General features: G+C 51.2%; 41 protein-coding genes (2 of these 41 running past the window's edge). 24 read left to right on the top strand and 17 right to left on the bottom strand.

What is annotated here, in order from left to right:
- Positions 1-1,172: the 5' portion of an ATP-binding cassette domain-containing protein gene (locus tag HA050_RS05930; protein WP_166823314.1), read on the bottom strand. 727 nt of this gene lie to the left of the window's left edge; only the first 1,172 of its 1,899 coding nucleotides appear in the window; the start codon lies at positions 1,170-1,172; its stop codon lies off the left edge, out of view.
- Between the two features lie 359 nt (positions 1,173-1,531).
- Between HA050_RS05930 and HA050_RS05925 the strand changes: the two genes are divergently transcribed.
- The 5 genes from HA050_RS05925 (at position 1,532) to HA050_RS05905 (ending at position 6,736) form a co-directional block, all read left to right on the top strand.
- Positions 1,532-2,899, top strand: coding sequence for an MltF family protein (locus HA050_RS05925; protein WP_166823311.1), 1,368 nt, complete (start codon positions 1,532-1,534; stop codon positions 2,897-2,899).
- Between the two features lie 352 nt (positions 2,900-3,251).
- Positions 3,252-3,716 carry a hypothetical protein gene (locus HA050_RS05920; protein ID WP_166823308.1) on the top strand — a complete coding sequence of 155 codons (465 nt, stop codon included), beginning with the start codon at positions 3,252-3,254 and terminating at the stop codon, positions 3,714-3,716.
- 178 nt (positions 3,717-3,894) lie between these two features.
- Entirely contained in the window at positions 3,895-4,335 is a 441-nt protein-coding gene (locus tag HA050_RS05915; RefSeq protein WP_205836306.1) for a cupin domain-containing protein, read from the top strand.
- 407 nt (positions 4,336-4,742) lie between these two features.
- Positions 4,743-5,963 (top strand): sensor histidine kinase, encoded by a 1,221-nt coding sequence (locus HA050_RS05910; RefSeq protein WP_166823302.1) that lies wholly within the window; start codon positions 4,743-4,745, stop codon positions 5,961-5,963.
- Positions 5,964-5,989: 26 nt separating this feature from the next.
- Positions 5,990-6,736 carry a LytR/AlgR family response regulator transcription factor gene (locus HA050_RS05905; RefSeq protein ID WP_166823299.1) on the top strand — a complete coding sequence of 249 codons (747 nt, stop codon included), beginning with the start codon at positions 5,990-5,992 and terminating at the stop codon, positions 6,734-6,736.
- Positions 6,737-6,738: 2 nt separating this feature from the next.
- Here the strand turns inward: HA050_RS05905 and HA050_RS05900 are convergent, their stop codons facing one another.
- The gene (locus HA050_RS05900) at positions 6,739-7,287 is read right to left on the bottom strand and encodes a hypothetical protein (protein ID WP_166822130.1); all 549 of its coding nucleotides are present in this window, start codon (positions 7,285-7,287) and stop codon (positions 6,739-6,741) included.
- Between the two features lie 387 nt (positions 7,288-7,674).
- Here HA050_RS05900 and HA050_RS05895 point away from each other — a divergent pair, with 387 nt between their 5' ends.
- Positions 7,675-8,463 (top strand): phosphate/phosphite/phosphonate ABC transporter substrate-binding protein, encoded by a 789-nt coding sequence (locus tag HA050_RS05895; protein WP_166823296.1) that lies wholly within the window; start codon positions 7,675-7,677, stop codon positions 8,461-8,463.
- Positions 8,464-11,883: a PAS domain-containing hybrid sensor histidine kinase/response regulator gene (locus HA050_RS05890; RefSeq protein ID WP_166823292.1), complete on the top strand. Its 3,420-nt coding sequence runs from the start codon at positions 8,464-8,466 to the stop codon at positions 11,881-11,883.
- Positions 11,884-12,051: 168 nt separating this feature from the next.
- Here HA050_RS05890 and HA050_RS05885 read toward each other — a convergent pair whose 3' ends face one another.
- A complete protein-coding gene (locus tag HA050_RS05885; RefSeq protein ID WP_166823289.1) occupies positions 12,052-14,622 on the bottom strand; it encodes a [protein-PII] uridylyltransferase in 2,571 nt (856 codons plus the stop codon).
- A 380-nt stretch (positions 14,623-15,002) separates the two neighbouring features.
- Here HA050_RS05885 and HA050_RS05880 point away from each other — a divergent pair, with 380 nt between their 5' ends.
- The 5 genes from HA050_RS05880 to HA050_RS05860 all read left to right on the top strand — a co-directional run bounded on the left by HA050_RS05880 (position 15,003) and on the right by HA050_RS05860 (position 20,883).
- On the top strand, positions 15,003-15,968 hold the full coding sequence (locus HA050_RS05880; RefSeq protein ID WP_166823286.1) for an ABC transporter substrate-binding protein: 966 nt from the start codon (positions 15,003-15,005) through the stop codon (positions 15,966-15,968).
- Positions 15,969-15,978: 10 nt separating this feature from the next.
- Entirely contained in the window at positions 15,979-16,800 is an 822-nt protein-coding gene (locus tag HA050_RS05875; protein ID WP_166823283.1) for an ABC transporter permease, read from the top strand.
- 2 nt (positions 16,801-16,802) lie between these two features.
- On the top strand, positions 16,803-17,597 hold the full coding sequence (locus HA050_RS05870; protein WP_166823281.1) for an ABC transporter ATP-binding protein: 795 nt from the start codon (positions 16,803-16,805) through the stop codon (positions 17,595-17,597).
- Positions 17,598-17,599: 2 nt separating this feature from the next.
- Complete coding sequence (locus HA050_RS05865; RefSeq protein WP_166823278.1) at positions 17,600-19,423, top strand: ATP-binding protein; 1,824 nt, start codon at positions 17,600-17,602, stop codon at positions 19,421-19,423.
- Positions 19,424-19,566: 143 nt separating this feature from the next.
- Positions 19,567-20,883 (top strand): sigma-54-dependent transcriptional regulator, encoded by a 1,317-nt coding sequence (locus HA050_RS05860; protein ID WP_166823276.1) that lies wholly within the window; start codon positions 19,567-19,569, stop codon positions 20,881-20,883.
- Positions 20,884-20,933: 50 nt separating this feature from the next.
- On the opposite strand, the gene HA050_RS05855 is transcribed toward HA050_RS05860, so the two are convergent.
- The 10 genes from HA050_RS05855 to ccmA all read right to left on the bottom strand — a co-directional run bounded on the left by HA050_RS05855 (position 20,934) and on the right by ccmA (position 29,361).
- Entirely contained in the window at positions 20,934-21,512 is a 579-nt protein-coding gene (locus HA050_RS05855; protein ID WP_166823273.1) for a DUF6988 family protein, read from the bottom strand.
- Positions 21,513-21,652: 140 nt separating this feature from the next.
- Positions 21,653-22,495 carry a c-type cytochrome biogenesis protein CcmI gene (gene ccmI / locus HA050_RS05850; RefSeq protein WP_166823270.1) on the bottom strand — a complete coding sequence of 281 codons (843 nt, stop codon included), beginning with the start codon at positions 22,493-22,495 and terminating at the stop codon, positions 21,653-21,655.
- Positions 22,492-23,109, bottom strand: a complete 618-nt coding sequence (locus tag HA050_RS05845) for a cytochrome c-type biogenesis protein (RefSeq protein WP_166823266.1) — start codon at positions 23,107-23,109, stop codon at positions 22,492-22,494. The genes ccmI and HA050_RS05845 overlap by 4 nt, the downstream gene beginning before the upstream one ends.
- On the bottom strand, positions 23,106-23,624 hold the full coding sequence (locus HA050_RS05840; RefSeq protein WP_166823263.1) for a DsbE family thiol:disulfide interchange protein: 519 nt from the start codon (positions 23,622-23,624) through the stop codon (positions 23,106-23,108). Before HA050_RS05840 ends, HA050_RS05845 begins: the two co-directional genes overlap by 4 nt.
- Positions 23,625-23,830: 206 nt before the next feature.
- Positions 23,831-25,807 (bottom strand): heme lyase CcmF/NrfE family subunit, encoded by a 1,977-nt coding sequence (locus HA050_RS05835; RefSeq protein WP_166823260.1) that lies wholly within the window; start codon positions 25,805-25,807, stop codon positions 23,831-23,833.
- A gap of 128 nt (positions 25,808-25,935) precedes the next feature.
- Positions 25,936-26,385, bottom strand: coding sequence for a cytochrome c maturation protein CcmE (gene ccmE, locus HA050_RS05830; protein ID WP_166823257.1), 450 nt, complete (start codon positions 26,383-26,385; stop codon positions 25,936-25,938).
- Positions 26,386-26,817: 432 nt separating this feature from the next.
- Positions 26,818-27,036, bottom strand: a complete 219-nt coding sequence (ccmD, locus tag HA050_RS05825) for a heme exporter protein CcmD (protein WP_166823254.1) — start codon at positions 27,034-27,036, stop codon at positions 26,818-26,820.
- Complete coding sequence (ccmC, locus tag HA050_RS05820) at positions 27,036-27,803, bottom strand: heme ABC transporter permease CcmC (protein ID WP_166823251.1); 768 nt, start codon at positions 27,801-27,803, stop codon at positions 27,036-27,038. Before ccmC ends, ccmD begins: the two co-directional genes overlap by 1 nt.
- A 257-nt stretch (positions 27,804-28,060) precedes the next feature.
- Positions 28,061-28,735, bottom strand: a complete 675-nt coding sequence (gene ccmB / locus HA050_RS05815; protein ID WP_166823248.1) for a heme exporter protein CcmB — start codon at positions 28,733-28,735, stop codon at positions 28,061-28,063.
- Positions 28,732-29,361 carry a cytochrome c biogenesis heme-transporting ATPase CcmA gene (ccmA, locus tag HA050_RS05810; protein ID WP_166823246.1) on the bottom strand — a complete coding sequence of 210 codons (630 nt, stop codon included), beginning with the start codon at positions 29,359-29,361 and terminating at the stop codon, positions 28,732-28,734. The genes ccmB and ccmA overlap by 4 nt, the downstream gene beginning before the upstream one ends.
- Positions 29,362-29,773: 412 nt before the next feature.
- On the opposite strand from ccmA, the gene moaA reads away from it, so the two are divergent.
- Entirely contained in the window at positions 29,774-30,769 is a 996-nt protein-coding gene (gene moaA / locus HA050_RS05805) for a GTP 3',8-cyclase MoaA (protein WP_166823243.1), read from the top strand.
- 16 nt (positions 30,770-30,785) lie between these two features.
- Here moaA and narL read toward each other — a convergent pair whose 3' ends face one another.
- Together narL and HA050_RS05795 are read right to left on the bottom strand one after the other, a co-directional pair.
- Positions 30,786-31,439, bottom strand: coding sequence for a two-component system response regulator NarL (narL, locus tag HA050_RS05800; protein WP_166823240.1), 654 nt, complete (start codon positions 31,437-31,439; stop codon positions 30,786-30,788).
- Between the two features lie 37 nt (positions 31,440-31,476).
- A complete protein-coding gene (locus HA050_RS05795; RefSeq protein WP_166823237.1) occupies positions 31,477-33,321 on the bottom strand; it encodes a HAMP domain-containing protein in 1,845 nt (614 codons plus the stop codon).
- A 337-nt stretch (positions 33,322-33,658) separates the two neighbouring features.
- Here HA050_RS05795 and napF point away from each other — a divergent pair, with 337 nt between their 5' ends.
- The 11 genes from napF to HA050_RS05740 all read left to right on the top strand — a co-directional run bounded on the left by napF (position 33,659) and on the right by HA050_RS05740 (position 48,695).
- Positions 33,659-34,138, top strand: a complete 480-nt coding sequence (gene napF, locus HA050_RS05790; protein WP_205836305.1) for a ferredoxin-type protein NapF — start codon at positions 33,659-33,661, stop codon at positions 34,136-34,138.
- The gene (locus HA050_RS05785) at positions 34,135-34,416 is read left to right on the top strand and encodes a chaperone NapD (protein ID WP_166823234.1); all 282 of its coding nucleotides are present in this window, start codon (positions 34,135-34,137) and stop codon (positions 34,414-34,416) included. Before napF ends, HA050_RS05785 begins: the two co-directional genes overlap by 4 nt.
- Positions 34,413-36,953, top strand: coding sequence for a nitrate reductase catalytic subunit NapA (napA, locus tag HA050_RS05780; protein ID WP_166823231.1), 2,541 nt, complete (start codon positions 34,413-34,415; stop codon positions 36,951-36,953). Before HA050_RS05785 ends, napA begins: the two co-directional genes overlap by 4 nt.
- 88 nt (positions 36,954-37,041) lie before the next feature.
- Positions 37,042-37,485 (top strand): nitrate reductase cytochrome c-type subunit, encoded by a 444-nt coding sequence (locus tag HA050_RS05775; protein WP_205836304.1) that lies wholly within the window; start codon positions 37,042-37,044, stop codon positions 37,483-37,485.
- A gap of 12 nt (positions 37,486-37,497) precedes the next feature.
- Positions 37,498-38,196, top strand: coding sequence for a NapC/NirT family cytochrome c (locus tag HA050_RS05770; RefSeq protein ID WP_166823228.1), 699 nt, complete (start codon positions 37,498-37,500; stop codon positions 38,194-38,196).
- Positions 38,197-38,522: 326 nt separating this feature from the next.
- Positions 38,523-39,920, top strand: a complete 1,398-nt coding sequence (locus tag HA050_RS05765) for an MFS transporter (protein WP_166823225.1) — start codon at positions 38,523-38,525, stop codon at positions 39,918-39,920.
- Between the two features lie 359 nt (positions 39,921-40,279).
- A complete protein-coding gene (locus tag HA050_RS05760) occupies positions 40,280-42,802 on the top strand; it encodes a type VI secretion system Vgr family protein (protein WP_308418890.1) in 2,523 nt (840 codons plus the stop codon).
- A 53-nt stretch (positions 42,803-42,855) separates the two neighbouring features.
- The gene (locus tag HA050_RS05755) at positions 42,856-43,815 is read left to right on the top strand and encodes a DUF4123 domain-containing protein (protein WP_166823222.1); all 960 of its coding nucleotides are present in this window, start codon (positions 42,856-42,858) and stop codon (positions 43,813-43,815) included.
- Positions 43,812-46,679, top strand: coding sequence for a T6SS effector BTH_I2691 family protein (locus tag HA050_RS05750; RefSeq protein WP_166823219.1), 2,868 nt, complete (start codon positions 43,812-43,814; stop codon positions 46,677-46,679). Before HA050_RS05755 ends, HA050_RS05750 begins: the two co-directional genes overlap by 4 nt.
- A 5-nt stretch (positions 46,680-46,684) precedes the next feature.
- The gene (locus HA050_RS05745; protein WP_166823216.1) at positions 46,685-47,791 is read left to right on the top strand and encodes a DUF6708 domain-containing protein; all 1,107 of its coding nucleotides are present in this window, start codon (positions 46,685-46,687) and stop codon (positions 47,789-47,791) included.
- Between the two features lie 97 nt (positions 47,792-47,888).
- A complete protein-coding gene (locus tag HA050_RS05740; RefSeq protein ID WP_166823214.1) occupies positions 47,889-48,695 on the top strand; it encodes a DUF6708 domain-containing protein in 807 nt (268 codons plus the stop codon).
- A gap of 73 nt (positions 48,696-48,768) precedes the next feature.
- Here HA050_RS05740 and HA050_RS05735 read toward each other — a convergent pair whose 3' ends face one another.
- Positions 48,769-49,809 (bottom strand): IS481 family transposase, encoded by a 1,041-nt coding sequence (locus tag HA050_RS05735; protein WP_166823211.1) that lies wholly within the window; start codon positions 49,807-49,809, stop codon positions 48,769-48,771.
- Between the two features lie 274 nt (positions 49,810-50,083).
- Positions 50,084-57,671, bottom strand: partial view of an autotransporter-associated beta strand repeat-containing protein gene (locus HA050_RS05730; protein WP_166823208.1) — the 3' portion only. Its footprint extends 764 nt past the window's final position; only the last 7,588 of its 8,352 coding nucleotides appear in the window; the start codon falls outside the window, past its right edge; the stop codon is at positions 50,084-50,086.

Below are 57,671 nucleotides of genomic sequence, written 5' to 3'. Positions count from 1 at the left end.
TGTTCGCGGAACTGATCAAAGTAGGCTACTTGTAAGTTGGTGCCCAGTTTAACTTCACCGCTGTCAGGCTGTAATTCACCCAAAATCATTTTAAGCAGCGTGGTTTTACCCGCGCCATTTGGCCCGACCAAGCCGATACGATCGCCACGAATCAGACGGGTGCTGTAGTTGCCTACAAGTGTTCTGCCGTTATAACCCTTGGTGACGTTTTCCAGCTCGGCCACCAGCTTGCCTGATTTATCGCCTGAATCCACATTAAAGCTGACATTGCCTACGCGTTCGCGGCGCTGGCTGCGCTCGATGCGTAAGGCTTCCAGCCGGCGCACTCGGCCTTCATTACGGGTGCGGCGCGCCTTAATCCCCTGGCGGATCCATACTTCTTCCTGGGCGAGCACTTTATCGAATTTCTTATTGGTAAATTCTTCCTGCTCGATCAGTTCTTGTTTTTTTGTTTCATAAGTTTTGAAATTACCCGGGAAGCTGGTCAGATTGCCGCGATCAAGTTCGATGATGCGGGTGGCAATATTGTCGAGGAAGCGGCGATCGTGGGTAATAAACAACACGCTGCCCGCAAAGTTTTTGAGCAGCTCTTCCAGCCATTCAATCGCGCTGACATCCAGGTGATTGGTTGGCTCGTCCAGTAATAAAAGCTGTGGTTCAGAGACCAAAGCACGGGCCAGCGCCACGCGTTTTTTCCAGCCGCCTGATAAAGCGCCAATTTTTGTTTCTGCAGGCAGATCAAGGTGCGACATAATCGAGGCAATCAGCGAATCAAGCCGCCAGCCATCCTGCGCTTCTAAATCGTGCTGTAAATCCATCAGATGGGTTAAGCTTTCTTCGCTGTCATCTAATGTTTGCAGTGCTGCGTGATAGTCAATCAGCGTCTGGCGCACCGCACCCAGGCCTTCGGCCACGGCTTCATAAACGGTGTGTTCCATATCAAATACAGGCTCTTGCGAAACAAAAGCCATCTTCGCGCCCGTTTCCAGGCGGATAACGCCGTCGTCCAGCTTGTTGACGCCTGCGACGGTTTTAAGAAGGGATGATTTACCTGCACCATTGCGGCCGATCAGACCAACGCGTTCACCAGCATCAAGAATAAAGCTGGCTCCGTCTAAAAGCGGAACGTGGCCATAGGCGAGGTGAGCGTTTTCTACAATTAAAATGGGCATTTGGTACCTTGAAGCAGGGGTTTTGCTTATTTGAATGTTTGAATATAGAGGGCAGATTGTGCGCCTTTGCCTTTAGCCAGAACGCGCTGAGGCAGAGTGTGCATTGATTTGCCAACAAAAAATCTTAGTGGCGATTATACGGCCAGATGGCCTTAGCCGATACCTGCAGTGTTGGAACTATTGATTTCCACCATTAGAATGGGGTGGGCCAGGTGGCTTATTTACCCTGCCTGCAGCGTGATCACTCAGGCTCAGCGCCGTAAATGACGGGATGCTGCCATCCTGTTTCAGCCGCAATAAGCGTCATAAAGCAAACTCGGAAACCGCGAATGATACGATTCTTGATGCTCTGTTTGTGTTTGACTGGCCCAGTTTGGGCAAAGCCCGTAGCGAGTGTAAAAAGCACGCACCCAGCATTAAGTAAACCCTCCCAGCTCGCTGCAACCGGCGCTGATTTTGACCCGGAACACCCGCCAGAAAGGCTGAGAGTTTTGGTGGCACTGGGGCCTTCTACTTTTTTTATTAAAAATGGCCGTCAGTATGGTGTGGAATACAGCATGCTGAACGAGTTTGAAAAATTTCTGAACCAGGGGCGGAGCAAGGGGCAGCCGCCGCTGCGTTTGCAATTTATTCCTGTTGATGCCGGTGAGCTTATTCCCGCGCTCAGGGCCGGGCGAGGGGATATTGCTGCAGGGCTGATGCCGGTGACGGAAGGGGCAAAGCAATTAGTCGCATTTTCTGCCCCTTATTTGCAAGATCGCTGGTGTACGGTGTCGGCAGCAGAAGAGGGCCACAGTCTTACGATTCCATCCAGCAGCTATGCCCAGCGGCTTTTAGGTGATTTTAATGAGGCAAGACGCAAGGCCGGAAGTGCGGAGTTTGAGGCAGAAAACGCCGCGCCAGGTGTAAACAGTGAAATGCTGCTCGCTGAAATTAATAAAAACGCAGATAAAACCACCATGGCCAGCAGTTTTGTTCTGGGTTTATGGAGTAAAACGCTGAGCAAACTAAAAAGTCATAGCTGTACAGAAGAAAAAGTCCCTGTGGCGTGGGCGGTGCGTAAAGACGACAGTGCTTTGCTGGCCACTTTAAATCGCTTTGCAGAGAAATCAGGCGTTGCCGAGCGGGCTGTGACGGCTACGCGGCGCTATCTGGAAATCAGTGGCAAAGTGCAAAGCGCCAGTCAGCTGGGGTCTTTGGATAAGCTGGCTTTTTTTGCACCTGTTTTTCAAATTGTGGCCGCGGCCAATAATTTAGACTGGCTGCTGCTTGCTGCTATCGGGCAGAAAGAAACAGGTTTGAATTCGGTCATACGTAAAAAAGGCCCGACCGGCATTATGCAAATTAACCCCAGCACCGCCCGTAATATGGGGGTGACGAATCCCCATGATGCTGAAGGCAATGTCACGGCGGCCGCGCGTTATCTGGGGCATTTGCGTGATTTCTTTAATAACCCTGGCATTAATGACGAGGATCAGCTTTATTTTATGATTGCCGCCTACAACGCAGGTGAAGGGCGTGTACAGCAATTGCGTAATCAGGCGGCGGCTCAGGGCCTGGATCGCAACCGCTGGCTGGGGAATGTAGAAAAAGTAGCTTTAAAGTCGGTCAGTAAAGGCATGGTGGATTATGTGTCTGCAGTGAGCCGTTATTATATTGCCTACCAGGCGGCGGAAAAAACACGCAAACGGCACGAAGGCGCGTCAGCGGCGGCCGAGCTTAAATAAAGATATGTTGCCGCAGTACCCAGACATTGAATCACGCCGCTCTGAAGATCACAGAGCAAAATGAGGCGTTATCCGCTTTTATCCGTACAGGCCGTGTGTGCGTTTAGCGCATAAATGATTGTTTTTATATTGGTTCTCTTCCCTTGGGTGAGCAGGGCTGAGCGGTACGGGGTTTAAGGCGGGTTAATGCACGCAAAGAGACTGGCCAATCTGTTAATCTTTGGGCCGCTTTGCATCCTGGTCTTGTTTTTTTGCATTCTGATCCTCGCTTTTTGCAATTGATCGCAGCGCTGTTTCGCCTTGGAATGGCTTTGTTTAAAGTGACATTACTCCAACTTTGCAAGAGAATGTCATGAAAGCCTTAATGTTAATTGCTACCGCATTGATGATTTCTACTCCTGTTTTTGCTGCGCCTGTTTCAAAAGATGCAGTGATTATTAAATTGCCAAGAATAGAGGTTGTTGGGAAGCGCCACGATGTAATCAATAAAGCGCCAGTCAAACTGGCCGCACTTGATGCGTCAATTGCAAACGATGCAGTCATTATTAAATTGCCGAGAATAGAGGTTATTGGAAAGCGCCGCGATGTAATCCATAAAGCGTCAGTAAAACTGGCGGTATCAGATGTAAAATGTGCAAAAGACGCCGTGATTATTAAATTGCCGCGAATCGAAGTGCTTGCAAAGCGGGAACGCGCTCCGGTATTGCCATCTATGATTGTGGCTGCAGAGCAGGGCGAAGGGGTTTTTTTCAATACTGTAATGCCGTCTATGGCAATCGTAAAAAAGATTAATCTCTTCATGCCTTATGGCGTTTAATGCGCTTTAACAGACAGACTGATTTATACGCCATGATGGATTTTTAGAGTGATTGCCCTGGTTGAGTCCTTAGTGATGATTTATTAATGTGTTTAAAATAAATAAAGTAAATAAAGATCAGCGCGCTTTAAATGCTAATATAATGAAAATATTTATTTAAACGAAGGAATACATGTTTATGAAGATAATATTTTCTATTGCACTGGCCGCTGTGTTGTTATTGAACGTGGCTCATGCTGAAAACAAACCCGCCATTCAAATGGACACTTTGCTTAAAAGCAGCCAGTCATGGGATGGAAAAAAATATGATTCTTATCCATCCGGCCCGCCTGAGCTGACTGTTTTGAAAATAACAATCCCTCCCAATACCACGATGGCATGGCACAAACATTCCATGCCCAATGTAGCCTATGTTGTTTCTGGCTCATTAACGGTTGAAAAGAAAGTGGGCGGTGAAAAGAAAATTATTACATCCGGGCAGGTATTGCCAGAAATGGTCGGTGAATACCATCGCGGAATAACGGGCAAAGAGCCTGTTGAGCTGATTGTTTCCTATGCAGGCTCGGTTGGCATGCCTTTGTCTGAGCCAGAGAATAATGAGAATAAAGACCTTCATTAGTATTTGCTATTGATTGGGAGCCGCGTGCAATATTGTGAATTAGCAGATAATGCTAACGCGGCCTGTTTATCAGAATTGCTTGCTGATGATATTTATCCATTCAGAGTAATATGTTGTTGGTTTTTTTGCCTAAGACGACAGAGATAGCAGCGATGGGATGATTATTCCGCGTTCAGGGTAAAAGCCAGATCCCTTTGTGGAAAGTATTTTGCATGGTAAAAAATATTTTCTGCTACGCAAGTTACTGCTCATATGAAGTAAATCCATCTGAGGTTTTTTGTGACCCCTGTTTTCTTAAGCTAATCAGAAAATGAGTCAGGCAGAGCATGGTTATATAATTAATTGATATGGGTATTTAGCTGAAATTAAGTCTTGGGCATGATCGGCTTATATAAAAAAGGCAGCATATGAATGAAGAAAATATTCAAATAATCAAAGCACGTTTTTATGAAGTGCTTGATTTTTTTAAAAAAATCTTTGACCGGCTCGCTGTGTGGGTGATTCAGCTGAGCTGGGGTAAGTTTATCTTTTTAATGATTTTGTCTTTGATTATGGGCGGCGCGATTGAAGATGGGGTTAATAGCTTAAGAAATGCAGAATATGCTGCTACTTTGCCGCCTCCCCCTGTACCACCCGCCAATAAAAATGCGGACCAGCAGCAGGCAGAGCAAGAAAAAGCCGATGCAGAAAAAGAGCTGGCAGATGAAAAAAAAGCAGGTCACGATAAAGAGAAAATAAAGAAAAAATTGCACGATAAAATTGCCGGATTGAATGTGATTCAGGATAGTGACTTATCTTCAGAGGATAAGAATGAATTGATTAATGCGGTGAGCGAGTATTTGCTGACTCTTGAAGAAAATTCACCGTCCTCTACCAGGATATCGACTAATATTTCTTTGAATAACTGGGTGTTTCTTTTTATCATGATGCTGCTGGGCATCAAGGTATTAATGGGCGGTAAAAAACGTGCCGAAGCGCTGGCCAGAGAAGCACAAAAAGAATCAGAAAGAGAGGCATTATTAAGGCAGGTGGCCGAGGCCAAAATACAAATGATGCAAGCGCAAATTGAGCCGCACTTTTTATTTAATACCCTGGCGTCTGTTGAATATTTAATTGAAACGGATCCGCCGCGTGCTTCCGCCATGCAGCGCAGCCTGATTCAGTATTTACGTCAGGTATTACCGCAAATCAGGGATCATGCCTCTGGTAATCATTTGGGCCGCGAGGCCGATATGGTGGCTGCGTATTTAGAGCTGTTAAAAATGCGCATGGAAGAGCGCCTGGAATTTAATATTCATATTCCTGAAGGCTTACGCTCAGCGGCTTTTCCGCCGATGATTTTGCAAACGCTGGTTGAAAATGCAATTAAACATGGATTAGAGCCTAAAACAGAAGGCGGCAGCCTGAGTGTTTATGCAGAAGTTGCTCATCAGAAATTAAGAATCAGCGTGATTGATAATGGCCTTGGTTTCGGTATGGCAAAAAGCAGTGGCACAGGTTTGGGTTTGCAGAATATTCGTGAGCGGCTGGCTTTGTTATATAAAGGGAACAGCTTGTTTTCAATTACAGAAAATAAACCAACCGGCGTGTGTATTACGATTGAAGTGCCTTATACTCTGGCAATATAAATGTGCCCATTTTTTAAAGGATTGCCATGCCTACAGCACTGATTGCTGACGACGAGCGTTTAATGCGTGATCAGTTAAAGTTACGTCTTTCTCAGGTCTGGCCAGAATTAGAAATCATTGCCGAAGCTAAAAATGGCGAAGAAGCGATTAGCCAGACATTAGCGCACCGGCCGGATTTTGCTTTTTTAGATATCCGCATGCCTGGCCTTACTGGTTTAGAAGCGGCGCAGGCTATTTCTCAATTTACCCATATTGTTTTTGTAACCGCCTACGATCAATACGCGGTAGAAGCATTTGAGCACGGTGCGATTGATTATGTATTAAAGCCAGCGGACCCGGAGCGTTTGGCTTTAACCGCAGAGCGTTTAAAAAAACGCCTCGCCAGCCCGCCCAATGATATGCAAGCCTTAATTGCCCGGATTGCTCAGCAAGTCACCCAAAAGCCCGCGTATTTGCAATGGATACAGGCATCAATGGGGCAGGAATTGCGTTTGATTCCGGTTGAAGAAGTTTTGTTTTTTCAATCCGATGAAAAATACACACGGGTGCAGACAAAAAATTATGAGGCTTTAATCAGAAAGCCCGTGCGTGATTTATTAGAAGAGCTCAATCCTGATCTCTTTTGGCAAATTCACCGCGCAACGCTGGTAAACAGTAAGGCGATTGAAGGCGTGGTTAAAGATATTCGCGGGCGCTTACTGGTGAAAGTGAGCGGCCTGAGCGAAAAGCTGGAAGTCAGCCGCAGCTTTACGCATTTATTTAAGCAAATGTAAATCTACCACTGGCAGCCGCTGTCGCTTACTGCATCGGCCACTAAGGGCACGATTGCGAGCAGACCCAATCCTGAGTACGCTTTTTTACAATCAGGCCGGTTGGCTTTATCCAGTGATTTGGCCAGCTCGCTGCGCGGTGTTTCTGCCTGTGGTTTTAGCCCGGGGACAATGGATTGCGCTTTAGCGGCAGAGCTGTTTTCTTTGGGAATGGATAAATCGAGTCTGGCAGCGGGGGTAATCGCTTGGTGAATGGCGTTACCACTCTCAGTAATGGGAGGAATCTCCAAAATATTGGACTTTGTTTCATGTGTTGAAACTGGCCCTGTTTTGGGCCTTGTTTTTTGCTTGGATGTTTGTTGTTGATGCTCTGCCGCAGGTGGCGGGGGCGGGCTTACCGGCTGCGTCCGGGGCATTTCATGAGCAGGTAAGAAAATTTGTAAGCCCGGGCGTCTTGTCTGACTGGCCGGTTTTTTGGCCTGATAAAAAAGATAAACACTAAGGTGCATCAGTAGTGCCAATGCAAGGCCGATGGGCAGGGTGTGGTTTTTCATGAGATGCAGATAAAAACGGGGGGCATTTTATGCTGTCCTGTCGCCACATGATAGGGTGCTGCCGGGGCGCTTAGTCTAAATGGAATACGTTTCGTTTTTCTATGGGCTTATTTACTTGTTTTTGAATCAACTGGCCCTGAGGGGCCAGAGGTATACGCCAATCCGTTTTCGGTTGGGTATCAGCGATCTGGTTGTTTGCATTCAAAGAAGGCCAGAGCTCGCAAGGCGTGCAGGCTTGCCTTCTTTCGGAAAATAATCAGATACTTTCTAAGCAATGGCTAAATTGCACACTATTCTTATTCAAGATGTAATACCACTCGGTGGTACTTATCGGGCTTAGGAGTGGGTATGTGTAAGTATTTGCTTAAGGCCCTGTGCGGGCTGCTTATGCTTATCAATTGCAGCTTTGCTGCGGGCAGATATACTTTTTCTGTGGTCCCTCAGTTTGGCCCTGATCGTTTACATCAGGAATGGCAGCCTGTCTTGCAGCGTATTTCGCACGATACAGGCATAGTGCTTGAGCTGAAGCTTGCCGCTGGCTATACGCAGTTTGATGCGGCTATAAACAATGGCAGTGCTGACTTTGCCTATGTTAATCCCTACCAGGCGCTGCGTGCCCGGCCCCGGCAGGGTTATATCCCCCTGTTAAAAGACAGCAAGCCTTTAGTCGGGATATTACTTGCACGTAAAGACAGCAGGTTTAAGTCTGCCAAAGATTTAAACGGTCAGACCATTGCTTTTCCGGCGCCTAATGCCTTTGGCGCTTCTATTTTGCTTCGCGCTCACTTAAGCGGGCGTATGGGATTGCAATTTACTCCGCGATATCTGGGCACTCATTCCAATGTTTTTTTGCACCTGGCGCGAAACGAGGTGGCGGCTGGCGGAAGCGTGCTCGCCGCGTTTGATGACGAGCGGCCTGAGATACGCGGGCAGCTGCATATTATTTATCAGATGCCGGAAGTCGCTTCGCACCCGATTGTGGCCCACCCCCGTGTGCCTTTAAAAGATCGCAATGCCATTGCACAGGCCTTTATGGCTTTGGCCCAGGATGAGGCAGGGCGTGCTTTGCTGAAGGAAATTCGTTTTTCTAACCCAGTGCAGGCTCTTTATGAAAAAGACTACTTGCCTTTAGACGCTTTAAAGCTTCAGAAATATGATGCAGAAGAGAAAAACTAGATGGATGCGCCCCTGATTCCTTCTTCGTCGCACACATGGTGGCACGCCATATACAGGGCTTTGCCGCGCAGCCTTTCACGGCAGATTATGCTGCTTACCTCGATTTGCCTTGTGGTATCGCTGCTGGGTTACGGGGCTTATACGGCAAGCAGGCAAACCCATTTGCTTCGCACCACCGTAATGAACAATATGGCCGCTTTGGCTCAGAATCTTGCCACCGTGGATGCTCAGTTTTTGCTGGTAGAAGACTGGGTGAGCATTGAAGCGATCTCGATGCAAACCGCCACAACCCCCGGTATTTTTTTGGTGCAGGTGAGTAATCCGGAAGGAAAACTGCTGAGTGAAGTGGTGTTTGAACATGGGCGCAGCGTGCCTTATTTTGGCCATGAGCGTTTGCATCCTCCCCGGCAGGTGCGGCCCTTTACTCAGTCTGAAGAGGTGAATACAGCGCTCAGCCTTCATCGTTTGGCCAGCAAGCAAACCATGTCGGCCTGGCACCCGGTTATGGCGGGCAGCCATGTGGGCTGGGTCAGGGTGAGCTATAGCACCGATGGTTTAAATCAGCAGGTGATCGCCATATGGACACAGGCGCTGCTGATTATTGCGCTGGCGATCACCGTGACGCTGGTTTTACTTAAATGCCTGCTTGGGCCGCCCATCCGGGCCTTACAACAGGCCACCCGGTTTGCCACCGGTCTGGATCATGCTCTTGGGGCCAAATTTCAGGTATCAGGCGAGTCTTCAGAAATCCAGGCTTTAGGTGAGGCGCTTAATCATGTTTCAGCGCGCTTATTAACGCAAAACAGCGAATTAAATCACCAAAAATTTGCACTTGATCAGCATGCTATTGTCAGCATTACGGATTTAAATGGCCTGATTGTGTATGCCAACGATTTGTTTTGTGAGATTTCTGTGTATTCCAGGGAAGAATTACTGGGGCAGAGTCATCGTATTCTTAATTCAGAATTTCACCCGCCTGCTTTTTTTGCTTCGCTTTGGTCTGCAATTAGCCGCGGGCAGGTTTGGCATGGTGAAATTAAAAATAAAAACAAATTGGGGCAGTTTTATTGGGTAAATGCCACCATTGTGCCCCTGATGGGAATTAATGCAGTAGCTGAGCAATATATTTCTATATGTACTGATATCACTGAAATTAAAAATTATGAATTATCTTTGCAGGCTGCAAAAGCGAGGGCAGAGGCGGCAACGGTGGCAAAAAGCCAGTTTTTAGCCAATATGAGCCATGAAATTCGCACACCAATGAATGCGATTCTGGGCATGCTTAAATTATTGCAAAATACCGAATTAAGCGACAGGCAGCTCGATTACACCACTAAAACCGAAGGTGCGGCGCAGTCTTTATTAGGGCTGCTGAATGATATTCTGGATTTTTCTAAAATGGAAGCCGGGAAAATGGAGCTGGATCCGCAGCCGTTTCGTTTAGACAGGCTGCTGCGGGATTTATCCGTTATTTTATCGGCCAATACAGGTGCAAAACCCATTGAGGTATTATTCGATATTGATTCATCCATGCCCAAAGCCCTGGTTGGTGATGTGCTGAGGCTGCGGCAAATTCTGATTAATCTTGCGGGCAATGCCATTAAATTTACTGAAACGGGCGAAGTCATTATTCAAATAAAACTGCTTGGCCAGATTGAAGATCAAATCTCCTTGCGTATTTCAGTTAAAGATAGCGGTATTGGCATTACAGCCGAAAATCAAAGACATATCTTTGAAGGATTTACTCAGGCCGAATCATCTACTACGCGGCGCTTTGGCGGGACGGGGCTGGGTTTATCTATTTCCAGGCGATTGGTTGAAATGATGGGTGGCAGCCTGATGCTGGAAAGCGAGGCAGGGAAGGGCAGCACCTTTTACTTTGAAATCATACTGCCTGCCGTGGATGCTTTAGCAGAAGAGGCAGACCGCTCAAGTTTTGTGGGGGGGCTTAATCATTTGCATGTTTTGGTGGTGGATGATAATGAAACCGCCTGCGGGCTGATGGTGGATATGGCCCGCTCCTGGGGCTGGCAGGTGGATGTGGCCCGGAGCGGGCAAGAGGCGATTGCTAAAGTGGAGGCGTGCCAGACTTTGGCTCAGGGGGGCTATCAGGCTATTTTTGTGGATTGGCATATGCCGGATATGGATGGCTGGGAAACCATTTTACGGATCAGAAAAATCCTGCTGACCACGGATACTCCTGTCATTGTGATGGTGACAACGCATGGCCGGGAGTTGCTGGCTCAGCGCAGCAGCGAAGAGCAGGCCGCCCTGAATAGCTTTTTGGTGAAGCCTGTGACGGCTTCGATGCTGTTTGATGCGGTGGCCGATGCGCGGGCAGGCCTGGGTAATCTGCGCAACAGGCCCCGCCTGCCGGGAATAAAGCCTTGCCGTCTGATCGGGCTGCATCTGTTGGTGGTTGAAGACAATTTAATGAATCAGCAGGTGGCGCAAGAACTGCTCAGCGCAGAAGGCGCGCATGTAGAGCTGGCTGCAAACGGGAAGGCGGGCATTGATGCGATTGTTCAAGCCGCCCGCCCTTTTGATGCGGTGCTGATGGATGTGCAAATGCCCGTGATGGACGGCTATACTGCTACGCACATTATCCGGCATGGTTTGGGTATGGCCACCTTGCCCGTGATTGCCATGACGGCCAATGCCATGGATTCAGATCGTGAGGCTTGCCTTGCTGCAGGGATGAATGATCATATTGGCAAGCCCTTTGATTTGATGCATCTTATTCAGATTGTGCAAAGCCAGGTCAGGCAAACCCGGCATCAGCCAGTTTTATGCAGCGAAGTCATCAGCGTGCCGGATGACGCGAAATTTCCGGCCAAAGATGAGCTTGATCTCACCGGTGCTTTAGAGCGGCTGGGAAATAACAGCGGCTTATATGGGCGTGTTTTACAGTCTTTTTTGTCAGAAGTCAGCGAAGTGCCAGATCAGCTGGATGCTTTTTTACGGGCAGGAAAAAGAGAAGAAGCCCGCCGTTTAATGCATACCTTAAAGGGGCTTGCCGCTACAGCCGGGGCCGGTTATTTAGCGGCGGTTGCTCAACAAACAGAGGATGAACTGAAAACTGCGACTGCGGAGCACGATGCGCTTTGTGAGGCACTGAGGGACGCCGTGCTGTCCAGTATCCGTCTGATTGAGCCGCTTGCTCTGAGCTATACCCAGGCCATGCCAGCAGAGGGGGTGCCGGATACCTCGCAGTTGCTGGCAGATATTAAAGAATTACATAGTCTGCTAAAAGGTTCGGATTTATTAGCCTTTGATGTGCATGCCCGGCTGCAAAAAAAATACGCTCGTACAGCCGATCCCGAGCTTAAAGCCTTGTACGAGGCGATGGGGGCATTTGATTTTATGCGGGGGCAAAAACAGTGTGAAACACTTTTAGAAAAATACGGCGAATTCCAATAAGCTGATTTAAATGATGATCCGGCCGCCGCTATAAAAATGCAGGCTGACTGAATTGTTTTGCTGAAGGGGAAATCCGGGCTCAGCACAAAATTCCCCGCATAATCATCGTCATTACAGTGAGGCGCAATCCCTGGCCAGGCCATTTTAAGCCATCAACAGGGGCATGCACTAATGCGCATGAATTGCCTGTAACAGCTCCGCCTCTAATGCACGGGATGCGTGCTGATCTTTGAGTAATTCACCGCTGATTAAGAAATTATCTTCTGCCCGCTCGCCCAAAGTCATAATTTTTGCCGATTGAATTTCAATCCGGTTATTCGCCAGCACGCGGGCAATGGTAGAGAGCAGGCCGGTTCTGTCCCCTGCGGCAATGGAGAGCACATGATATTTGCCGCGCTCATCTGCACGTATCATCACATGGGGCTGAATGGGGAAATGCTTTAACTGGCGGGAAATACGCGATTTTTGCACCGTGGCCAGCGGCAGGCCTTTTTCTAATTGCTGGCTAAGTTCAAACTCGATATAGCCAATTAAATCACGGTAATTGTCTACCCGGTTATCGGGGATATAAATATAGAAACTATCTAAGGCATAGCCATTTTGCGTGGTGTGGATATGCGCATCAAAAATGGTATAGCCAGCGCGCTCAAAAAAACTGCAGATTTGTGCAAATAAATCATTTTTGTCCTGGCTGTACACCATGACTTGCAAGCCTTCGCCTGATTCTGAAAGCCGTGCTCGCACCACCGGTTTAAGGGTGTTTATGCGGGAAAACAGCATGCGGGTATGCCATGCAATTTCTTTGGCATCGTGGCGTAAGAAATACACGGTATCGAGCACTTTCCAGAATTCTTCGTGTGCTTCCTGACGCAGGCCATGCAGGCGGATCAGCCGCAGCGCCTCATCCTTGCGCTCTTCCAGCCAGGAGCGGCTGCTGCTGTCCTGGCTGCTGAACAGGCGCTGGGTGGCTTTAAATAAATCTTCAAGCAGCTTGGCCTTCCATGCATTCCATACCTTGGGGCTGGTGCCGCGGATATCGGCTACTGTCAGCAGGTAAATGGCGGTGAGCTTGCGCTGATCCCCCACCCAGGTGGCAAAGGCCTGAATGGTTTCGGGATCATATACATCCTGTTTTTGCGCCACGGCCGACATGGTGAGGTGATGCTCTACCAGCCAGGTGATCAACTGGGCATCCTCATTAGAAAGCGGCATGCTGGCGCACCACTTAGCCGCAATCTCTTTGCCTAATAAGGAATGATCGCCGCCACGCCCCTTGCCAATATCATGAAACAGCGCCGCCAGATATAAAACTTCTGGCCGATCAAATTCTGCCAATAGGCGTGAACACATTGGGTATTCATGGGTAAAGGCATTGACTGCAAAGCGCCGTACATTACGCAATACCATTAAGGTGTGTTCATCCACGGTATAAACATGAAATAAATCATGCTGCATACGCCCAACAATCTGCCCGAATTCCGGAATAAACCGGCCTAATACGCCGTATTGATTCATGCGGCGTAATACACGGGTTAAGCCGCGTGGTTCGCGGAAAATATCAATAAAGCGCTGCTGATTAATTGGATTGCGCCGGAAATCATCATCAATACTGGATCTGGCATGCCAAAGTGCCCTGAGCGTGGCAGGGCTGATTTCCTTTGCATCGCGGATGCTTTCCAGTTGCCAGAATAATTCCAAAATGGCTGAAGGCTGGCGTTCAAATACATCGGGAGCGGTGATTTCAATGGCTGAGCCACGTAATTGAAATGATTCATTAATCGGTCGGGTCTCTATCCCAACCTGCGAAAAAATACGTGCTTTCAGGGCTGCTAATAATAAAGGCGTAAGCTGGCTGATAATGCGGGCAGAGCGGTAATAGGTGGCCATCAGCGCTTCACTGGCGCGCAGGCGGATCGAGCCTTTTTCACTGTCTGCAAATTTAAAATCGCTGGCGAGCGTGTGCTGGTAATCAAATAAAATACGATCCTCACGGCGCTTTGCCCGCCAGTGCAATTGAATGCGATAGGCGCGTAATACCCGCTCGGCGTTTTCTAATTTAATAATTTCTTCATCGGTCAGCATTTTAAGCTGCGCCAGGGCATGCCAGTCGCGGCCTAAACCCTGGCTGGCGGCAATCCAGCCAATTAAATGTAAATCGCGCAAGCCACCCGGCGCTTCTTTGATATTAGGCTCCAGATTGTAGGTCGCGTTTTGAAAGCGGCCATAGCGTGCCTGCTGCTCTAATAATTTGGCCTCAAAGAACTCCTTGGTATCAATATAGCGATGCACTGTGTCATAAAATTCTTTAAAGCGCTCAGGATCTCCAACCAACAGCCGCGCTTCTAAAATAGCTGTTTGCACGGTGATATCTTTTTCCGCCTCGTGCATGCAATCGGCCGTGGTGCGTACCGAATGGCCCACCTCCAGACCAATATCCCACAGCTCGCCCACAAAAACTTCCAGCTTTTCTAAAAGGGCTGGCGAGGGCAGATCGGGCAATAAAATCAATAAATCCACATCAGAATAAGGAAACAGCTCCCCGCGCCCATAGCCGCCAACGGCCACCAGCAGCACCTCATCAATAAACTGATGCCTGCCCCACAGCTCGCTTAAAGTGCGATCGGTGAGCTGCGTCAGCTCCGCCAGAATCGGCAAGGCTTCGCTTGGGGTATCAAAGCGTTGGTGTAAGGCAGCTTTATCAGCCGCATAAGAAGCCCGGATGGCACTGACAGGACGCATAACTCAGCCAAATATAAGGTGGTGCTGTAGTTTATAGGAGAAAGGGGCGGGGAGTGGCGGTGGATAGGGTAGTTGTGCGTAAGTAAGTTTTATGGTGCTACATCTTTAGAGGTCTTTGCGCCGTCAGTTTATTTAAACAGATCAGTACGATGCATTGAATCGTAATGAATTCAGGCGGTTTTCCGCCGTTTAATATTGCCTGATTCTGTAGTTTCGCCATCATTGGTGTCAGTGGAATAGTCAGTATCACGTCGTTTTTTCTTTGTAAGCAAGGGCTTGCAATGTAGTTGGCCTGTGTCAGCCTGCTGGCAAGCTAATTGCTAAATAGCTAAGGGAAGCCTGTCAGGCTGTCTGCCCTTACCTTTAGCTACGGAGTTGCAATGAAGAAACTTACTTTGATCGCATCGCTGGCCATGACTTCTTTTTCTGCCTATGCCGCAGAAGATGTGATTCGTCTGGGTAATCTCAAATTCGCCCATTACGGCGCGGTCTCATATATCAAGGAAATCGCGCCTAAGTGCGGGATTAAGGTAGAGGAGAGGATGTTTGCCAAGGGGCTGGATATTATGCCGGCCATTATTGCGGGCGAGATTGATGTGGCGGCCAGTGCGGCAGATGCGGCCATTGCCGGGCGGGCAGGCGGCGTGCCGGTGTATGCGGTGGCGGGCTTTGCTAAAGGTGGCATCAGGATTGTGGTGCAGCCGGGCTCAGCCATTAAAACCGTGGCCGATTTTAAAGGCAAATCGGTAGGGGTGGCACGCGGCGGGGCACAAGAGCTGGCGCTGTTGGCGGAGCTGGCCAAGGCGAATCTGAGCTGGTCAGAAAAACCGGGCAAGGATGTCAAAATTGTTTACCTGCCGTTTGCGGATTTAAACCAGGCGCTGATGCAAAAGCAGATTGATGCCATGTCGCAATCTGAGCCGCAGGCTTCGCAAGCGATTAATAAGGGCTTTGGCGTGGAATTGCTCAAACCTTATGAAACGCCGATGGGCGAGCCGATTCGCACGCTGGTGATGAGCGAAAAGCTTTACAACACGAATCGCCCGCTGGCTGAAAAGTTTATGAAGTGCTTTGTGCAAGCCACCAAAGCCTTTATGGATGATCCTAAACTCGCCGAAAACTATGTACGCAGCAATATGTTTAAAGGCCAGATTACGGTGGATGATTATCAGGATGCCATCGCTAATTCGCCGTTTTATTACAATCTGAGCGTTGAGCATATGCAGATCACTACCGATTTTATGGCCAAATATGGCGTGGGCAAAATGGTGAAGCCGCCAGTGGCCAAAGAGTGGGTGAAGCTGGATCTGCTCGATCAGGCTAAGAAATCTTTAAACGTGAAATAAGGGCAATCCGATGAATAAAACATTATTCACCCGGGCCGTAACGGGGCTTTGGCTGCCCGTGGCCCTGATTGCGCTTTGGCAGGCTGCAGCAATGGCAGGCTGGCTAAACCCGCAGATTTTGCCTTCCCCATGGCAGGTGGTGCTGCGCTGGTATGCGTATTTATTGCCAATGGAGGCCTATGACGCCAGCCAGAGCAGCTATGCCGCCTGGTTGTTTTCAGGCGAGATGATTCACGATGCCATCGGCACGCTGTATCGGGTAATTGTGGGCTTTGCGATTGGTGCGGCGCTGGCTTTGCCGCTGGGGCTGCTTATGGGGGCCAGCCCGCGGGTGTATGGCTGGTTTAATCCGATGATTCAGGTTTTGCGGCCAATTCCACCGATTGCTTATATCCCGCTCTCTATTTTGTGGTTTGGTTTGGGCAATGCACCGGCGATTTTCCTGATTGTGATTGGGGCGTTTTTTCCTGTATTGATGAATACCATTGCCGGGGTGCGTCAGGTGGATTCTATTTATCTGCGTGCGGCGCGCAATTTAGGCGCGAGCCAAAGCACCTTGTTCCTGAAAGTGATCTTACCGGCGGCCACGCCGTATATTCTGGCCGGTGCGCGTATCGGGGTGGGTACGGCGTTTATTGTGGTGATCGTTTCAGAAATGATTGCGGTGAATAATGGGCTGGGCTTCAGAATTCTGGAAGCGCGTGAGTATTTTTGGTCAGACAAAATCATTGCGGGTATGCTGACGATCGGCTTACTTGGCCTTGCAATTGATATGGCAATGAATAAACTCAATAACCACTTGTTGCGCTGGCACCGCGGCCTGGAGCATTAATCATGACAGCACAAATCAAAATAGCGCGGGTGAATAAAGTTTTTAAAACGCCAGGTGACGATGTGGTGGCTTTGCGGGATATCAGTCTTGAGATCCCTAATGGGCAGTTTGTTTGCCTGCTGGGGCCTTCGGGCTGTGGCAAATCAACCCTGCTTAATGCGGTGGCCGGGTTTTCTCATCCAACGAGCGGCAGCATCACCGTGGATGGCGCGCAGATTAAAGACACCGGGCCAGATCGCGGCATGGTGTTTCAGGAATACGCGCTGTTCCCATGGATGACGGTTGAGCAAAATATTGCCTTTGGCCTGGCCATCCAAAAAATGCCGCAGGAACAGATTGATAGCAAAGTGGCTGAGCTGCTGGAAACACTGAAGCTGATGGAGTTTCGCAAGCGCTTTCCTAAGGATTTGTCTGGCGGGATGCGTCAGCGTGTGGCCATTGCGCGTATTTTGGCGCTTAATTCGCCGATTATGCTGATGGACGAGCCCTTTGGCGCACTGGATGCGCTTACCCGCCGCAGCCTGCAGGATGAGCTGCTTAAAATCTGGCAGGAGCATAAAAAAACAATTCTGTTTGTCACCCACAGCATTGAGGAGTCGATCTATCTGGCCGATCGCATCATTGTTCTCACTTACCGCCCGGGCACGGTGAAGCGCGATGTGCTGGTGGATATTCCAAGGCCGCGCGACCCCAGCTCGGCTGAATTTAACGCGCTTAAACGTGAGCTTGGTGCACTGGTGATGGAAGAGCAGCAGCGCCATCAGCAGGCCGAGCTGTGCGGCTTGAGCTCTGATTAAAGATGCTTAAACCAGCGCGATACTTTTGGATATTGGCGACACTTTGTCTGGCGGGCAGCCTGTTGTGGCTGGCTGCCAGCTGGAGTGAGCGCAGCGCGCTGGCGCAACTGCGCTCGGCTGGTCAGCATCGCCTTGATGTTTACACCGGCAGCTTGCGTAATGCGGTGGAGCGTTATACGTGGCTGCCCTTTGTTTTATCCAGCCAGCGTGATTTGGCCGATTTACTCCGCGCGCCGCAGGATGCGGTGCAATTAGAGCGGGTGAATCGCTATTTAAAGGCGGTGAACGATGCGGCTCAGGCATCGGCGATTTATGTTTTAAATGCTGAAGGCTTGGCGCTGGCCTCCAGTAATTGGGACACCCCGCAGAGCTATATCGGCAATAACTATGCGTTTCGCCCCTATTATCAGCAAGCCCGCCTGGGATATGCAGGGCGCTTTTATGGCGTGGGCTTTACTACGCAACAGCCCGGTTATTTTTTATCTTATCCAATCAGAGATGGTGAGCGGGTGCTGGGTGTAGTGGTAGCCAAAGTCAGTCTCGACGCGCTGGAAAGTAATTGGCGCGTAACCGGCGAGCGCATGCTGGTGAGTGATAAAGATGGTATTGCTTTTTTAGCCACCGATCCGGCTTGGAAGTGGCATACGCTGGCCCCATTGCCCGGCTATACGCTGCGATACATTAAAGAGAGCCGCCAGTATGGGCGCAATATTTTCCCCGAGCTGGGTTTGCTGAAGCAGCAGCGCTTGGATAGCAACACTCAATTGGCGCGCTTTAAAGCAGGCCGTGATCAGGCCGATGTGCTGGTGCAAACCGCCAAAGTGCCTGATCTGGGCTGGCAAATGGTGTTGTTTACGGACCTCACCCCCATCCGGCAGGGCGTGAGCCGTGTTTTGCTGGGCACCAGCCTGGGCTTATTGGCATTGCTGGCATGGTATTTATTCTGGCGGCAAAGGCGGCGGCGCATCCGCGATAATCTGCGCGCCAGCCAGGCACTCAAACAAGCCCATGATCAGCTGGAACAAAAAGTGGCTGCCCGCACCGATGATTTGCTGGGGGCAAATACCCAGCTGCAACGCGAAATAGCCGAGCGTATACGTACCGAGCTTGATCTGCGTGCAGCGCAAAATGAGCTGGTGCAAGCAGGCAAAATGGCCGTGCTGGGGCAGATGGCAGCGGGTGTGACGCATGAGCTTAACCAGCCACTGACGGCCATGCGCGCCCTGGCCGACAACGCCAGGTTGTTCCTTGAGCGCGGAAATATCACTGAGGTAGCGGGCAATCTGTTGCATATCAGCCAGCTGACAGAGCGCATGGGCAAGATCACCGGCCAGCTGCGCTCTTTTGCCCGAAAAAGCGATAATCGCGCCGAGCCGGTACTGCTGAAGCAATCCATTGCCAATGCGCTGCTGTTGCTGGAGCAACGCCTGCGCCAGCAAAGAGTGGCGTTAAATATCAAGCAGCCCGATCAGCTTTGGGTACTGTGCAATGCGGTGCGGCTGGAGCAAGTACTGATTAATTTGCTCAGAAACGCGCTGGATGCGGTAAGGAATCAGCCCGATGCCAGCATTACGCTGGCGGTGCAACAGACGGAGGACAAAGTAAAAATAAGCGTACTTGATAATGGCCCCGGCATTGCCGCAGAGCCGTTATCCAGCGTGTTTGACCCCTTTTTTACCACCAAGGGCGACGCCGAAGGGCTGGGCTTGGGCCTGGCAATTTCGCTATCGATTGTGCGTGATTTTGGCGGCAATTTGCAGGCCAGTAATCGCCCTGAAGGCGGGGCTTGTTTTGAGCTGGAGTTACTTGCAGCCTGTCGGGCTTAAGACTGATCTGCTGCGTTGGCCATATTTCACGTATTTTTTCTTTGAATAGCGGGCTGTTCGCCTCAAAAATCCGGGAAATCACCGGTCTTTTCCTTGTTACGATCGCTTAAGCCCGGCAGGCTGCCAGCGCCACAGGAGCTGCAATGAAAGTGCTATTGATCGACGATGAAGCAATGATCCGCCATGCTGGCAGCCAAACACTTGAGCTGGCAGGCTTTGCGGTGGAAACCTTTGCCGATGCCGAATCGGCCTTGCCGCTTTTGCAAACCGATTTTGCTGGCGTGGTGGTGTGCGATGTGTGCTTGCCGGGATTGGATGGTTTGCAGCTCTTGGCTAAAAGTGTGCAGCGGGATGCCGAGCTGCCCGTGGTGCTGATTACCGGCCATGGCGATGTGGCGATGGCGGTGCAGGCGATGCGGGATGGTGCTTATGATTTTATTGAAAAGCCTTTTGCATCTGAACAATTAATTGAGGTGGTGCGGCGGGCAGAGGAAAAACGCAAGCTGGTACTGGAAAACCGCCAATTGCGGCGTGAACTGGAGCGCAGATCCGGCATAGAAGGGCGCTTGTTGGGGCGTGGTGCAGGCATAGAGCAATTGCGCCGCCGCATTATGAATGTCGCCGATACCGACGCCGATGTGCTGATCATGGGCGAAACCGGCACGGGTAAAGAGCTGGTGGCGCGTTGCCTGCATGAGCACAGCCATCGGGCGGCGCATCCCTTTGTAGCACTAAATTGCGGCGCGCTGCCCGAGCAATTGTTTGAAAGCGAAATCTTTGGCCATGAAGCGGGCGCGTTTACTGGCGCAAGCAAGCTGCGGATCGGCAAAATTGAATACGCCAATGGTGGCACGCTGTTTCTGGACGAGCTGGAAAGTATGCCGCTGATGCTGCAGGTGAAACTGCTGCGAGTCTTGCAAGAGCGGCAGTTGGAGCGTCTTGGTGGCAATGTCAGCATCCCTGTGAATTGCCGGGTGATTGCCGCCAGCAAAAGTGATTTAAAGCTGTTGAGCGATCAGCAGCAGTTTCGGCTGGATCTTTACTACCGCTTGAATGTAGCCACGCTGAATCTGCAGCCCCTGCGGGAGCGGCGCGAAGATATCCCGCTATTATTTGAGCATTTTGTGCTGCAAGCTGCACTGCGCTATCACCGCCCTGCACCGATTATCGCGCCAGGGCAGATGCGGGAGCTGATGCTGCAAAGCTGGCCAGGCAATGTGCGCGAGCTGCGCAATGTGGCCGATCGATTTGTGCTGGCGCTGCTGGATGATATGCCCGCCAGTGAAGCCGCGCTTGATTTACCTTCGCTGGTGGAGCGCTTCGAAAAAAATCTGATTGAAGATGCACTGCTGCGCGCCGGAGGCCAAATTACCGCCGCCAGCCTGTCTCTCGGCCTACCGCGTAAAACGCTGTATGACAAAGTGAAGAAATATCATTTGGGGGTAGATCCATTGCTCTAAATGGCAGGGTGATATAAAGAAATATATATTTTATATGGCTAGTTTTATATTTATTTAAATTTATCATGGATTTTTATTGCAAGATCTAAGCGATTTGCAATTGTGCTTATTCTATGGGCGGCAAGTAGCGCTAATATATTTGCTAGTGAAATAACTTTTATTAAATCTTCGGGGGGATAATCTGGTTGACCGTCACTGACTGTAAATCGCCTGCCTGCTTGTTGAATTCCACAGTGTGTATAGCTACACATCGTTTTGTAATGTTTATTTTTTAAATCGGAAAGTGTTTTCTCTTGGTATGCTTCATTTTGCTCAATGGCCTCTAATAGTTGATTAAATTGTATATTAAGAGTGTCATCGATGTATTTGCTGATATCTGACTCGTGCGCACAGTCTAGCAACCATACCCCGCGAACATATGCTTCGAATACAAGACGCCATAGAGCAAATGAAGTTCCATTGAGGTTTGATTGCACAAGAATTGTTATGGTATTTGAATATTCAATTGCGACGTCAAAGCAACTTGTTGCTAGTGTGGTTTTTGTGTTGTTCGGGATGTCCAATCCGTCTAATTGGCATTGAATCCAATGATGTAACTCCATGGATTGCCGAATTTGAGAGTGCAGCATATAGGGCCTCGTGGGTTGTTTCGGGTGAGACCCCATAGCTGAGGCTTGCCAAGTTATAGTACAAATCGTGGTGCTTTATTTTCCTCTGTAAATAGATGAGAATGTGGCAGAAGATATTGTTTCACAGTTTCAAAAAGCATTTACTTCACCGCATCCTTAGGCTTATCCAATAATCGGATTTCTTCTTTTAGCCATTGCTCATCCTCAGAGCCCACTTCCAGCAAAATCAGCAATTTATTCCACCACTCTTTAGCGGCGGCCTTGTCGCCACGCTCTACGGCGGCGCTGCCGGCCAGCATGAGGGCATCGGGCTCGCTGGCGTTGACGGAGAGCGATTTGACGAGCAGCTCGGTTGGACGTCCTTTGAAGCTTTTCTGCTCGATGGCGAGTACGCCTGCAAAGCGGGCGATTTCTCCTGCGTCTTTTTCAATGGCTGGCCATGCTTTTTCGTAAGCGCTGATTGCTTCCGCGTAGCGGGCTTGTGATCGGTAGCTGCGTGCCAGCATCAGCCAGCCTTGCTGATCGTTTGGCTCTAAAACCATCCGTGCTTCAAGCTTTTTGACCATGGCGGCGATTTCATTCGGGCCGATGTCAGGGCGCTGGCGCGTGCTTGGGTCTAGCGCGGTGGGCGTGCCCAGTTTGAAATACAGGCCGCCTGCTGCCAGAGGCAGTAATAGCAATATCGTAATAACCAGGCCACGTGCAGATTGCTCGTTCAGTGTTGGGCTGGCGTTGCCTACTTCATTAATCAGGCGGTTTTCAGCTTCCTGGCGGGCGATAATGTGATCGCTCCCGCTTAATCGGCCATAGCGTAAGTCTTCATCCAGCTCGGCCAGAATGGTGTCGTGCAGGGCATAGCGCGCGCGGCGAATATCGCCCGCTTGCGAGCGTCCTTTAAGCAGCGGCCAGATCAGCGCGGCCAGTGTGATGACTACCATCAGTGCGCAGATCAGGGTAAATAAGCCAAAGTGCGATGCGTTCATTGCGTGTCCTTGCCATTGTTGGTGCCATCAAACTCTGCTCGCAAAGCTGCCAGCCGGGCTGGATCGGCCTCGCCGGGGGCGGCCTTCCGGCGGCGGATTTGCCGCAGCAGCAGAAACAAACCAATCAGGAGTAATAGCGGTGGTAACAGCCATAAAAGCAGCGTTCTGGTCTTGAATGGCGGGCGGTAAGTGACAAAGTCACCGTAACGATCGGTGAGGTGGCGGATGATTTGCGGGTTGCTGTCGCCTGCGGCAATGCGCTCACGCACTTCGCGGCGCAGGTCTTCGGCCAGTGGCGCACGCGAGCTGGCAAGGCTTTCGTTCTGGCAAACCAGACAGCGCAGCTCGGCAGACAATTCGACCAACCGCGCATTCGCGGCCACATCGCTGGCCGCTGGCGCAGCCACCTTGGCTGCTGCGGGCAGCATCAGTGCAAGCCATAATCCACATATAGCCAGAGTACTAAAACCCAAACTTTGAACCACAGAGAAAAAGGCGGGCACGGAGAGCCACGGAGAATACCAAGCTTGTGTAATGCCGTGTTCTCTGTGGTGCTTGGCCTGGGTTTTAATATGTTGTGTTTTAAAATATGCCAATAAGCGGTGGTTATTCATAATCGTGCCTTTTGCAGCTCAGGCAGAAGGATGTTTTTAAAGATGTCGGGGGTGACCGCGCCGATGTGTTTGTAAGCGATATTGCCATTTTTATCGATCACAAAAGTTTCGGGCACACCATATACGCCGTAATCAATGCCCACTCTGCCATCCCTGTCTGCCACCACTACGTTGTAAGGATTGCCACGGCTTTGCAGCCATTGTCTGGCGTCCTTATCCAAGTCTTTATAAGCCAGACCAACGATGGTGACTTTGTGCTCTGAGGCAATTTGGTTGAGTACCGGGTGCTCCTGTATGCAGGCGCTGCACCATGAGGCCCACACATTGAGCAGCCACGCCTGGCCCTTGAGGCTGGCAGGCGAAAACTGCCCTGTGGCATCCAGGCGATCAAGCTTAAATTGCGGCGCAGGCTTGCCGATCAGCACAGAAGGAATTTCTCGCGGATTAAGCGTTAAACCCACCGCCAGCAGCAATGCCAGTGCCGCAAAAATAACTAAAGGAATAAAGCGTTTCATTAAAACTTCCTAAGCTGCATAAATGGTCTGCAGACACAGAGAACGGGGAGAAAAAATGTTGAAAAACTCAAAAATTGAACCACGGAGGGCACAGGGAACACAGAGAAAACCAATGCCTTAAGCAACATTGAGTTTGTGTGTGTTTGAATCTTTTTCTCCGTGTTTTCGGCGTCCTCGTTTAGCTCAGTGTCTGCAGATTTTAGGGTTTATTCGTCTGTGTGCTTTTTAGCTACACGCTTCTGGCGATAGCGGCGGTCAGACAAGGCGATGGCTCCGCCCAGCGCCATTAATAAGCAGCCGTACCAGATCCAGCCAACCAGCGGTTTGTAATGCACACGCACCAGCCAGTCGCCGGTAAATGGATTGTCGCCCAGTGGTTCGCCAAGGGAGACGTAGATATCTTTGATTGCCGTATGGTGAATCGCCGCTTCGGTCATAGGCATTTGGCTGGAGAAGTACTGGCGTTTTTCGGGTTGCATCACGCTGATGGCCTTGCCGTTTTGGCTGAGCGTCAGTTGCCCTGTGAGCGCGGCGTAATTGCTGGCTCGGGTTGATTTTACCGAGTCAAAACTGAGGGTGTAGCCCGCAATTTTGTGCGTGTCGCCAAAGGCCATGCGTAAATCATCTTCGTGCTCGTAGCTTGATACTACCGTCACGCCCGCTACAAATACGGCAATACCAAAGTGGGCGATATGCATGCCGGAAAAAGCCGCAGGCACATTGCACAGTGCCTTCCACCATGTGATGCCATTGCGGCGGTTGCTGATTAAGCGGCGGCTCCAGTCACGCAGCGAGGTGATTGCCACCCAAAGTGCCACGGCAAGTGCGGCAGCCACTCCCCATTTCCAAGATCCCCAACACAGCGGCAGCAAGATGCCGCCCACAATCGCCAAAATCATCGGGCCGTAATAAGCCAGCCACAGGCTGTGGCCATCCTGGTTTTTCCAGCGCACGCTGCCGCTTAAGCCCATCAGCAGCAGGGCGGGCATCATCAGTGGAATAAACACGCTGTTGAAATAAGGCGGGCCGACAGAGAGCTTGCCCTGGCCGAGCGCGTCAATCAGCAGCGGGTAAAGCGTGCCAAGGAAAACCGTGGCACAGGCCACAACTAAAATCACATTATTGGCAAGCAGCAGTGCTTCGCGTGAACACCAGTTAAATGCGCCGCCGCCCTCCAGCAAGGGCGCACGCCAGGCATACAGCGCCAGCGATGCGCCGATCACCACGCAGAGAAAAATCAAAATAAATAAGCCGCGCGCCGGATCGGTGGCAAAGGCGTGCACCGAAGTCAGTACGCCAGAGCGCACTAAAAATGTTCCTAAGAGTGAGAGCGAAAAGGTGCCAATGGCCAGCAATACTGTCCAGTGCTTAAAAGCATTGCGTTTTTCGGCCACGGCCAGCGAGTGAATCAGCGCCGTTCCGGCCAGCCAGGGCATAAAGGAGGCGTTTTCAACCGGATCCCAAAACCACCAGCCGCCCCAGCCCAATTCGTAATATGCCCACGCGCTGCCCAGCATAATGCCCAGCGTGAGCGATACCCATGCGGCGGCGGTCCAGGGGCGGCTCCAGCGCGCCCAGCTGGCGTCTAAGCGGCCAGAAATTAGTGCGGCTACAGCAAAAGCGAAGGCCACAGAAAAGCCGACGTAACCCATATAAAGCAGTGGCGGATGAAGGATAAGCCCCAAGTCCTGCAGCAGCGGGTTTAAATCAGCGCCATTGCCGGGGGCGGGAAGCTGGCGGATAAAGGGGCTGGAGGTCAGTAAAATAAACAGATAAAGGCCGCTGCCTACCCAAGCCAATACGCCGCTGACTAAAGATTGCACCGAGAGGGGCAGGTTGCGTGCAAACACCGCCACCGCTGCGCCCCAGCCAGAGAGCATAAGCACCCAAAGCAAGAGCGAGCCTTCATGCCCGCCCCAAACAGCTGCAAATTTAAACCAGACCGGCAGCAGGCTGTTAGATTGCCGCGCCACATAGCGGATCGAAAAGTCGTCCTGTAAAAAAGCCGTGGCCAGCAGCGCAAAGGCCGCAGCGGTGAGTGCTAATTGCAACAGCGCCGCAGGTCTTGCGATGCGCATGGCGGGCAGCCACTGCTTAACCCCGCCCCAAATCCCCAGCGTGCCCTGCACCAGCGCCACCAGCAGCGCCAGAATTAGTGTGAAAGTACCGAGTTCACCAATCATTGTTTTTCCTGAGATTTATATCGCTTTTAAAACTCAAACCTTGCATCACAGAGAGCACGGCATCTCACATGGCGAATACTTACTTGCCCCCTCTGTGAAACTTCCTGCCTTTCCCTTAGCTCCCTGGTTCAAGGTTTGGGTTTGTTTGCTGCCGCTTTCTGATGCGCTTTGTTTACTGCATCCTGTGCTTCGGGTGGCATGTAGTTTTCGTCGTGTTTGGCGAGCACTTCGGTGGCGGTGAAGATGCCGTTTTCCCAAAGTCCTTCGGCCACTACGCCTTTGCCTTCTTTAAATAAATCCGGCAATAAGCCTCGAAATTGCACCGGGATGTTTTTATCAGTGTCGGTTACAGTAAAGCGAATACTGACGCCGTCGGCGGCGCGGATCAGGCTTTTATCCACCACCATCCCGCCCAGCCTGAAGGCCCTGCCATGCGGCGCTTCACCGTTGATGATTTGCGTTGGCGAGTAGAAAAACACCAGGTTCTGGCGAAAAGCATTCACAACAAAAAAAGTGACTAAAGCCAAAGTGATTAAAGCACCCACAATCCAAAATATACGTTTACGTCTGGGGGACATGGGTTTCTCCTTGATGATTCTTGATGGGTTTTTGTAATACGGGTGAAACCTGCGTATTTTTCAGTATCGCTCGCGGGTTTTGCCCCATAAATGCTAACCAAAGTCAAAAAGACCTTTTTAGTGCCTTCGGCACAGTGTTTAGGTGCGGGAATCCCCCGCGTGGGCCTCACTTTCTTGCTTCGCCAAGAAAGTAAGCAAAGAAGGCGACCCCACGAAACACGAAAGCCCCTGCGCTGCGGACAATCGAGTCGGCGGCAGGCGGGATTGGCTCGTTCCTCGCTCCCTGGCCGAAACCCCGCCCCGCTTGTTCCTCGCTCCGGCGTGTTTCAAGGGGACTTTAAAAGCCCTGTGCAAAGAGCGTGGTTGTTATGCTTTTTCGCTGTTTGCTAATGAAAAAACAATTTGGTTAGTGCATATGGGGCTTCACCCGCCCTACAAGAGTGATGAATGCTCATATTCCTCATTCTCCATCTCTTGTGCTAAAGCCCTTCTTCTTAAATGCTGAATCACTTGCTTACGTTGCTGCCTGATTAATAGCCATTCCATGCCCAGCCCAAAAACACAGGCGATGAAAGAGCCCCACACATATAAGCCGTATCCACCCATATGGATAAAATCGCTGAAGCTGGCCCAGTAGAGGATTGAGAACATTATTTTTCTCCTTGGGCGATGCGCTCTTTTACCCAGCGGGCGCGGCTTTCGCGCTGCAAAATCAGCGTGCGAACGCGGGATAAGCAGGTAGCGATGCTGTACATCCATGCCGCCAGTGACATCACCAGCATGGCAATCAGCATGGTGCTGGCCATGCGGCTGCCGTTCTCCATCGAGATAGACGCGCCCTGGTGCAGGGTGTTCCACCATTTCACTGAGAAATAAATCACCGGCACATTAAATACGCCGACGATGGCTAATACTGAACCGGCCTTGTCGGCGCGATCTGGCTCATCAATGCTGCGGGTGAGGGCGATAAAGCCCAGGTACAGAAAAAACAGCAGCAACATCGAGGTAAGCCGTGCATCCCACACCCACCAGGTTCCCCACATCGGCTTGCCCCACAGTGCTCCGGTGAACAGCGATAAAAATGCCATCAGCGCACCCGTCGGGGCTAAAGCTTGCGCCATCATCGCGGATAAGCGGGTGCGCAGAACCAGATGCATCACCGACCAGAACGCCATCACGATATAAATAAACATCGCCATCCAGCTGGTGGGCACATGCAGAAAAATAATCCGATAGCCTTCACCCTGCTGCGCGTCACCCGGCGCAATAGCAAAGCCCAGCCACAGCCCCACAGCACAGCATAAGAGGGCTGCAACCATAAATAGCGGGATCAGCCTTCCTGCCAGCGGATAAAACTGCATGGGGGAGGCAAAAGAAAATAAATTCAGCCAGCGCGGGCCGTTATGGCTTGGTTTCATTGTTCCCCTGAATGTTTCTTGTGTGGGTTTCACCTGGCCTATAGCGCATCAGCTTTTAGTCCATTTGTCATAGTATTAACTGATGATATTCAGCGATCTTCTTTTTAGTGCTTTCGGCACGTTGTTTTTGGTGCGGGCGTCCCGCCGGACCCTTGCAAAATAGCTTCATTCAAATTTTGTTTTTCTCTGTGAAACTCTGTGTGTTTTGTTGTTCAAAATTTGGGTTTTCGTTGTGTAACATCAAGTATTAAGCCTGGCTATTCAACCGCCAGTCTCACCGCCATCGCCGCCAGCCAGGGTGCAAGAAACAGCGTTCCGCAAAGAATGGCGGCGAGCAAGGATAACTCGGCCATGCCAGATAAGCCGCCAGCCACCGCGGCGACAGCGCCGCTGCCAAAAATCAGTACTGGTGCATAAAGCGGCAAGACCAACAGCGCCAATAACATCTCTCCCTGACGTACGCCCAAAGTCAGCGCTGCGCCTATGCTGCCTAATGCGCTGAGCGCAGGTGTGCCGAGCAGTAAGCTGGCCATCAGCATCAGCAGGGTGTCGCTTTCCAGCCCGTATTGAATGCCTAAAAGGGGGGCGATCAAGGTGAGCGGGATGCCGGTGGTCAGCCAGTGGGCGGTCAGCTTGCCTGCCACCATCACACTGGCTGGGGCTGGGGCGATTAAAAGCTGCTCCAGGCTGCCATCTTGCCAGTCGTTATTAAATAGCCGGGGCAGGGCAAGCAGATTGGCGAGGATGACCGCCACCCACAGCACGCCAGGGCCGATACGGGCCAGCAGCTTAGGCTCGGGGCCGATGGCGAGTGGAAACAGACAGGCGACTAAAACAAAAAACACCACGCCCACCAGCAAATCGCCGCGCTGCTGCCAGGCCAGTAATAAATCGCGGCGAACAATCGCGAAAAAGAAGCGCGTGCTGCTCATGCTGCGCTGTCCTGGCTTAAATCCAGCTCAATAATGTTTTGAATGGCATCAGGCAGGGCCTGATGCGAGGTCAGAATCACCATGCCGCCGCAGCGGGTATGCTGGGCTATCCACTCACCCAACTGATTTTGTGCGGCTTGATCGAGCGCCACAAAAGGCTCGTCCAGCAGCCAGAGCGGGCGGCTTATGGCGAGTAGTTTTGCCAGCGCAGCGCGTTTTTTTTGCCCTTGCGACAGGGTGCGGACAGCCAGGTCGCTCTGCCGGATGAGGCCTGCCTGGGCCAGCGTTTTAAGAGCAGAAGCTTCGCTTAAAGCCTGCCCTGACACATCGGCCGCAAGCTTTAAATTGGCCAGCGGGCTGAGTAAATCTTTTAAGCCATCTTTGTGGCCCAGGTAATGCAGCGCGGCGTAGTAATCATCGCCCCAAGCTGCCAATGCCTTGCCCTGCCAGGTGATTTCGCCAGCCTGCGCCGTGCTCAGCCCCGCCAGCATTTTAAGCAAGCTCGTTTTACCCGCACCGTTCGCGCCGCGCAGGTGCAGGCATTGCCCCGCATTCAGGGCAAAAGACAGGTCGGTAAAAAGGGGGCGATCAGCGCGCTCTGCTGAAAGTCTGGATACAGAAAGCATGGGTCAGTAGTCAGTCAAGTTGGAAAAAGCAGCTTAGACATCGATGTTTTTTTGCCTGGCAAGTTTTCTGGCTCAGCGCAATGGTGAATGAAACGCCAACAGATCCCAGTATAGGGATGTAGCGCTTTTTGCTGACAGGTATTTGGGCCTATCTCAGAAGAGGTAGTCCTAAATGCAACAGGCTAACTCACAGGCTTGGCGTTATAGTGGGAGGTGACGATTTGGGAATGTTTAAAGGGTGTATGTATGGGCAGGGTGGGGTACGTTTTTGTGCCTGCGCAGTCATCTGCAATAAATTCCCTGCTGCAGATTGTCAGAATATACGTTGTTGACCTGTCATAAATCGCCATATAGTGCGACTAATGATGAGCTTCATTGAAAGCTGCTTTCTCCTCCGATTTAAGGAAGCCTGATGTTTGCCTCACCGATTGCTCCCTTACAAGATCGCTTTGGCCGCGCCATACGCTACCTGCGTTTATCGGTAACGGATCGCTGTGATTTGCGCTGTAATTACTGCCTGCCTAAAGGCTTTAATGGTTATGAAGAGCCTGCAAACTGGCTGAGCTTTGATGAAATGACTCGCCTGGTGGGCATCTTTGCCCAAGCAGGTGTTTCGCGCGTGCGCCTGACCGGGGGCGAGCCTTTGCTGCGGCATAACTTACCTGAGCTGGCGGCCAGATTATCTGCGCTTCCAGGGGTGGAAGATTTATCGCTCTCAACTAATGCAACGCAACTGGTCAAACATGCCGCAGCGCTAAAAGCCGCTGGCGTGAAGCGCATCAATGTCAGCCTCGATTCGCTGGATAAAGGCTGTATTAATACGATTACCGGCCGCGATAGTTTCGACGCCATTATGGCTGGGATTATGGCGGGCAAGGCCGCTGGCTTTGACCCGATTAAGCTCAATATGGTGGCGATGCGCGGTGTGAACGAGCATGAAATCAAGCGCATGGTGGCGTTTTGCCTTGAGAATGATTTTATTTTGCGCCTGATCGAAGCCATGCCCATGGGCAGCACTGGCCGCAATGCGCAGTATTTAGATTTAAACCCTGTGCGTGAACAGCTGGTTGCAGAGTTTGGCCTGATTCCAGAAGTGGCCGAGTTGGGCGGCGGGCCTGCGCGTTACTGGCAAACCTGCGACGGCAGCGGGCGGGTTGGCTTTATTACGCCGATTTCGCAGCACTTTTGTGCCACCTGTAATCGGGTCAGGCTGGCCGTGGATGGCACTTTATATATGTGCCTGGGCCAGGAAGAAAAGTTTGAATTTGCACCGCTGCTGCGGGGCGGGGCAAGCGATGCAGAGCTCTTAGCCGCGCTCAAATCCGCCATCGAGCTAAAACCAGAGCGCCACGAGTTTAAAGAGCAACCCGGAAAAATCATCCGCTTTATGTCCCAAACGGGGGGCTGATTTTTTAAAATAGCTATTACCCCAGCTTTATCCCTTGCTCCACAGCCCAAATTGCCGCTTCCAATCGGGAGCGGAAGTTTAGTTTTCTGAGCAGGCTTTTGACGTGCACTTTCACCGTGCCTTCCGCAATACCCAGCTCTCTGCCGACCAGTTTGTTGGATAACCCATTGGCGAGACAGCCCAGGATTTCCCGTTCCCGTTCAGTGAGGGATGCCATCATGGCATTGCGCTCGCTGCCATCGTCTTCACGCATCGCTAAGGCCAGGACGCGGCCAAGCCGCTCCGGGATGGCCATCTGGCCATCCAGTGCCTCGGCCAGGCTGGCTACGATTTCCTCCGGCTCCATATCTTTGAGTAAATAGCCATCGGCACCTGCCCGCACTGCTGCAACCAGATCGGATGATTGATCGGATACGGTGAGCATCACCACCCGTGAATCCAGATCCAGCTCTTTAATGGCACGCAAGGTGGCAATGCCATCCATCTCTTTCATGTTTAAATCCAGAATGACCAGATCCGGATTATTGGCTTCCACCACAAGCAGGCCCTCTGAGCCGCTTGCGGCTTCGCCAACGATGTTAAACCGGCTGTCTAAGGCTAAAAGCTGGATCACGCCTTTGCGAAACAGGGGGTGATCATCAATCACCACCACGGTATATTTGTCGCTCATATTGCACTTCCTTTTGCCGCTGCGGCATATCGGGGGATCATTGTGAGTTGCCTTTTGCCACAAGGGTATTCGGCGTGAATTGTAAGGAGACCAGGGTGCCACTGGGAAGCTGGCGGGCGATGCCCAGCTCTCCGTGCAGGCTGTGGGCGCGGTCGCGCATAATGCCTAAGCCATAGTGCTGTTTTTTATCCGGGTGGTCTTTGATGCCCAGGCCATCGTCTCTGATGGTGACCAAAATGGTGTGGTTCAGCCAGGTCAGCGTGACCCATGCGTGCTTAGCATGGGCGTGGCGTTCGATATTGGCGAGTGCTTCACGCACTATTTGCAGAATGTGGATTTCTTCATGGGCGCTCAGCTCAACCCCCATCAGCTGATTGTCCAGCAGTACCGGATGCGCTGCCCGCTCAGAGAATTCCTGCACGGTTTGCTCCAGCGCTTCGGCCAGCCCCCGCTCGTGCATTTGCAGGCGAAAAGTATTGAGCAGCTCGCGCAGCTGGCGGTAAGCATCATTTAATCCCTGGCGTAATTCTGTGAGCACGGCTTCTGCTGTGGCGCTGCGGGCCGCTTCGGGGAATTCGGTTTGCAGGCGCACCACCTGGATTTTTAAATAAGATAGAGATTGCGCTAAAGAATCATGCAGCTCGCGCGCAATCACCGATCGTTCTTCATGCAGTGCCAGGCGGTGCAGTGCCTGCGTGCGTTTGGCATTGGCCAGCGCTGTGCCAATTTGTCGCGCCACGGCTTCCAGTAATTGCTGTTGCCAATCGGCTAGTTTTTGGCCGGGCTTAAGTTGAATGGGCATAATGCCGTAGTTTTTTCGCCCGTCAGTCAGCTGAAAAACAGGGTAATTGCTGGATTGAGCGGGCGAGCCTGTGGCTTCGCTGCAGCTGGCACAGGCTCTTTGATCGCAATGTGCGCTGGGCTGATTGGCGATCACGGCAAGGCGAAAGGCCAGCGGGGCCTGTTCTGTTTCGGTGATGCAAATGGCGGCGTGTTCCAGCCCGATCACGCTGCCTATATCGCTTAATACTTCATCAAAGGTGGTCTGATCCGGCTCCTGATCAGATAAGCGCTGTTTAATACGGTAGAGAAGCTCCAGGCTGCGCTGGTTTTGCGATAAGGCCTTGGTTTTTTCGCTGACTCGCGATTCCAGCTCGCCAATGCCACGCGCCAGTTCGGCCACCATATGGTTAATGGCCTGGCCAAGCTGGGTGATTTCACCCGCGCCGTCTTCTGGAGCCCGCACACTTAAATCACCATTTTTTACTTTGCTGGCGGTATGGGCCATGGCGATCAGCGGCCGGGTAACGCGTTGTGAAAGCCAGCGCAAAGTGCCCATCAGCACAATCAGCATAATGCCCAGGCTAATCCATTGAATGCGCCCCAGCCAGATCAGCCGCGCTTCGTGCCTGGCCTCTATCGCCTCTACATAGGCATCAATTAAAGAGACAAAGCGAATGGCTCTGAGCAGCAGGCTGCCATCGGGCAGGCTGTTGAGCTGGGATAAGTCATTTTTGACTTCGGTACGCCAGGTCATTTCCATGCGGTTGTAGTGGGTGCGTACCGGATCATCCGCCTGATCAGGCAGGTTATTCAGCAGAATGGGGTGGTAAAGGCGTTGTTCAAATTCATCGACCACTTCTTGCAGCAGGGGGCGGCTGCCGGGTACCGGGGCAGGCGGCGATTGGTGGGTGGCCACAATTAAATACACCTGCTTACGTAAGGAGCCCGCCAGATTAATTGCCGCGCCTTCACCCGTGGAGCGCACGACAGTGCTCCAGCTCATAAAGAAAGCCAGAAACGCGGGCAAAACCATCAGTAATAAGGCACGGGCAATAAACTGCAAAATTGACGCCTGGCGGAAAAAATCCCCAATACGCATACGCACTACCTCCAAATTTCCATTTCTGCCGACCTGCGGCAGGGGGCTCATTTTTAAGCTTGAAAGGCATGTGGCCTGCCAGACCTGTTTTTTTGGGGACGGCTGCCTGAAATGCCGCCAGATAAGGGCTGGCATAGGGCAAGGTAGCAAAACATAGCTTAATTGCCTGCATTTCGCCATGTGCTTTCTGAGTGAGGCAAGTCTTTGATTTGTTGAGATTACCCCTAAGTGGGTAGGGGTGTGGCGGGCACTACGCCTTACACCTCTAAAGAGGCATTGTATGTATTACAGCTGCAGCCTAGTCTTAAAAACTTACTCATCCGGATGAATTGCCGTTGTGGATCCTTCCCGCCGTAATTTACTTTTTGGCCGCCGCCCGCAAACGCCCGCTGCGCCGCGCCCCCCCTGGGCAAGCACGTCTTTTGCTGATCGCTGCACACATTGTGGCGATTGCATACGCGCATGCCCGCAGCAAATTATCAAAACAGGTGAGGGTGGTTTCCCTGTGGTGGATTTTGCTCAGGCCGAATGCACTTTTTGCGGCGATTGCGCGCGCGCCTGTACGCCTTTGGCGCTTGATCAAAGCATCAGCCCGCCCTGGAAAATCTACGCACAAATCAATGCCAGCTGCCTGGCCGATCGCGGTGTTGAATGCCGGATTTGTGGTGAGGTCTGTGATGAGCAGGCGATTCGTTTTCAGCTGGCCGTTGGCAAAGTGGCCCATCCCCTTGTGAGTGCTGAGCAATGCACCGGCTGTGGTGCCTGTGTTTCATCCTGCCCAAGCCAGAGTATTCGTTTGTTGGAGTTGATCGCATGAATATTTTCAGCATGGTGATCCGGGCCGTTCCCGATCATCTGGAAGTCGTCAAAGCTGCAGTCCTTGCCGTGCCAGGGGTGGAGTTACACCTAGAGCATGAAGGGCGGCTGATTATTACTATCGAGGATGTGCCCGGTGTCCGGTCCTCTGATCTGCTCAAAAAAATTCAGGATATTCCCCATATTGCATCGGCCACACTGGCTTATGAGTATTGCGACGAAGAAATGCCACCACCCCCTTCATTGAAATCAAAAAAATCTGAGGAGCGCTCATCATGAGCTTGGACCGCCGTGAGTTTATTAAAATTTCTGCCGTAGCTGCTGCGGCAGCCAGTGCGGGTATCCCGCTGGCTGGCGCTGCGCCTAAGCCTATGCCGGCCACGGCGGGCGATGGTCAAAGCGCCATTCGCTGGGATAAAGCACCCTGTCGGTTCTGCGGTACGGGCTGTGCAGTACTCGTGGGCACCCAAAATGGCCGTGTAGTGGCCACACAAGGTGATCCTGATGCAGAAGTAAACCGGGGTTTAAATTGTGTAAAAGGGTATTTCCTTTCCAAAATTATGTATGGCGAAGACCGCTTAACCCAGCCCTTGCTGCGTAAGAAAAACGGCCAGTATCACAAAGATGGTGAATTCACTCCCGTAAGCTGGGATGAAGCCTTTGCCATTATGGAGCTTAAATGGAAAGACGCGATTAAAACCAGCGGGCCGGAATCAGTAGCGATGTTTGGCTCGGGGCAGTGGACCATTTACGAGGGCTATGCCGCATCCAAGCTGATGAAGGCAGGCTTCAGATCCAATAATATTGACCCCAACGCTCGTCACTGTATGGCCAGCGCGGTAACCGGCTTTATGCGTACCTTTGGTATGGATGAGCCTATGGGCTGTTACGACGACATCGAGGCCGCAGATGCCTTTGTGCTGTGGGGCTCGAATATGGCAGAAATGCACCCGATTTTATGGAGCCGTATTACCGACCGGCGTTTATCTAACCCTAAAGTAAAAGTCGCTGTGTTATCGACTTATGAGCACCGCTCGTTCGAGCTGGCCGATATTGGCTATGGCCTGGTGTTTACTCCGCAAACCGATCTGGCAATGATGAATTTTATCTGCCACCACATCATCAAAACTGGTCGCGTTAATCAAAAGTTTGTAAAAGATCACTGTAATTTCAAAATTGGTGAGACCGATATCGGATACGGCCTCCGCCCAAAAAATCCATTAGAAGTCAATGCCAAAGCCAATGGTTATCCGGATGCAAGTGGTAAACCCAGAACCAACCCTAATGATATGAAAGACGGCTCATTCGAGCAGTTTTCCAAATTCGTATCCGATTACACGGTGGATAAAGTCAGCAAGCTTTGCGGCATTCCCGAAGACCGGCTGATTGCGCTGGCCGAGCTGTACGCCGATCCAAAAATCAAAGTCACCTCGTTCTGGACCATGGGTTTTAATCAGCACACCCGTGGCACATGGGCGAACAATATGATTTACAACATTCATTTGCTGACCGGCAAGATTGCCGAGCCGGGCAATAGCCCGTTTTCCTTAACAGGCCAGCCTTCGGCCTGTGGTACGGCGCGTGAAGTGGGCACTTTTGCTCACCGTCTGCCTGCCGATATGGTGGTGACGAATCCTGAGCACCGCAAACATGCCGAAGAAATCTGGCGCATTCCTGATGGCACCATCCCTGGCAAAATTGGTTTGCACGCCGTAGCCATGGCGCGGGCGATTAAAGATGGCAAGGTAAAAGCCTACTGGCAGATGTGTAATAACAATATGCAGGCCGGCCCAAATATTAATGAAGAACTCTATCCTGGCTGGCGCAGGCCAGACACCTTTATTGTGGTGTCTGATCCTTATCCAACCGCATCCACACTGGCTGCCGATCTGGTCTTGCCAACGGCAATGTGGGTAGAAAAAGAAGGTGGCTTTGGTAATGCCGAGCGCCGTACCCAGCTGTGGCGTCAGCAGGTGGATGCGCCGGGTGACGCCAAGTCTGACTTGTGGCAGCTGATGCAGTTTGCCAAGCGCTTTAAGGTAGAAGACGTTTGGCCCGCCGACTTAATTGCCAAGCAGCCTGCAGTAAAAGGCAAAACCCTGTACGACGTGCTGTATGTAAATGGCAATGTCGATAAATTTAAAGCGGCAGACCAGTTTAAAGGCTTTGAAAACGTGGAAGCCAAACTGGCCGGGTTTTATATCCAGAAAGGCTTGTTTGAAGAGTACGCCCAGTTTGGCCGCGGCCATGGCCACGATTTAGCACCGTTTGATCTGTATCACCAGGTGCGTGGTTTGCGCTGGCCGGTGGTGAATGGCAAAGAAACCAAATGGCGCTATCGCGAGGGCTACGATACTTACGTGAAAAAAGGCGAGGGCGTGCGTTTCTACGGTAATAAAGATGGCCGCGCCAATATTATTGCCCTGCCTTATCAGGCCCCGCCGGAAATGCCGGATGCCAACTTTGATATGTGGCTTTGTACTGGCCGTGTGCTGGAGCACTGGCATACCGGCACCATGACGCGCCGCGTGCCGGAGCTGCATAAAGCCGTGCCAGAGGCGATGGTGTTCATGAACCCGAACGACGCCAAAAAACGCGGCTTACAGCGCGGCATGCTGGTGAAAGTTTCATCCCGCCGCGGGGATATCCAAGCCCGCTTAGAAACTCGTGGCCGCAATAAACCGCCAATGGGGCTGATTTTTATCCCTTTCTTTGACGAAGGCCGCCTGGTGAATAAGCTGACGCTGGATGCCACCTGCCCGATATCCAAACAAACCGACTTTAAAAAATGCGCGGTGAAAGTGGTGAAGGCCTGATATTGAAGGGCGCACGCTAAGCCCGGCGAGCGGCAGTTTTGGCCGCCAGACGGGCGCAGTGCGCCACGCAGACTCAAAGGAGAAAAAAATGAAAAAATTAAAGACGATGCTGGCGATGTTGCTGGGCTTCTGTATGCTCTGCACCCCCGTGGCGCAGGCTGAAACCATGAAATCCTTGCGTGGCAGCGAGGCCGTGAAAGGCGACGCGCCTTCTGAAAACTATCGCTGGGAAAAAGACCGCAAGCCTTTGCCAAGGCAGTTTGTGCAGCAGCCGCCGCTGATCCCGCACACCACCAAGGGCTATCTGATTACCAAAGAGTTTAATAAATGCCTTGATTGCCATAGCTGGGACCGCACGGCAGATACGGGCGCCACCAAGGTATCGATTACCCACTTTAAAACCCGTGGCGGCACCGAGCTGACCAATATTTCGCCGCGCCGTTATTTCTGCCAGCAATGCCATGTACCGCAAACGGATGCCAAACCTCTGGTTGGCAATACCTTTAAGCCCGCGACCGGCATGGTTAAGTAAAAGGACTAAAAAATGAGCGATGAAAGCAAGCCCTCATTCAAAGCGCGGCTTTGTGCGCGAATAGAAAAGCTGCGCAGCCTGCGTATTGGCTATATCGGCGTGATTGTGGCGTTTTTTGTGGGGATTATCTTCTGGGGGGGCTTTAACACTGCGCTGGAAATGACCAATACCGAGAAATTCTGTTTAAGCTGCCACGAAATGGCCAGCAATGTGTATCCGGAATACCAGGAGACCGTGCACTACACCAATCGCTCTGGCGTGCGTGCCACCTGCCCGGATTGCCATGTGCCGCACGAATGGGGCCCAAAAATGATTCGTAAGCTTGAGGCTTCCAAAGAAGTGTGGGGCAAGCTCACCGGCTTTATTGATACGCGTGAGAAATTCTTAGATAAGCGTATCGAGCTGGCGCAGCACGAGTGGGACAGGATGAAAGCCAACGATTCCAAAGCCTGCCGCAACTGCCATAACTACGAATATTTTGACTATATGGAGCAAAACACCCGCTCGGCTAATGCCCACCAAAAAGGCTTATCCGAAGGCATGACCTGTATCGATTGCCATAAAGGCATCGCCCATCATTTGCCCGCCGTTAATCAAAACGTAGGACCCGATGGCAAGGGTGTAAGCAAAGACGTGATGCATCCCGCATCGCCTAAGCCCGCAGTAAAGGCAGAAAACGCCAGCGATGAAGAGATTGCAGGGACGCAGTAAGCGCAGCACGCCGCACTCTTAATTAAAGGCATGAGTTTAGTGTGTAAAAACGGGCATCCGCGGATGCCCGTTTTTTTCATTTGCATATTGCAAAAGCATGTACTTTATTAAGATACGCCCGATATATGTTTACGGCATGCTTTCACTCTGGTAAATTCACTATTCATCCGATAACAAGATATCCACGAATGTTCCGTGCGACCCCTTATTTAGCAGCCTGCTCTGCTGATGCATCTGTGAAGACTCCCCACTAGCCTTTACCAGGCAGGGCCGTTTGCGGCCATCTGTTGCAATCCAAACCGCTGGCGTTTCTTAGGGCTCAGCTTGTGCTGTGGCGCGTGTTGCGCGCTGCTAAGCCTGCCCGCCCCGTCGTGATCGCTCAGGCAATCGCATTGCTCAGGCACGGCGTGCGCCCGGAGCTTCCTGCTGTTTGGGTCTTATCCCCGCTCGTTTGCCATTGCCCACCGATGCGGCAATGCTGGCGGCTGCGTATTGGAATGATGATGATTAAATTATTAATGTCTTCCCGCTGGTATCTGTGGTTTACCCTTTCCATCTTGATTACCAGTATTGGCTCCGGATTAACCGCCGTGGCGGTCTTTGGGGCTTTATCCAAAACGGCGGCAAATCCATCTGATTTTGCGCTTACCTTTTCAATGTCGGTGGTGCCCACGCTATTCAGCTCTGAAATGGGCAAGTATCTGGGCAAATGGTACAGGCCCTTTTCTGTGCTGATTGCCGCCGAAATAGCCGGTGCATTGTCTTTATTACTGCCTTTTTATGCGCTGGAAACAGGTAATGTGCAGATGCTCAGCATGGCATTAGCCCTGCCGGGGCTGTGTACCGGGCTGGCGGTATCTGCTTACCACCTTATCAATAAGCGCGGCTTTGGCGAGGCAGACTATTTGCATCTGGCCAGAATAGAAACCATTACTTTTTCTGCAATTGCCATTGTGGGCACGGGTATCGGCGGGGTGCTTTATCCTTTACTCAGCAGCCAGCTCTATTTTGCAATTGATGCGCTCTCTTATTTATTATCGCTTGTGTGCTTGCTCTTTGCCCGCTCTTTAATTGTGGATGCAGCGCTTGATCGTATTGATCAGGAAACAGTTGTGAAACTGCGGTTTTTCTCTTTGAGGCCAGATAAAAAAGCCATCTTAATGATCATGCCCATGCTGACTTTGATTGCGGCACCAGCCATGGCCCTGCTGCCGGTAAAGGGCATGGAATTTAATGATTTTAAAGTGCTGGGGCTGATTATTAATCCCGTATTAATTCTGCTCTTTGCCCGCTGCCTTGGCCAGTTGATTGGCCCGCTGCTGACCAGCCAAAGTATGATTGATCGCGTATTTCACTCTGCACCGGGTAAATCTTTACTGGGCCTGGGTTTTTTTCTGATGTATTTATTTGCGTTTTATACCCGCTATTTACCTTTGCTTATTCTGGCGGTGATTCTGGCCCATATTTTTTCGAATATTTTATTCGCGGTGTCTTATTCCACCATGCTGACTTATTTTTCCGAAGATGAGATTGGCGCTGCATCGGTATTTTCTTACCAAAGTACTACCCTGATTCTGGCTTTAATGTCTTTGCCGCCAGGTTTTTACGCTGATCAATATGGCCTGGTGTCTGCCATGCTGATTTTTTCTTTTCCGGCCGTTTTATTGATGATGGCGGTGTTTGGCCGTCTTAAGCCGGTGCAGGAATTGAGTGTGATCTCATAAGCTGATTTATTTATTTTCTAAAGAGCAGGGGGCCGGTATGTTGCTGGCCTCTCTGTTATTTAACTTGCGGTCTGGCATCAGGCGGGTTTGGTAATTTCTTATTTACAATCAAGTACTAAGTAGTAATACTTACTAATTTAGTATGAAATATTGTTAATAATCACAAGCTTTTGTAATTATTGCGACGGGGCGCTAAATCATCGGGTAATCTGCGGCATTGATAAAATAGTGGAATTACCGTGGGCCCCGATCAGCTACTTGCTTCCTTTGCCGCCGCTTTTTCTCAAAACCAGCGTTTAATCTCTTTGCAACTGGGCGATGGCGCAGCGTGGGGCGAGTAGCTTTTACCTCAGCGCGTAATAGGCAGCGAGGGGATTAATCAGGCTTATCGCTATCTGATTGATTGCCTCTCATCCGATGCGGCCTTAGAGCTTAAATCGCTGCTTGGCCTGCCGGTTGTTCTGGCAGTGGCCGATGCCAATGGCGATATAATCGAGCGCTGTGGCGTGATCTCGCAGGCGCAGCTTTTAGGCTCGGATGGCGGCTTCGCTAAATACTCCATTACCGCAGAGCCACCATTCGCGCTGCTCAGATACCGCCGTACTTCCCGCGTATTCCAGGATTTATCCGTCCCCGATATAGTGAAACAAGTCTTGGCTGAGCATCAGGCCAAAAACCCTGTGTTTGCCTCGGTACAAACGCTGGATTTCAAACTATCAGCAGAATACCCGCCGCGCTCTTACTGCCTGCAATACCGCGAAGATGACTACGCCTTTCTGTGCCGCTTAATGAAAGAAAGCAGCCTGGCCTGGCGCTTTGAGCATTTGGCCGGAGATACACCTCAGGTTCAGCTTATTGTATTTGATGATGCCTTTGGCCTGCCCGAAGCAGCAGAACCGGTGGTGAGATTCCACCGGGCGGACGCCACAGAAGAAAGCGATTCGCTCACCGGGTGGAACAGCCAGCGGCAAATTGGCAGCAGCTCGGTAGCCCTTGCCAGCTTTGATTACAAAGCCGCCAATACCAGCCACAGCTTAAGCGACAGCGCCATTGATCAGGGCGATGGCGGGCAGCAAATACAATCCAGCCTCGAATATTACGACCCGCAAACGCATTATTACGCCAGCGATTCGGAGCAGCTCAGCAATGATGCCAGGCTGCGTCAGGATGCTTTAGACGGGCAAAAGAAATCGTTTACCGGCTCTGGCACATTGCGTGCCTTGCAGGCAGGGCAGTGGTTCCGCCTGGAAGATCACCCCGCGCACGAATGGGATAGCGCAGAGCAGCGCGAATTTGCTATCACTGAGCTTAAATTCACCGCAAACAATAATTTACCGCCTGATTTAACCCGGCAACTTGGTATGGTCGCACCCGGCCTGCTTGCCACTTCGGGTAAAGATAACCCGCCTTACCAAGCCGATTTCACCGCCCAAAGACGCGGCCAGCCCGTGCTCAGCCATTCGGGCGGGCAAGAATTTACCAAGCCCACCAGCCCTGGCCTGCAAACTGCCACGGTAGTGGGCCCTGCCGGATCAGAAGTCCATACCGACGAGCTGGGGCGCATCAGAATTCAGCTGCACTGGCAGCGCGTTCAAGAGCACCCCGAGTTTGGCGCAAACCTGGATGACAAATCATCATGCTGGATACGCGTTGCCGCGCCATCGGCGGGTGCAGGATGGGGGCATCAGTTCATCCCGCGCATCGGCCAGGAAGTGACAATCAGCTTTATTGAGGGAGATATCGACCGCCCTATAGTCACTGGTGTGGTCTACAACGGCTCACATGCAACGCCTAGTTTTAGCGGCGCAGGCGCATTGCCCGCCAACAAAACGCTGTCTGGCATCAAAACCAAAGAGCATGAAGGTGGCCAGTATGGCGAGCTGCTGTTTGATGATACAAAGGGTGAAGTCCGTACCAAATTATCCAGCGAACACGGCAAAACCCAGCTCAACCTGGGTTATCTGATCCACCCAAGAACCGACGGCAAGGGCGAGCCACGCGGTGAAGGCTTTGAATTACGCACCGATAACCAAGGTGCAATCCGCGCCAACGGTCTGCTGATCAGTACCGAAGCCAAAAGCGGCGCCAGTGGCAAGCAACTCGACCGCAGCCCCGCCCAAAGCCAACTTGAATCCGCCCTTTCACTAGCCCAAAGCCTGGGTGAAACGGCCACCAACCAGCTTGCCGACAGCATAGAAACCGGCGAAGGCAATACAATTAATCCGGACAATAGCGCGGGTGACAAAAACAACCAAGGCCATCTACATCACCACGTCCACGCCAGTAAAAGCCTTGAAGCAGGCACAAATACGGATAAAGACAGTAAAAGCCAGTCCGAAAAGCAAGCAGGCCAGCAGAACATCATTCTGCTGCACGGGACCGACGGCGTGGCTATCACCAGCCCACAAAGCCAAACCCTCACCGCAGGTACTAACTTAGATCTGGTCGCCCAAAGAGACACCAACCAAACTTCTGGCCGCCGCTGGATTCACAACGTCCGCCAGAACATCAGCCTGTTTGTGGCAGGGGTAAAAGACAAAGTTGCTTTAAAACTGATCGCAGCCAAAGGCAAAATCCAGTTACAAGCGCAAAGCGATGATATTGAAATTACGGGTGATAAAGACCTGAAAGTGACTGCTTGCAAAGGGCTGCTCAGTATTTCAGCTAAAGATGAAATTTTAGTTACGGCGGGTGGCGGGTATATCCGGCTAAAAGGCGGCGATATCGAGATTCACTGCCCAGGCACGGTCACGGTGAAAGGCGCTAATCACGATATAAGCGGGCCAGCGAGCTTAACGCCCCAATTTGTACCCTTTGTTAAAGCTAAGGATTGTTCACAAAAAATGAAAGATGCCGCTGCGGGCGGTGCAGCCGTTCTTTGATACACAGGCCAAAATTAATGCAAAACACAGCACTCTTTGACCAATGGCCTCCAATGGCTATAGAACCGACTCATATTGCGCAGCTGGCAGCACAAATTGGATCGTCAAAACAAGACGGCGCTCTTTATCTGCTGATTGATCCCATGCTGGGCGAGCCACGCCCCCTGGATGGCGGACCAGATGCTGAGCCACCAGAAAACACGCCTGCTCTGCAAGACTCCCGCACAGCAGCGTGGGATGGGCGAAGCATCACCATGCTGACTTTTAACGAGCCGCCTTTACCCTATGCTCAATTACCCTATTTAGTGCAATTGCAGGGCAAAGAAGACCCATTATTTGCTGAGTCTATTCAGATTGCATTAGAAAATAATCTGGTACTGCTGGAGAGAGGCTTTGGCGGATTGCCTGTATGCGCCTGGCTACAAAGCCATGCGAGTAGCGAAGAGCTGGCAGCTTGGCTGGCCAGAATGATGCAGCAAAGAATAAAGGGGCAAACTGGTAAGTGTTATTTAAGAGCAGGCGACCCCCGAACATTGCCCTTACTTTTAGCGCTGCTGGGCGAAGAGCGTATCAGTCTGTGGCTTGGGCCTGTTTCCAACTGGTATTTTTTATCTGTTGACGGCAGAGTCACCCATCTACAAAGCACCGGGGGCAGCCAGGCAACGCTGACATTAAAACCCCATGAAGCAGAAACCATACTCGATGCTGAGGCAATTAACCGTACTTTAGCGCAATGGTATGCCACACGATCAGCCCCCTATGCTCAGATGTTTTTAAATGCACGGCTATGGGTTAAAACGGCCAGGGAATCGGGCTGGCCGCAAATCGATGATCAAGTGGCCTTTGCCCTCTATGCGGATCGATATCCGCAGTTTTGGCAGCACCCGTCCATGGGCGCCATTTTTAAAAACGCCAAAGAAACTCAAACGCCTTTAAATACCGCCTTGGCTGAGATCACAGCAGGCCAATGGGATCAGATCATTTTGCACTTACCACCTAAAGAAAACCAATGACAGATACCTGTAGAGCATGTGAAAAAAGTGGCCTGCCTATTCTATTGGTGCGCCCTTCTGTAATTGCAAACAAAGCAGATTTGCAACCCCCCGGCAGTGCAAAGCTGCTTTCGCACGCCATTGCGCAAAAAGCGGCTCAGCTTGCTACGCCCAAGCAATCGCGTTATGTACTGCGAACCCTGCGCCGGGGCTATTTATACGTGTTTTATGAAACACCGCCAGCAGGCAAAAAAGATGGCTGGGATATCTATCGTATTACACCAGAAGGGGCGCTTTACTCTGCCTCACATCCCTCCTTTTATTTAGCAGAGCCTTTTTCTTGTAAGAAATCCGGCCATTTGCATAAAGTGCGTTTGCTGACGATTCCCCAAGCGCATAAAACGGGGAAAATATGGCTGGCTTATAGCGCCAACTTATGGAATGACACGCTAAAAAAAGCGAATCAGGCCAATCCAAAAGTCATGCAATGCCTTGATGTTAAAGCCTACTTAGATAGTGGAAAAGCACCAGACAATGCCTTTGTTGCCAAGGCAGAAAGCCCTGGGAAATTTGTTGCTGAATATGCGCTGAGCAATGTAAACCCAGGCAAAGATGCGGATCCCTACTTCCCCTTTAAAGGCGAAGCAGGCGCGCTGGATCAACTGAATGGGCATATGCAGCAATTGGGCAATATGCACCCCAAGACCAAAGATAAAGGCCTTGTGTTTGCTCTGCCAGACCCAGTAGCGGTTTCTGCCGAACTCAATCACTTGCGCATGCGTGCGCTTGTGAGGAAGAGTGAATATGCAGTCACCTACAGCCGGGGTGTCTTATGCTCAGGCTTACTTATTGGTTTAAAGAAATGCATCGGTGATGATCATTATAAGAAGACTGGAACCACCTTATTTGATGGGGCACAAAGACGTATAGGCTCAATGAATAAAGCGCTATATGACAAAAACAAACTTAACCCCTCTTTTCGACCTAGCCTAAAAGACACAGTATGGAAGCCAACTCATGCGGGGCAGCCTGTTACACCAGCAAGTATGGGAGAGGTTTATCAGCTGGAAGATGATGAACTTCGTAAGTCGAAGGCTAATGAGCGCACCCAAACAGACTGGGCAAAACTAAGTACTTATTTTGATGAGCCAAAACGTGCGCAGTTTATGCTTGAGTATGATAAAAAAATGGCTGAGATGGATCAGATCATCATCTCATACGATGATGATTACGTCGCAGCATCTCAAAAAAACGTGACTGATTGTTTTGCCCTGCATTTTGATGAAAATGACCCGAACGATCCTAAGCAAACCCACCATAGTGCGGGGGCTTGCTATAGCGAGGAGGCTTTTCATGTTTACGGCGGGGGCAGCTTGGGCCCTGGCAGCGCTGAGCTTGCATATAAACAGGCAATCAAAAAAATTAGTGAGCAGGATGCCGTGATGCTGCGTGCACAGCTTTCTAATCAAAAATCGCTGTTTGAATATGTGGCCGAAGATAATCAGGCCAAAACCTATAATTTGCTCAAAGACTTACTTATGCCACAGCTTAGCCCTAAGTTTAGCTGGCTGAATGAGGCGGTCTTTGGCTTTCATCAGGGCGTTTCTACAGCGCTAATTGGTGGGGCGGTTGGCTACGCGAGCGAGCACAGTAGCATTAAAATAATAGAAGGTAAGCTACTGGGCATGACTTTGCTTGGCCAGAATATGGAGCACATTCTGGCTGGAGTGCTTAATAAAACCAAGATCAAGCCTCGGCCCCTATTAGTCAGTGTGTTCTTGCCTTTTGACGAGGCGATTGCATTACTTGTGAGTAAGCGTTATACGCCAAGTAAAAAACTGATGAATAAAATGCGCAATCAAAGCCTGATTGAGCTGCATGTGATCACCGATACCGATAAGCTGAAACAGGCAACACAAAGCGCCACTGCATTCAAAGACGCTGAAAAAGTCTCTTTGAATATCTCAAAGCTTAATTTAACAGCAGAAGGCGTAGCGGGGATACAAAAGGTATCGGCAGATGATTTTGGCAAAATGTTTGCGCAGCAAAGCCATGTGGCAGAGCAAGCTAAAGAAGCCTTATATAGCTCAAAAGAAAATACCTGGCGTGGCGGTAAGGCAGTATTTATTAAGGCAGAAGGCCGCATCGCCATCGGCTTTTTATCCCTGCAAATGCTGGGCTTAAATGGCAGCCTTAAATCTTTAGCTGCTGCCAGCCCCGAAGATCAAAAAGCTTTGCGCGATGCTTGGTTTGGGATTGCCAGTAATGGCTTGGGGGTGGTTGGGGCTACAGGAGATATAGCAGGTATTGCTGCCGCACAATTTGCGAAGCATGGTGCTCTTACTATGGTACTGAAAACCATAGGTGGTGTAGCAGGTTGGGGGGCTTTGTTGGTCGATAGCGCACAGGCATTTGTTTTTTATGGTGAACAAAAAGCTAGCCATAACAAAGCTGCAGCTAATGCTTGGTTTGCGACAGGGTTTTTATACGGCGCAGGTGGTTTGGCAGGTATAGGGGCAACAACTGAAGTCGTGATTAAATGGGTGACAAGAAGAGTTATTGTTTCTACAGCAGCTGTGGTGGCCGAAGAAGGGGTGATTGCAATTTTGGGTATTAGTTTAACCGGCTGGGGTTTGATTTTGCTGGGGCTGGGCGTGCTTGCATACTCTGGTGCAGGAATGTTAACGCCAAAAAAACTGCAAGAATGGGCTAGAGATTGTTATTTTGGCTCAAACAATGCGTTTAAAACGGCACAGGATGAAGAAAAAGCCTTAATGAATCTTTTAGTACCTAGTACTCCAACTAAGGATAAAGAATTAATTCAGGCTATGCCAAGACCTGATCGCCTTATTGAAGATAATTCAATTTCATATCGTAAAGCTTAAAGCCCATGACACCTACTGACTCAACAACAGCCTATCGCCTATTAAAGGGCGAATACCCTCCCGGCATTATTGATGTATCTAGCATTGGTATTGCAGCATACCTAAGCAAAGAAACGACTAAGCGGTGCAAAGGTAGCAGCTTGAACGGCGTTAAAACGATTTACCCAGAAGCCATTGAGCTGGCGAGTACAACTCATTATCAAAGAGGTTTGGTCACCTTATTTTCGCTACTGGTTTTTTTTGGGGGCTTACCCCTTATGTCATACGCTTTGTATGTCTGCTTGTTTGAATTGGAAATAGAAGGACTATTTACTTTTTTATTTAAATTTGTTTTCCTTATTCTTAGTGGTTTAGGTGTGTTTTATGCACTTCATATTGGGCTTTATCAGCTTAGAGCTGATATGTTTTCCCTTAAAAACGATAGCTTGATTTTTGATAAGAAAAAGCAAAAAGTTTATAGAGTTTTTCGTGACACACCAGGGCTTATTGATTATATAAGAAAAAGTTTTAAAAAACGCAATCCATTTTATGCTTGGCACACCGTGATTGTTGAATACGATTGGAATTCATTAATATTTGTTTATGTTTCAAAAGTTGTTATGTTGGGGCAATTACCTTCGACGGTTCACTCCCTAGGTGTGGGGATTAAAGATCCTGATTTTGCACAAAAAAAAGCGGCAAAAAGTGACCATGATAAAGCCTGGGATCAAATGCTAAAGCACGAAACAATACCAGACTTTGTTGATTTCTTTACCATTGGCAACCCATTGGTTATGAGTGAATATTCCGTGCAGGCATTATGGGCCTATCTGCATGCCTATATGGAAGAAAACGGCCCAGCCTTGCCTGCTGGCGAGTCTTTAGCCGAGGCTGCCCCTAATAGTTGGTGGCAATCTATGGGGTGTATTGGCCCATATGGCCCAAAAATAAAAAAATGGAATCAGGACCACCCTATTTTTGTAGTGATCTCCTTTTTGTTTTTCCCTATCTTTGGCCCCTTGTATTTACTCTGGGGCACCTTTAATTGGCTTTCGCATAAGACCGCATTCGAAGCCCCATTTCCCCCAGAAATCCGTGCCGAATGGGGAGAGCCAGTACTGCCCAAAAAATAAGCCTTTGCATTGCTATCGCCTTGTGCGATAGCAGCAAATAAAGCAGAATCGCTGCAATTAGCTTAACGATTCAATTCCATCTAAAAAATAAAAGCCCATGACTCCAACGGCAACAAGCACTGCTTACCGTGTACTGCAAGGTGAATACCCGCCAGCATTGATCAATGCATCCAGCTTGGGCAATGTCACATATCTGAATAAGAAAACAACCACGCGGCAAAGTGGCAGTACGCTGAGCGAAGTTAAAACGATCTATCCAGCTGCCATTGAGCTGGCCAATACTACTCATTATCAGCGTGGCCTTTTAACTATGTTTGCAATGCTTGTTATTTTTGGTTTTTTTCCCGTAATGTTATATGGCACTTATATTGGACTATCGTTGTTTTCAGCAGCAATCTTTGATCTAGATGTGGTGCTTTTCCTAATGGTGAGTTTTGGGCTGATAATCTGTATTTTAAGTGTATTTTTCTCATTTCATCTCGGCATTTATCAACTTAGAGCCGATATGTTTGCACTTAAAAACGACAGCTTGTTTTTTGATAGGAAAAAGAAAAAAGTTTACCGTGTTTTTAGAGATTTACCTGGTCTTATTGAGTACGTTAGAAATAGCTTTAAAAAACGTAATCCATTTTATGCATGGCCTACCGTAATTGTTGAATATGATTTGGATTCTTTAATATTTGTTTATGTTTCAAAAGTAGTGATGCTGGGGCAATTACCCTCGACGGTTCACTCCTTGGGTGTAGGGATTAAAGATCCTGATTTTGCACAAAAACAAGCGGCAAAAAGTGACCATGATAAAGCTTGGGATCAAATGTTAAAGCATGAGGCCATACCAGATTTTGTTGGTTTCTTTACGATTGGCAATCCATGGGGTGTATTGGCCCATATGGCCCAAAAATAAGAAAGTGGAATCAGGTGTAGAAGTTCAGGCCTGATCTGACAGCCCCCATTTTGATTGGTGCCGGATTGTCAGATTAGTTTAGATTGTCGACCTTCTCCTTCCAGAGCGATTTTCCTTCTAATAACGTCTGCAGCGGTGTCCGGCCGCAGCACATTTTCCCTTGATGTGTACGCTGGCGGTTGTAGTAGTCCAGCCATGCATCCAGATCAATTTGCAGTTCGTCTAGTGACTGATACAGCTTACGCCTGAAGGTCACTTGGTAAAACTCTTGCAAAATAGTTTTATGGAAGCGCTCGCAAATGCCGTTCGTTTGTGGATGTCGCACTTTAGTTTTGGTGTGCTCAATCTCAGTGATCGCCAAATACAGCTGGTCATCATGCGTTTCGGCTTTGCCACAATACTCCGTACCACGGTCGGTCAGAATACGCAGCATCCCCATTTCCTGCTCGGCAAAGAACGGCAGTACCCGATCATTGAGTAAATCTGCCGCTGTGATGGGCGTCTTAGTCTTATACAGCTTGGCAAAGGCCACTTTGCTATAGGTATCGACAAAGGTCTGTTGGTAAATGCGCCCCACACCTTTGATCGTACCGACATAAAACGTGTCTTGCGAACCCAGATAACCAGGGTGAGCCGTCTCAATTTCGCCATGTGCGACATCGTCATCCTGCTTGCGCTCCAGAGCTGCAACTTGAGCCTCACTCAGTATGATTTGCTGTTCGGCAACCTGCTTCTCCAGAGCCTGCAAACGCTGTTTGAATGACGCCAAATCATGCCTGAGCCAGATTGAACGCACACCAGAGGCAGAGACAAAAACACCGCGCAGCCGCAGTTCGTTACTGGTGCGTACTTGTCCATGTGCGGGCTGTTCAGTGGCATAGGCAATGACGGCGGATTCTATTGCCTCATCGACTCGGTTCTTGGGATTGGGTTTGCGGCGATTGGAGTCGAAGAGTGCTTCGACACCTCCGTCTTCAACCGCATGTTGATAGCGATAAAAGGTATCGCGCGACAGCCCCATCATTTTGCAGGCTTTGGATACGTTCCCCAGTTCGGTGGCGAGGTTGAGCAAGCCGATTTTGTGCTTGATGAAGTTTTGGTTTAAATTAGCCATGGGGTTACTCCTGCGCTTGCGCGCTGTTTTGAATAAAGATTCGCACCTCTATCAAAACGGGTAACCCCACCCACTGGCAAGGCCTACTGTCAGATCAAGTCTGAACTTCTACAGGTAATTATTTTAGATTGCTCGCCGCCTATGAGAAAACCGCCATGCAGAATGAGGGTGTTATTTTTATGAGTAAAAAAATGCCGCTCACTTGGCTTGAGTGAGCGGCATGGAGCATATAGTTTATGCTGTGCTGGCCGGCATTGCCGGCCAGCGGCTTTAATTAAAACCCAAAATTCAAGCCCGTTTGCCCGCTATAAGTGCTTTCCTTGTCGTTCAGGTATTCCACCTTGCCAAACAGCGTGATGTCTTTGCTGAGTTTGTAGCTGGCGTTAAAGCCGATATTGGCGGTGATGTCTCTGTCTTTCACAAATTGAACCGGCGCGCTAACGCGCTGATCAATCGCTAGTTTGCTTTGCATATCGTCACGCTTATTGCTGAAGTGGCGTTCAATGCCCAGATCTGCGCCCAGTTTCAGGGGCTGATCTTTGGCTCCCCAAATCAAGGATGCGCCCAGCTGCCCGGTGAGCTGGGATGCGTCAGCGCTGCCCAGTTGCAGACGGTGGCTGGAGCCTTGCTCGTCAAAGGCGTCGCTCATGACCTTGCCGTGGCTGAGGCTGCTGCGTGCCAGTACGGTGAAGTCCTGATCTGCATAGGCTTTGTAGCTGGCGGCTAAGCTGGCATCGATGCCGCGTGCAGAGGTGGAGCCGGTGATTTGGCCCGTTACGCCGCTGCGATCCAGATCGTAGGAATACTTGGCGTAAGCCACGCTGGCAAGGATGTTCAGATCGCTTAAAGGCTGGTAAGCAAGATAGGCTGTGACTGCCTGACCATTTACATTGCCGGAGCCAAAGCGCGCTTCCAGTTTGCCGCTGTTTACGGTTAAGACGCTACCGAGTTTAAGCGTATCGTTCACGCTGAATTCTGCGCCCAGGTAGTAATCATTGCGGCTGATATGCGAGTTGCCTGCCGATTGGCCGCCGCTGCGCATATAGCCTGCGTAAGCTGAATTTTGCTCCTGATTACTTCTGGATTGCAGCAGGTTCAGCATGCTGCGCTTGCCCAGCAGGGCGTAATCGCTGATCGCGCCGTAATATTCTGGCGTGAGGCGCTCTGCATTGGCGGCGACCGTTGCACCATTGGCGGTCAGGAATTCTCCTGCGTTTTTACCTGTGCCGCTGCTGGTGTCAATCTGGTTGATGCCCACATCGCTTGTGGCGATATTCATCAGTGCGGCTGCTGCGGCACGCTGATTAGGGTTGCTGCCCAAATCAGCGAAAGTGCTTTGCGCTAAGTTCAGCCCTGTTGTGAGCACCTGACCGGTGGCCACATCAAATACGGCGGCGGCGTTTACGACTGCAGCACCGCTGCCGGCTGTGCCATCCAGATCAAATTTTACGGTGGCAAAGTGGCCGCTTACTTTTTTGGCCTTACCATCCAGGTCTGCCATGATCTGGTAGACCTCACCCAGGCGCGGGGCGCTGCCGCCGTAGGTTTGCACAATCAGCTCGCTTTGTTTCTCAAGCGTGATTTTGCCTGCCACACGGATCTGATCGTGGCCGCTTACTGCTGTGGTGTTTTGCAGCTCAGATTGCAAGGTAGCCGCTTCGGTGTAGTTGCCCAGCACGGTGATCATGCCTGGCGAGTTGCCCGGAGCCAGCGTGCCTTCGTTGCGTAAATCACCGTTAAAGCTTAAGAAGCCCTGCACCTTTTTGCTATTGGTAAAGCTGCCGGTACTGGTGTTCACGAGGCCGCCCCCGGTCAGTACTTCGTACTTAATGCTGTCGCTATTGTTCAGCGACAGTACGCCGCCTTTATCTACGGTGGCCGTGCCGGTGGTCACTACGGCGGTGTCGCCCACTGAAACCTGGCTGTTGTTTTGCACATTGATGCTGTCGGTTTGGGTATTGCTGCCGCCGCTGATATCCAGCTTACCGCCGCTGCTGATTAAATCGGTTTTTACCGCGTTAATCTTGCCGGTAAAGATACCGCCGTTGGTGACGATCAGCTTATGGGTGGTGGAGTTCACCGTGCCTGATCCGTTCAGGGTTTTGATCGTTTGATCGCCGCCTGCCAGGATCATTTCGCCCGTTTTATCAATTTGCACCGTGGCGTTTTTATTCAGGCGCTCTGCTGCACCTAAAGTCAGCGCGCTTTGATCATAGATATGCACGTTTTCTGCCGCGCTTGTGCCATTCAGCGTGACTTTGCCGTGGGTTTCCAGCGTGCCTTCACCCAGATTGGCATTCACCACCGAGCCATCGTTCAGCGCATAGTTGCTTGCGCTTAAGGTGCCGTTACCAATGATATTGCCGCTGTTGCTCAGGCTGGCAATCGTTTGATTTGCATCGATTTTCAGCGTGCCATCGTTGCTAAGCTTAGCCGTTGCCGATAAGCCGCCATTTTGGTCATTCAGTGTGGCGGGGCGGGCGATGTAAATATCCTGGCTGGCCAGCTTGCCGCTGAGCGTGATTGCGCCTTGCTCAATGCGGGTTGCGCCCTTATAGCTGCTTTCGCCCGTCATGCTCAGCATGCCGCTGCCTTGTTTAACCAAGCTGCCCTTGTTGCCGGATGCATCACTGATCTGACCACTGAACAGGCTGTCGGTGTTTTGCTGCAGCGTTAATTTGCCCGCGTTCAAATCCAGCCCGCCAACGCCCGTAAGCTGAGCAATGGTTTCATTGCCGCCCAGCACCAGCTTGCCTGCAATGCTGACTTTGGCGGTATCCAATAAACGATCTGCCGCGCCCAGGGTGGTGGTGCCGGAATCAATTTTGACCGATTCAGCGGCGCTAGTGCCGTTGAGCGCAACATTGCCATTGGCAATCAGGTTGCCTGAGCCAAGGTTGGCGTTGATGACAGATCCACTATTCAGCGCGTAAGTTTTAGCGGTGAGGGTAGCTTTGCCATCCAGGCTGGCGTTGATGGTGCCGGTGTTGCTCAGCGCGGCAATGGTGTCGTTCTGGTTTAAATTAACGATGCCATCGTTATTGAGCTGAGCAAGATCAGCAAGGCCGCCTTGATTATTCGTCAGCGTGCCGTTCTTTTGCACGCTGATATTCAGGCTGGCAAGCGTACCATCCAGCGTGATTCCGCCATTCTCAATCCGGGTATCGCCAATGTAATGGTTTGCGCCCGTCAGGGTGATGGTGCCCGTGCCTTGTATGACTAGGCTGCCCTTGCCGGTTTGCGCGTCATTAATCTGGCCCGCAAACAGGGTGTCTTTATTTTGCAGCAGGGTCAGTTTGCCGCCATTCAGATCAACAAGACCACTGGCCTGGCCTGCCAGCGTGCCGATGGTTTCATTGCCGCCCATGATGAGTTTGCCATCGACGCTGACATCACTCGTATTCAGCAAACGCTCTGCGGAGCCCAAAGTCAGGGTGCCACTGGCCACATTCACGGTTTGGGCCGTGCTGGTGCCGTTCAGTGCAACCTTGCCATTGGATGTCACCACGCCTGTGCCCAGATTGGCGTTAATCACCGAGCCATCGTTCAAGGCATAAGTTTTAGCCGTGAGGGTGGCTTTGCCATCGCTGCTTGCATTGATGGTGCCGGTGTTGATCAGCGCCGCAATGGTGTCATCGCTGTTTTGATTGACTACGCCGTCGTTGTTCAGCGCAGCCAGTGCAGAAAGGCCGCCTTGGTTGTTGGTAAGCGTGCCATCTTTTTGCACATCCAGGTTCAGGCTGGCCAGCGTGCCATCTAAGCTAATGCCACCCTGTGAGATGGTGGTGTTGCCCAGGTAATGATTGTTGCCGGTGAGCGCCAGCGTGCCTTTCCCTTGCTTAAGCACGCTGCCTTGTGAGCCGCTTGCATCATCAATCTGGCCAGCATAGAGCGTGTCTTTTTCTTGCTGTAAGGTTAGCTTGCCGCCATTCAGATCAACGATGGCCTTGGCTGTGGTACCAGCCAGTGTGCCTATGGTTTCATTGCCGCCCATGATCAGGGTGTCGTCAACGGTTACATCGCTGGTGTTCAGCAGGCGTTCAGCAGCGCCAAGGGTCATCGTGCCTTGCTTAATGTGCACGGTTTTGCTGACCAGGGTGCCGTTCAGCTGCACTTTACCGCCATCAACCGTGGTGTCGCCACTGAACGTGTGATCACCATTGAGGGTGATTTCGCCTGTGCCGTGTTTCAGCAGGCTGCCTTTATCGCCGTCTTTATCCTGAATCACGCCATCAAACACGGTGTTGTGGTTTTGTTCCAGGGTGAGCTTGCTGCCGGATAATTCCACTACGCCGCTGGCTGCACCGGCTAGTGTGCCGATGGTTTCATCGCCACCCATGACCAGCTTGCCGTTGACTGTAACATCGCTGCTGTCCAGTAAACGCTCTGCTGCGCCCAGTGTCATCACGCCGCTGTCTACATTTACGGTTTGGGCGGAGCTTGTGCCGTTCAGTGCGACCTGGCCATTGGAGGTTACAATCCCTGTGCCCAGATTGGCGTGAACCACAGAACCTTGGTTCAGCGCATAGGTATCCGCTGTCAGCGTGGCTTTGCCATCGGCGCTTTTGTTGATGGTGCCGGTATTGACCAGCGTTTTAATTGTGTCATCGCTGTTTTGATTGATCACGCCATCGTTGTTGAGTGCAGCCAGCGCAGACAAACCACCCTGGTTATTGCTCAGCGTGCCGTTTTTTTGCACATCCAGATTCAGGCTTGCCAGCGAGCCATCCAGCGTAATGCCGCCATTTGCAATGGTGGTGTCGCCCAGATAGTGGCTTTCGCCTTTAAGCGTCAGCGTGCCTTTGCCTTGTTTTAATACGCTGGCCTGATTGCCAAGGCTGTCGTTAATCTGGCCAGAGAACGTCGTGTCTTTCTCTTGCACCAGTGTCAGCTTGCCGCCGTTTAAATCCACCACGCCGCTGGCTGCACCCGCCAGTGTGCCAATGGTTTCATTGCCACCCATGATGAGCTGGTCGTCGACAGTTACATCGTCAGAATCAAGCAGGCGCTCGGCTGATCCCAGCGTCAGTGTGCCTTGCTTAACGTGCACAGTCTGGCTGACCAGTGTGCCGTTCAGCTGCATCTTGCCGCCATCAACGGTGGTGTCGCCGCTGAAGGTATGGTCGCCATTGAGGGTGATTTCGCCCGCGCCTTGTTTGACCAGGCTGCCTTTATCGCCTTCCTTATCCTGAATTACGCCGTCAAAGATGGTGTTGTGATTTTGAACCAGTGCCAGCTTGCCACCGGATAATTCCACCACTCCGCTGGCTGCACCGGCCAGCGTGCCGATCGTTTCATCGCCGCCCATGACCAGCTTGCCGTCCACGACAACATCGCTGCTGTTCAGTAAACGCTCGGCCTTGCCTAAAGTCATCACGCCATTTTTAACAAAAACGTCGCCGGCAGCACTTGTGCCGTTGAGCAGCACATTGCCTTGGGCGCTTAATTCGCCTGCGCCCAGATTGGCGTTAATCACCGAGCCATTGTTCAGCGCATAGGTTTCGGCAGTCAGCGTGGCTTTGCCATCGCTGCTTGCATTGATCGTGCCCGTGTTCACCAGGGTTTTGATGGTGTCGTTATGGTTTTGATTCAGCACGCCATCATTATTGAGCTTAGCCAGTGCAGATAAGCCGCCTTGGTTGTTGCTCAGCGTGCCGTCTTTTTGCACGTCCAGATCAATGCTGGCCAGTGTGCCTTCCAGCGTAATGCCGCCCTGGGCGATGGTGGTTTTGCCTAGGTAAGCGCTGTCGCCCGTCAGGGTGAGGGTGCCTGTACCTTGTTTTAATACGCTGGCTTTATCGCCCTGCGCATCATTAAGCTGGCCTGCAAAGGAGGTGTCTTTGTTTTGCTGCAGGGTCAGCTGGCTGCCGGATAATTCCAGTACGCCATCTGCCTTGCTGCCTGCCAGCGTGCCTATGGTTTCATTGCCACCCAGGACCAGCTGGCCATCCACGGTTACATCGCTGTTGTCGTCCAGACGCTCGCCGCTGCCCAGCATCATTTTGCCGCTGGCTACATTGACTTTTTCTGCGGCACTGCTGCCATTGAGTACAACGTTGCCATTGGCGGTCAGCTCACCCTTACCCAGGTTGGCATTGATGGTTGAGCCATCATTAAGCGCATAGGTTTTAGCTGTGAGTGTGTTGCCAGTACCGTTGATCGTGCCGGTGTTGGTGAGGCTGGCAACGGTGTCATCTGCATTCAGATTGAGCGTGCCGTCGTTATTCAGTCTGGCATCCTGATGCAGGCCACCCTGATTATCGGTCAGTACCGCGCCAGCAGAAATATCCACGCTCTGGCTGGCCAGGCTGCCATCCAGTGTAACCACGCCCGCTTTGATCCCGGTGTTGCCTTGATACGTGTTGTCGCCAGACAGGGTGAGATTGCCTGCACCTTGCTTGATGAGATTCCCTTTTTCGCCGCTGATCACGCCAGAAAAAGTGGTGTCGCCGCCCTGATTGAGCGTCAGGGTATTCGCGGCCAGCGCCACTTTACCTGCGCCTGCCAGCGTGCCAATGGCCTGGTCGCCGGTCTTGGTCAGATCAAACCGGGCCTCTTTTTCAACGACCACCGCGCCATCTTTATTCAGCGAGGCTTTGTCAGTCAGTTGCAGATTGCCTGCCTTGATGGTGGTGCCACCTGCGTAGGTATTGTGCGCATTCAGAATCAGCTCGCCCTTGTGGCTGGCATCGCCCACCACCAGGCTGCCGTTGGAAATCACGCCATCCATTTGTGCGTGTTTGCCGTCTGCCTGACCTGGGTTAACCAGAATGGTGGCTGTGCCACCCGCGATATTAATGGCGTTTTTAAAGGTGACATTGTCGGTGGACGTGTCCGAGCCAAAAATCAGCGCATTATTGCCGCCCACAAAGCCTTCCTGGCCCCATGTGCGTTCACTGCCGCCGTTCAGGCTGACTTCTAAATCACCGCCTGCTGCTGCAAAGCCACCCGAGCCTGTCCATTGCACGCGGTCTTTGGCTGTGCCGGTATAGCGGTCAAACTTACCGCTGGTTTCCAGTACACCGCCATCATGATTGCCGGTGAAGTTGATATTGCTGTGCTCGTGGATGCCTTCGCCGTCTTTGGCGTGTAAAGCACCGCCTTCAATTTTGGTCTGGCCGGTGTAGGTGTTTGCGCCGTTAAATACCACCAGCCCGCTTTTAACGGTGAGATCTGCACCGTTGCCGCTGGCGATGCCAGAGCCATCTAAGCCTGTCTTACTGTCGTCGGCAATGCTGCCGTTAAAGGTAATGGTTTTGCCCTTGCCTGCATCCAGAACAACGGTTGAGCCTTTCATCATAAAGAGATCTGAGCCAGCCTCTTTGCCTGCCTCGCCCTGATGATCGTCATTATTATCGCCGCTGCCGCCGCTTACATTGCCGCGATCAAATGTGGCATCGCCTTTGATGGTGAGCTTGCCGCCTGCGCGGACAAAAATTGAACCGCCAAGGCCAGAGCCGCCTGCGCCACCTTCACGGTTGCCTGCATTGCCGCCATCTCCCATGCCGCCTTTGCCCGCAGCAAAGCCGCCTTTACCACCGTCGCCACCATCACCCGGGTCGTGGGCGTGGGTGGCATCATTGCCGTCACTACCGTCACTGCCGCCATCGCCGCCTTGACCGCCACCCGCACCAAAGCCGCCTGTGCCGCCTGCACCGCCGCTGCCGCCTGCGCCACCGACTGCTCTTGAGTCGTTGTACGCATCGCCACCTTTTCCGCCTTTTCCGCCCTGGCCACCGCCCAGGAATGCGAGGCCTTTACCGCCATCTCCGCCGCTGCCTCCGGCGCCGCCAAGGCCCGCAGATCCGTGTTTTAACACTTCAACCGTGCTGGCAATCAGGTAGGCCGTATCAACCCCTGCT

Origin of the sequence: Iodobacter violaceini (genome assembly GCF_011601265.1) — a bacterium.
Classification (GTDB): domain Bacteria; phylum Pseudomonadota; class Gammaproteobacteria; order Burkholderiales; family Chitinibacteraceae; genus Iodobacter; species Iodobacter violaceini.
The sequence above is the reverse complement of the archived record's forward strand: the minus strand, read 5'-3'. Positions and strand labels throughout refer to the sequence as shown.

Excerpts from the sequence above, each read along its gene's own strand:
- ccmI (WP_166823270.1), bottom strand. The coding sequence starts at position 22,495 with ATGAACGCATCGCACTTTGGCTTATTTACCCTGATCTGCGCACTGATG.
- HA050_RS05895 (WP_166823296.1), top strand. The coding sequence starts at position 7,675 with ATGCTTATCAATTGCAGCTTTGCTGCGGGCAGATATACTTTTTCTGTG.
- ccmE (WP_166823257.1), bottom strand. The coding sequence starts at position 26,385 with ATGTCCCCCAGACGTAAACGTATATTTTGGATTGTGGGTGCTTTAATC.
- ccmB (WP_166823248.1), bottom strand. The coding sequence starts at position 28,735 with ATGAGCAGCACGCGCTTCTTTTTCGCGATTGTTCGCCGCGATTTATTA.
- HA050_RS05795 (WP_166823237.1), bottom strand. The coding sequence starts at position 33,321 with ATGCGTATTGGGGATTTTTTCCGCCAGGCGTCAATTTTGCAGTTTATT.
- HA050_RS05890 (WP_166823292.1), top strand. The coding sequence starts at position 8,464 with ATGGATGCGCCCCTGATTCCTTCTTCGTCGCACACATGGTGGCACGCC.
- ccmC (WP_166823251.1), bottom strand. The coding sequence starts at position 27,803 with ATGAAACCAAGCCATAACGGCCCGCGCTGGCTGAATTTATTTTCTTTT.
- HA050_RS05865 (WP_166823278.1), top strand. The coding sequence starts at position 17,600 with ATGCTTAAACCAGCGCGATACTTTTGGATATTGGCGACACTTTGTCTG.
- HA050_RS05885 (WP_166823289.1), bottom strand. The coding sequence starts at position 14,622 with ATGCGTCCTGTCAGTGCCATCCGGGCTTCTTATGCGGCTGATAAAGCT.
- HA050_RS05835 (WP_166823260.1), bottom strand. The coding sequence starts at position 25,807 with ATGATTGGTGAACTCGGTACTTTCACACTAATTCTGGCGCTGCTGGTG.
- HA050_RS05870 (WP_166823281.1), top strand. The coding sequence starts at position 16,803 with ATGACAGCACAAATCAAAATAGCGCGGGTGAATAAAGTTTTTAAAACG.
- HA050_RS05770 (WP_166823228.1), top strand. The coding sequence starts at position 37,498 with ATGAGCGATGAAAGCAAGCCCTCATTCAAAGCGCGGCTTTGTGCGCGA.
- HA050_RS05880 (WP_166823286.1), top strand. The coding sequence starts at position 15,003 with ATGAAGAAACTTACTTTGATCGCATCGCTGGCCATGACTTCTTTTTCT.
- HA050_RS05860 (WP_166823276.1), top strand. The coding sequence starts at position 19,567 with ATGAAAGTGCTATTGATCGACGATGAAGCAATGATCCGCCATGCTGGC.
- HA050_RS05740 (WP_166823214.1), top strand. The coding sequence starts at position 47,889 with ATGACTCCAACGGCAACAAGCACTGCTTACCGTGTACTGCAAGGTGAA.
- HA050_RS05785 (WP_166823234.1), top strand. The coding sequence starts at position 34,135 with ATGAATATTTTCAGCATGGTGATCCGGGCCGTTCCCGATCATCTGGAA.
- HA050_RS05875 (WP_166823283.1), top strand. The coding sequence starts at position 15,979 with ATGAATAAAACATTATTCACCCGGGCCGTAACGGGGCTTTGGCTGCCC.
- ccmD (WP_166823254.1), bottom strand. The coding sequence starts at position 27,036 with ATGTTCTCAATCCTCTACTGGGCCAGCTTCAGCGATTTTATCCATATG.
- ccmA (WP_166823246.1), bottom strand. The coding sequence starts at position 29,361 with ATGCTTTCTGTATCCAGACTTTCAGCAGAGCGCGCTGATCGCCCCCTT.
- napA (WP_166823231.1), top strand. The coding sequence starts at position 34,413 with ATGAGCTTGGACCGCCGTGAGTTTATTAAAATTTCTGCCGTAGCTGCT.
- HA050_RS05905 (WP_166823299.1), top strand. The coding sequence starts at position 5,990 with ATGCCTACAGCACTGATTGCTGACGACGAGCGTTTAATGCGTGATCAG.
- HA050_RS05900 (WP_166822130.1), bottom strand. The coding sequence starts at position 7,287 with ATGAAAAACCACACCCTGCCCATCGGCCTTGCATTGGCACTACTGATG.
- HA050_RS05910 (WP_166823302.1), top strand. The coding sequence starts at position 4,743 with ATGAATGAAGAAAATATTCAAATAATCAAAGCACGTTTTTATGAAGTG.
- HA050_RS05735 (WP_166823211.1), bottom strand. The coding sequence starts at position 49,809 with ATGGCTAATTTAAACCAAAACTTCATCAAGCACAAAATCGGCTTGCTC.
- HA050_RS05840 (WP_166823263.1), bottom strand. The coding sequence starts at position 23,624 with ATGAAACGCTTTATTCCTTTAGTTATTTTTGCGGCACTGGCATTGCTG.
- moaA (WP_166823243.1), top strand. The coding sequence starts at position 29,774 with ATGTTTGCCTCACCGATTGCTCCCTTACAAGATCGCTTTGGCCGCGCC.
- HA050_RS05845 (WP_166823266.1), bottom strand. The coding sequence starts at position 23,109 with ATGAATAACCACCGCTTATTGGCATATTTTAAAACACAACATATTAAA.
- HA050_RS05755 (WP_166823222.1), top strand. The coding sequence starts at position 42,856 with ATGGCTATAGAACCGACTCATATTGCGCAGCTGGCAGCACAAATTGGA.
- HA050_RS05745 (WP_166823216.1), top strand. The coding sequence starts at position 46,685 with ATGACACCTACTGACTCAACAACAGCCTATCGCCTATTAAAGGGCGAA.
- HA050_RS05855 (WP_166823273.1), bottom strand. The coding sequence starts at position 21,512 with ATGCTGCACTCTCAAATTCGGCAATCCATGGAGTTACATCATTGGATT.
- HA050_RS05920 (WP_166823308.1), top strand. The coding sequence starts at position 3,252 with ATGAAAGCCTTAATGTTAATTGCTACCGCATTGATGATTTCTACTCCT.
- HA050_RS05915 (WP_205836306.1), top strand. The coding sequence starts at position 3,895 with ATGAAGATAATATTTTCTATTGCACTGGCCGCTGTGTTGTTATTGAAC.
- HA050_RS05750 (WP_166823219.1), top strand. The coding sequence starts at position 43,812 with ATGACAGATACCTGTAGAGCATGTGAAAAAAGTGGCCTGCCTATTCTA.
- HA050_RS05775 (WP_205836304.1), top strand. The coding sequence starts at position 37,042 with ATGAAAAAATTAAAGACGATGCTGGCGATGTTGCTGGGCTTCTGTATG.
- narL (WP_166823240.1), bottom strand. The coding sequence starts at position 31,439 with ATGAGCGACAAATATACCGTGGTGGTGATTGATGATCACCCCCTGTTT.